Source organism: Desulfuromonas acetexigens, from assembly GCF_900111775.1.
Classification (GTDB): domain Bacteria; phylum Desulfobacterota; class Desulfuromonadia; order Desulfuromonadales; family Trichloromonadaceae; genus Trichloromonas; species Trichloromonas acetexigens.
Genome location: NZ_FOJJ01000034.1, coordinates 285991 through 328316, shown reverse-complemented (window position 1 = coordinate 328316; position 42326 = coordinate 285991). Strand labels below are relative to the sequence as shown.

Sequence of the window (42326 nt, the reverse complement as noted above, 5' to 3'; positions counted from 1 at the left end):
ATCCCCCCTTCGCAAAGCCCCCTGACGAAAATTTGTACGCCGCGTCCCCACTCCCCACTCCCCACTCCCCACTCCCCACTCCCCACTCCCCACTCCCCACTCCTCACTCCTCACTCCTCACTCCTCACTCCTCACTCCCCATCCCATACTTTTTCAACTTGTACTGCAAATTGCTGCGGCTGACACCGAGCAACTCGGCGGCCTGGGCTTGGACCCCCCGGGCGCGGACCAGGGCCAGGCGAATCAGGCGCTCCTCCATCTCGTCGAGCAGCTCGGGAAGCGGCCGTCCCATTTCGGGAAGATCCGTCGCGACGCTTTCGACCGCCCGCCCGGAAAGGGACTCGGGAAGATCCTCCGGCCGCAACGTCTCGCCGGCGCAGAAGAGGGCGCCGCGCTCGATGATGTTGCGCAGCTCGCGCACATTTCCCGGCCAGGGATGGGCCTGAAGAATGGCGAGAGCCTCGGGGGCGATGGCACCGATGCGCCGCCCCAGTTCGTCGCCAAAATGCTGGAGGAAATGGAGCGCGAGCAGGGGAATGTCCTCGCTCCGTCGGCGCAGGGGCGGAACTTCGAGGGTGACGACATTGAGCCGGTAATAAAGATCTTCACGAAAAGCCCCCGCCGCGATCACCGTCGGCAGCTCACGATTAGTAGCAGCGACGATGCGCACATCGCTTTCGATTTCCGCCGTCCCCCCGACCCGACGGAATTTGCGCTCCTGCAGGGCTCGCAGCAGCTTGGGTTGCAGCGCCAGAGGGAATTCGCCGATCTCGTCGAGAAACAACGTACCGCCGTCGGCCACTTCGAGCAGGCCGCGCTTACGCTCGACGGCGCCGGTGAAGGCCCCGCGTTCGTGGCCGAAGAGTTCACTTTCGAGCAGGCTTTCCGTAAGGGCCGCACAGTTGATCGTCACCAGCGGCCCCTTGGCGCGGGGACCGGCGCGGTGCAGGGTGCGGGCCACCAGCTCCTTGCCGGTGCCGCTTTCGCCGGTGATCAGCACCGAGGCCCGGGCCGGCGCCACCCGGCCGATGTCGGCCAGCAGCTTGCGAATCGCCGGACTCTCGCCGAGCAGCTCGCGCTCTCCGCTCCGTTCGAGCTGCCGGCGCAGCGCCTGGTTTTCCTTGCGCAGACGGGCGTCTTCCAGGGCTTTTTCGACGACCAGCAGAATTTCGTCATTCTTGCAGGGCTTCAGCAGATAATCGAAAGCCCCAGCTTTCATCGCCGTCAGCGCCGTCTCCACCGTAGCGAAAGCAGTCAGCACCACGAAGGGGACGTCCCCCACCTCTCGCCGCACCTCTTCGAGAAAAGCCAGGCCGTCCATGCGCGGCATCCGCAGGTCGGAGAGGATCAGCGCCACGCTTTCGCGGCCGAGCAGTTCCAGCCCGGCAAAGGGGTTGTCCGCCGTCGATACCCGATGGCCGGCGTCTTCCAGCAGATGCGCGAGGACCGCACGATAGTTCTTTTCATCGTCGACCACCAGAATATGGGCCATGGGCTACTCCTCCAAAACCGGCAGGCAGACGGTAAAGACCGCCCCCGCCCCGGGCGCGCTGCGCACCCCCAGCTTGCCGCCGTGGGCCTCGACGATGCGGCTGGCGTTGGCCAGGCCCAGCCCCGTCCCCTGATCTTTGGTGGTAAAAAAGGGATCGAAAATCTTGCCGTGCAACTCCGGCCCAATGCCGCAGCCGTCATCTTCCACCTCCAGGCAGACTTGTTCACCACGACGACTGGCCCGCAATCGGATGTGCCCGTTGGTGCCGACCGCCGCCAGGGCATTGAGCAGCAAATTGAGCAGCACCTGCTGCATCAGGTCGCCGTCGACGGCGGCAAGAAGGGGCGTCGTCTCCTCCTCGACTTCGAGCGTTGTCCCCTGCTGCCTGGCCAGCCCCTCGCCATGGGCGGCCACCCGCCGCAATAGGGCACGCAGATCGGTGGGGCTCGGTACCGGCTCGGCGGGACGGCCGAAGGCGATGAAATCGGTCACCAGGCCGTTGATGCGGGAACTTTCTTCCAGGATGATGTCGAGCAACTGGCGCACGCTGTCGGAAGTTCCGGCGAGCCTGCTGTCGATGAGCTGCGCCGAGGAAGAGATGATCCCGAGCGGGTTGCGGATTTCATGGGCGATGCCTGCCGACATTTCCCCCAGGGCGGCCAGACGTTCGCTGCGCCGCAGGGATTCCTCAGCGGCCTCCAGCCGGGCCAGAGACTCCTTCAGTGCCGCCTGATTGGCCAGCAAACGCTCATTCAGGTCTTTTTCCGCCGCCAGCTGCCGCCGGTGGCTGTCGGTAAAACTCTGCACCAGCAGTCCGACGATGAAAAAGGTGATGCCGAAGACGAGAAATTCCGGCAGCTCTTCGTGTCGCTGCTTTGGGTCAAGGTAGAGGGTCGCGGGAATCTGGCTGAAAAAGAGAACTGTGGCCAGGGTGCAGGTCAACAGGGTCAGGCGCAGGTTGAGATTGGAGGCGGCGACCGTGATGGGGAGGAAATAGACGATCCAGTAGACGCTCTCCTCCTCGCCGGTCGTCGCCCAAATGATCAGGGTACAAAGGAGTAGATAAAGACCGACGTGGGCCGTCATCAGCCCGGCGGACTGGATCTGCTCGATGGTGAAACGGCGGTCGGTGACCAGATGGTAGCCGGCGAGCAGGGCAAAGGGGAGGGCATCGAGCAGCAGATCTTCCCCTTTGCTGAAAAGGCAGAGCAGAACGATGAGCAGGGCCAGGATCAGGCTTTTGGTCAGGCGCCCGGCGGGGGAATAGAGAAAGGTGCTCAAGGACCCTCCGTCATTTCGTCAATCCCCCCGCCCTTGTCGCCGCAGCAGGTCGCCGACCTGCGCCCCGACCGGCAGCGCCATGAGGATGCGCCCGTTCGGCTGACCGGCAGCCAGAACGTCCCCCGTTTCGCTTCGCAGTTCGCCGACGGTGAAACATCCCTGGCGCATGCCCGGCCCGATCAGTTCCAGGGTCTCGTCGGGGAAAAAGCGGTTGCGTCCTTCGACCAGCGCTCGGCCATCGGCAAAACATTCGCGCACCACGCCGACGAAATCGTAGGTGCGGCGATATTTGGAGTCGGCGGTGTGCACCCTGGCTTCCGCTCCGCCGAAGAGAAAGCCGGTGTCGTAAGGCCGATGGCTGACTTTTTCCAGTTCCTCAAGCCAGAGAGGATCGCAGCGGTAGTTTGACGGATCGTCCCGGTAGCGGTCGAGGGCGGCCCGATAGACCCGGGTGACCGCCGCCAGATAGTAGACCGTCTTCATCCGCCCTTCGATTTTCAGGCTGTGGACCCCGGCCTGGATCAGCGCGGGCAGATGCTCGATCAGGCAGAGGTCGCGGCTATTGAGCAGATAGGAGCCCCGGTCATCCTCCTCGATGGGGAAATATTCCCCGGGGCGGGTCTCCTCGACCAGGGCGTAGCGCCAGCGGCAGGGGTGGGCGCAGGCCCCCTGATTGGCACTGCGACCGGTCATGGCCGCCGAGAGCAGGCAGCGCCCGGAATAGGCGACGCACATCGCGCCATGGACGAAGACCTCCAGTTCCACCTCCGTCTCGCAGCCGATGGCGGCGATCTCCTCCAGAGACAATTCCCGGGCGAGATTGATCCGCCGCGCTCCCGCCGCCGCCCAGAAACGCGCCGCCGCGCCATTGGTGGTATTGGCCTGGGTCGAAAGATGGATTTCCCGACCCGGATCGAGTTGCCGGACCAGGGCGAGAACACCGGGGTCGGCGACGATGTAGGCGTCGAAATCGAGAGGCTTGAGGGCTTCGAGATAATCTTCCAGCCGAGCCAGATCCGCTTGACGCAGGTAGGCGTTGAGGGTCAGATAAAGGCGCTTGCCCAGTCGCTTCGCCAGCTCCCGGGCGCGGGCCAGGGCCTCGAGATCGAATTTTCCCGCCGGGGCGCGCAGGCCGAAATCTTCGCCGCCGAGATAGGCGGCATCGGCCCCGTAGTCGAAAGCCACCCGGAGTTTTTCCGGGTCGCCGGCGGGAGCGAGCAGTTCGGGGAAAGACTGTTTTTCCGGCCTGCCGGCGGGAGCAAGCAGTTCAGGGAAAGACCGTTTTTCCGGCCTGCCGGCGGGAGCGAGCAGTTCGGGGAGGGACCGTTTTTCCGGCCTGCCGGCGGGAGCAAGCAGTTCAGGGAGGGACATGTTCTCTTTCATCCTTTTCGGGAAATGCCCGGAGAATACCACAAAATCTGCTGAAAATGGCAAGGACCTGTCCGAACGACGGCAGCGGTGAAAATCCGTTCCATCTTGACAAGGGCTTAAAAAATTTATATTTTTTTAGCTATTGCGCGCGACGACGCGATTTTTTTATGAGGGAGGGAAAACGTATGTTTCGTCATCTTGGCATCCTGCTTTTCTCAGGACTTCTTCTCACCGGACTGACCGGCTGTCTCACTCCCCGTCCGGCCGTCGACCTGTCTCCCATCGAGCGGGATCTTGCCGCCTTGCGCCAGGCCCAACAGCAGCTGGCCGAGCGCGTCGACGGGCAGGAGACCAAACTGGCGAATCTCGAAGAGCGGCTGCAGGCCCAAGAAGAGCGTACGCTCGCCTCCGCGCCGGAAGAAGCAACCAAAATGGTCACCTCCGCAGGGGAAATGACGTCTTTCCCCGCGACGATCACGCCCTCCCCCGCCGACAAAGAGGAGCCAGACAGCGCCGCCGAGCTCTACCGGCAGTCCTTTTCCCACTACGCCGCCGGGCGCTTCGCCCGGGGGGTCGACGGCTTTCAGAACTTCCTGCGGCACTATCCCGAGCATGAATATGCCGGCCACGCCGAATATTGGCTCGGAGAATGCTTCTACAGCCAAAAGCGCTACGAAGAGGCGGTCGCAGCCTTCAAACGCGCGGTGGAAAACCACCCAAAGGGGAGCAAAGCCCCCGACGCCCTGCTCAAAATGTCCGAAGCCCTGAAACAGCTGGGCAATACGCAACATGCCGACGCCGCGTTGCAGGCCCTGAGCAGTCGCTATCCGGATAGCCGGGCGGCGCACAGCCTGAACCGAAACTGATTTTCGTCACACCTCAACCTGGGGGAACTCATGCGCCTCGCCAAACCCACCCTGCTGCTCGCCCTGCTCCTCTGGCCCCTCTTTGCTTTCGCCCAGGGGGAAATCCAGACCTACGTCATCAAGAAGGGGGACACCCTCTGGGGGATCTCCCAAAAGTTTCTCAAGGATCCCTATTACTGGCCGAGCCTGTGGTCGAACAATCCGGATCTGACCAATCCCCACCTGATTTATCCCGGCCAGGAAATCACCATCTACGACGGCCGCGTGCAGTTGGTGCCGGTCGCCGAGACCGCGGCGGAAACCACCGCACCCGAAACCCGGCCGGAACCGGCCGAGGCAACGACCATCACCATCCAGCGGGCGGGACGCGGCTTCATCAGCGAAGACGAATTCAACGCCGCCGGCACCCTGGTCGATACCACCGACAACCGCCTGCTCATCGCCAGCGGCGAAACGGTCTTCCTCGACATCAAGAACCTGGAATCGGTTCAGCCCGGCGATCTCTACTCTCTCTTCGATGTCGGTGATCCGGTCACTCATCCCCTGACTGGCCGAAAGGTCGGCTATCTTGTCGAGGATATCGGCACGGTGCGCATCGTTGCCATCAATGAGGAGGTGGCGACGGGGGAAATTGATAAGGCCTACCAGGAGATCGAGCGCGGCGCGCGGTTGCGTCCCTACCAGCCGGCCCAGGCATCCATCGACCTGAAGCGGGCGACCAGCGCGCTGACCGGCACCCTGATCGAAGCCCACGACAGCAAACTCGCCATCAGCCAGTACGACATCGTCTATCTCGATCTCGGCAGCGACGACGGCCTGCAGGTCGGCAATCTGCTCAACATCACCCGCCCCCGGGACGCCTCGGCCCTGGGACTGAACACCTCGGGGCTCAAACTCCCCGACGTCCTCCTCGGCGCGGCGGTGGTCATCGAGACCCATCCCCGCGCCGCCTCGGCCCTGGTGCTGAAAATCGCCGAACCCCTCTACCGGGGGGATCGTATGTCGACGGTCTTAGAATAGAGCGGAAACAAACGGTAGTGGATTGCAAAGAAGGATTGAGGGAGACTTCAATCCTTCTTTAATTTTGCGAACACATGGAGGGACCGATGCCAACGGCTGTGGAACGCGCCTGGCTGCGACTGCATCTCACCCGGGGATTGGGACGCGTCGGGCTGAACCGGCTGATGACGGCCTTCGCCTCCCCCGAGGCGATTCTCGCCGCCGCCCCCCGAGACTGGACCCGCCGGGCGGGGATCCGGCCGACGGTGGCCGAAGCCCTGCCCGCCGCCGATGCCCCGCTTCTGCGCCAGGCCGAGGAGTTGCTGGAGCGCGACGACATCCGCCTCATCAGCTTCTGGGACGAGGCGGATTATCCTCCCCTGCTGCGCCAGCTCCCTGACCCGCCTGCCCTGCTCTACCGGCGCGGCCGTCTGACCGATCAACCGGCCCTGGCGGTGGTCGGCGCCCGCCGGGCCTCGGCCGCCGGTCGGCGCCTCACCGACGAAATCTGCGCCGAGCTCGCCTCCCGCGGGATCGCCATTGTCAGCGGCCTCGCCCGGGGGATCGATACGGCGGCCCACGAAGGGGCCCTGCGCGGGTCGGGGCAAACTGTCGCCGTGCTCGGCTGCGGCATCGATCAGGTCTATCCCCCCGAAAACCGCCGCCTCTTCCAGCGCATCGCCGAAGAAGGGGCGCTCCTCTCCGAGTATCCCCCGGGAACGGCCCCGCTGGCCGGACACTTCCCCGCCCGCAACCGTATTATCAGCGGTCTCGCCCAGGGGGTGCTGATCGTCGAGGCGGCCGAGGGGAGCGGTTCACTGATCACCGCCGACTTCGCCCTGGAACAGGGACGTGAGGTCTTCGCCGTGCCCGGGCCGGTCTACGCCGAAACGAGCGGCGGGGTCAACCGCCTGCTCAAAGAGGGCGCCCATCTGGTCACCGAACCCGCCGACATCCTCGAAGTCCTCTGGCCGGGAACCCCTTCCCGCGGGCAACGGCAAAAGGAAGATTCCCTCTTGGAAAAGCTCTCGGGAACAGCTCTGACCGTCTACCGGAACCTCGACCGGGAACCGCTCCACATCGATGAATTAGCGCGGAAAACCGGCTTGACACCCATGGAGCTTTCCGCTATTTTGTTGCACTTGGAACTCCAGGGGGGGGTTGAACAGCTCCCGGGAATGCGCTATCTGCGTGGCCGGGAAGCCTGAAATCGACAACGAACCACTTGCCGCAGGAGACATCTTGAGAGAGCGGGTTCTGGCTATCGTGAGCATCATCGCCCAGTATGTCATGGCCGACAGCACGCAACTCACCGAAAACGATATTGTTGAAGGATTGATGGCCGAAGGCTTCGACGCCGCGGAAATCGACGCCGCCTTTCGCTGGATGGAAGATCTCAACCTGCAAACGTCCTCATCCGACACCCCCCCGCTGCACCTTCCGACCCACCGGATCTTCACCCTGGAGGAAACCTGGGGGCTGTCTACCGAGGCCAGGGGCTTTCTCATCCGCCTGCGCGCCCTGGGCATCGTCGATGACGAAGCCGAGGAAGAGATCATCGAACGCGCCCTGCAGATCGCCGAGGACGATGTTTCCCTCAATGAGATAAAGGCGTTGGCGGCCCTTGTCCTCTTTTCCCGAAACACCCGGGACTGGCACCGGGAAGTCGATTGCTTCATGGAGGACGACTGGGGACGGATGTTCCACTGAAAAAAGACTGTTTCCAGGCTGCGGACCCCCGCAGCCTTTTTGCTTTTAACCGAACCGAGGCATTCATGGCAAAATCACTGGTCATCGTCGAGTCTCCCGCCAAGGCGAAAACCATCGAAAAATTTCTCGGCAAGGGCTTTAAGGTCCTCGCCTCCTACGGTCACGTCCGCGCCCTGCCGAGCAAGCAGGGGTCGGTAGATGTCGCCCATGACTTCGAACCGAAATATCATGTTCTGCCAGAGAGCCAGAAACAGCTCGACCTGCTGAAAAAGGAAGTACAGGGGAGCGACGAACTGATCCTCGCCACCGACCTTGACCGCGAAGGGGAGGCTATCGCCTGGCATCTGCTCGAAGCCCTCGGCATCGATGAGCAGGGGAGCAAACCAATTGTCAAGCGCGTCACCTTTCACGAGATCACCAAGGACGCCATCCTTAAAGCGATGAGCGAACCCCGGCAGATCGCCCGGGATCTGGTCGACGCCCAGCAGGCCCGTTCGATCCTCGATTATCTCGTTGGTTTCAATCTCTCTCCTTTCCTCTGGAAGAAAATCCGCTACGGTCTCTCCGCCGGCCGGGTGCAGTCGGTGGCCCTGCGCCTGATCTGCGAACGGGAAAAAGAGATCGCCGCCTTCCTTCCCCAGGAATACTGGACCATCGATGCCCTGTTGCGCGCCGCGAGCGGGCAGGATTTCAAGGCGCGACTCTTCACCGTCGACGGCAAGCGCCTGGACAAGTTGGAGATCGGCGACGAAGGGACCGCCCAGAATTTGGTGACGGAGGTCGCCAAAGAGGATTTTCAGGTTTCCTCCCTGGTGCGCAAGGAGAAAAAGCGCAACCCGGCGGCCCCCTTCACCACCAGCACCCTGCAACAGGAAGCGAGCCGCAAGCTCGGCTTCTCGGCGCGCAAGACCATGTCCACGGCGCAGAAACTGTACGAGGGGATCGACATCGGCCAGGGTTCCGTCGGTCTGATCACCTACATGCGTACCGACTCGGTGGCCCTGTCGTCGGTTGCCACCAATGAGGCGCGGGAGGTCATCAGCCAGCGCTTCGGCAAGGAATATGCGCTGGACCAGCCGCGGGTTTACAAGAGCAAGGCGAAAAACGCCCAGGAAGCCCATGAGGCGATCCGCCCCACGACCATCGCCAACACCCCGGAGAAGATCAAGTCCTCCCTCTCCTCCGATCAGTTCCGCCTTTATCAGCTCATCTGGACCCGTACCGTCGCCTCGCAGATGGCCGCCGCGGTGCTCGAAGCGACCACCGTCGATCTGGCGGCGGGGGAACGCTTCTCCTTCCGTGCCAGCGGGCAGGTCATCCGCTTCCCCGGCTTCATGAAGCTCTACATCGAAGGGACCGACAGCCCCGACGAGGAACAGGAAGGCACCCTGCCGGCCCTGACCGAAGGGGAGGCCGTTAAGCGCAAGGAACTGCTGCCGGAACAGCACTTCACCCAGGCGCCCCCCCGCTTCACCGAGGCCAGCCTGGTCAAGACCCTGGAGGAATACGGCATCGGCCGGCCTTCGACCTACGCTTCGATCATGAACACCCTGGTGGTGCGCAAGTACGTGCGGCTGGAAAAACGGGCCTTTTTCGCCGAGGACGTGGGAATGGTGGTCAACGACCTGTTGGTCAACCACTTCGCCCGCTATGTCGACTATGACTTCACCGCCAAACTGGAAGAAGACCTCGACGCCATCTCGCGGGGAGAGGAAACCTGGCGACCGGTCATCCGTGGCTTCTGGGAACCTTTCATCACCCTGCTCAAGCAGAAGGAGACAGAGGTCACCAAGGAAGACCTGACCACCGAAAAGACCGACCGGGTCTGCCCCGACTGTGGCCAGCCGCTGGTCATCAAGCTCGGCCGCAGCGGCCGTTTTCTCGCCTGCAGCGGTTTTCCCGAATGCCGCTACACCGAGCCCCTCTCCGCCGAGGAACAACCCGAACCGGAAGTTTCCGAGGAAAAGTGCGACAAGTGCGGCGCGCCGATGCTCATCAAAATGGGGCGCTACGGCAAGTTCCTGGCCTGCAGCGCCTATCCCGGCTGCAAGAACATTCAGCCGCTGGTTAAACCCAAGTCCCTCGACATCCCCTGCCCCGAGTGCAAAGAAGGGGAACTGATGGAAAAGAAGAGCCGCTACGGCAAGATCTTCTATTCCTGCAGCCGCTATCCCCAGTGCAAATACGCCCTCTGGGATCTGCCGATCAACGAGCCCTGTCCCAAATGCGGCCATCCGGTAATCGTCGAAAAGGTCACCAAACGCTACGGCACCTTCCGCAAGTGTCCGACGGAAAACTGCGACTGGAAGTTGGAACTGGTACCACCGGAGAAGAAGAGCGCCGCGAAGGCGGCCCCGGCCAAGAAAGTAGCGGCCAAGAAGGCTCCGGCGAAAAAAGCCAAGGCCGAAAAGTCCGAAGAGTAAAACGCCGTCAGGGGAGTCCAGGGGATGACACACTCCAGACTCCCCTGACTCATCATGCCCCTCCCTGGAAAGACACCCTCCCGTGGAACCCATCGTCATCATCGGCGCCGGCCTCGCCGGTTGCGAAGCGGCCTGGCAGGCGGCCAACCAGGGCGCGTCGGTCATCCTTTTTGAGATGAAGCCGCAGCGCTTCTCCCCCGCCCACCAGTCGGCAGGGCTGGCGGAACTGGTCTGTTCCAACAGCCTGCGCGGGGCGGGGATGAACAACGCCGTCGGCTGCCTCAAGGAAGAGTTGCGCCGCTGCCGCACCCTCTTCATGGAAGCCGCCGACACCACCGCCGTCCCCGCCGGCGGCGCCCTGGCGGTCGATCGCGAAGGCTTTTCCGCCTATATCACCGAAAAGATCGCCGCCCATCCCCTCATCGAACTACGCCGCGAGGAAATCGCCACCATCCCCACACAAGGGACGGTGATCCTCGCCTCGGGACCGCTCACTTCGGAAGCCCTCTCGGCGGAGATCGCCCGTCTCACCGGCGCCGAGCATCTCTACTTTTATGATGCCATCGCCCCCATCGTCGAGGCCGACTCCATCGACTTCACCAAGGCCTGGCGCGCTTCCCGCTACGGCAAGGGCGGGGACGACTACGTCAACTGCCCCTTGAGCAAAGAGGAATACGTCGCCTTTGTCGCCGCCCTCAAAGCCGCCGACAAGGTACCGGCCCGGGATTTCGAGAAGATGCTGCACTTCGAGGGCTGCATGCCCATCGAAGAGATGGCCGAGCGCGGCGAAATGACCCTGGCCTTCGGGCCGATGAAACCGGTCGGCCTGCCCGACCCGCGCACCGGCAAGGTGCCCTTCGCCGTGGTGCAGCTGCGCCAGGACGACCGCCACGCCAGCCTCTATAACCTGGTCGGATTCCAGACCAAACTCACCTATCCCGAACAGCGACGCATCTTCCGCACCATCCCCGGCCTGGAAGAAGCGCGCTTCGCCCGTCTCGGCAGCCTGCACCGCAACACCTTCATCAACGCCCCGACTTGCCTGAGCCGTACCCTGCAACTCAAGAGCGATCCGCGCCTCTTCTTCGCCGGTCAGATCAGCGGCGTCGAAGGCTACGTCGAATCGGCGGCCATGGGCTTTCTCGCCGGACTCTTCGCCCTGCGGCAGCAGCGCGGGGAAGAACTCCCCCTGCCGCCAGCGACCACTTCCTTGGGCGCCCTGCTCGGCCACTTGGCCGACTCCGCCCCCGAGAATTTCCAGCCGATGAACGTCAACTACGGGCTCTTCCCCCCCCTGGAAGGACAGCGGATGAAGCGGGCCGACCGCCGCCTGGCCATGGCCGAACGGGCGCTGGCGGATCTGGAGTCCTGGCGGCGGACCGTGCTCCCTGACGCAGGCGCCTAATTCCGTCGTTAAAAATTCCGACGTCCGACTTCCTCAACAAAGACAAACAGTTGCTCTCATTCTCCAGGGCGGGGAATTTTCCCTGTCGGAAGAGCTTACGCCCACAGCACCATTCCCACCAAAACTCCGCTGCAACCTCCTGCAAAGACTGAACAAATAAAAATGGCACTATTTTTGCTTTCAATCTTGAATCCGGTCCGAAACGCTTGATTCCTACGAGAATCCATATATTTAGAAGTTTGCGCGCGTAGCAAATCTGTGCAAAAATCAGGATTATTTCCCCGCAAGGGACGAGCAAATCGTTGCTTTCGATTTTTTTTGCTGTTACTATCAGGGCCAATTTTAATCATCTAATTAAATAACGGATTGCCCCGGTCTGCCACCCTGGGAGAATCCCCCCGCCAGATCGGATCCTTCCGGCCTTTTCCTTTCCGCCGCAACGATTTGTGCCGGGTAACATCGGTGGCCCAGCACTTTGCGTTCAAATCGATCAAGAGGCACAGACCCGGTGCGAACAGACCTTCACGGCATAACGGGCAGCCACCTGCCCACCCCCCTGCATATCCGGGTTCATCTTCCGGACCTGCTCGATACCCTGCGCCGGGTGGCGGCCCTCGCTCCCCTGCAACTGGCCATCAGTTGCGAACAGGAGATCCTCTTTCCCCTCCACGGCCAGGAGCATTTCTTCTGCGGCAGCCTCGGAAATAACGAACTCTGCGACGCCGACTGCCGAGCGATCTTTGAAGGCGCCTTTCGCGAGGCGACCCGGGACAACCGCCCCCTCCTCTTTTCCTGCGCAGCCGGACTCCTCTATTTTGTCATCCCCTTTCGCAACGACCGGAATCAACACTGCTGCCTCTTTGCCGGCGGCGTCCGGGACGAGGCGCCGGAACTCGCCCTGCTGGAAAAACTCTCCAACGCCCCCAGCAATGATGGCGGCACGCTACTCGAAAAACTGCTGCGGCGCCCGCAGATCAAACGGGCACAACTGGAGGAAATCCTCGGCAAAACCCTGACCCTGCTGACGATTCTTGCGGATGAACAGACATTGGCGCAACCCCTGCGCGGACTGACCCAACGCCTCGCCACCGTCGCCGGCGCCGCCGCCGAACTGGATCGCGCCGAAAGCGGCGACGCCGTGCTCGAGCTGCTCGGCGAGACCCTCATCCTCCTTTTCGACCTTTCCCGGGTCGTCATTCTCAGCGCCGAGGGCGAGGACTTCAATCTCAAGGTGAATCTGGGAACAACCTCCCAGGCGACGAACTGCGCCTGCGGGAGATTGCGCGAGCTGCTCGGCGCCCATCCCGACGGCAAGCCCCTGTTGTTGCGCCAGGAGGTCGGCGAATTCTTTCCCGAGATCGACAGCGACCGGGCGATCTGCGCCCCCCTGCGTAGCGAAGGGCTGGACCTGGGTCTGGCGGTGATCTTCGACGCCGACCTGCCGGGTCGGGATCTGCTGCTGCTCGAACTGCTCGCCGGCCGGGCGGCGACCAAGCTGCACCGGTTGCGCCTCGCTGCGCTGTACCAGGAGCGGCAGACTTCTTCCCGGCGCCTGCTCACCATGCTCGGCGAGCTTTCCCTGGTCGAGACCCGGGAAGTGCTCTATCAACGGATTGTTGCCATGAGCTGCGAACTGCTGCAGGCGGCGCGAGGCTCGCTCATGCTCCTCGACGAAACCGGGGAGTGGCTGCGCATCGTCGCGGCGCGGGGCATCAACCTGGAAGTGGCGGCGAGCATCCCCCTGCGCCTGGGGGAAGGGATCGCCGGCCGCGTCGCCAAAAGTGGGCTGCACCTGCTGGTGACCGACATCGAAAAGGACAGTCGGGTGGGGATCGCCAACCGCCCCCGCTTCCAGACCAAGTCCTTCATCTGTGTTCCCCTCAAGGCTCACGACCGTATCGTTGGTGTCCTCAATCTGGCGGACAAAGAGACCGGCACCACCTTCGGCGACGACGATCTCGCCACCCTGCATCAGCTCATCGACCAGGCCGCCCTGCTCATCGAGCGGGTCGCCGTCTATGAAAACGCCCGCAAGCTGGAGGAATTGGCGGCCCGCGATCCCCTGACCGGCCTCTACAACCGGCGCATGCTCGAAGCCCGCTTCCAGGAAGAGCTCAGCCGCTGCTCCCGGCTCAAGCACCATTTCACCATCATGATGCTCGACCTCGACCACTTCAAGGCCTACAACGACCAGTGCGGACATATTGCTGGTGACCACGCCCTGAAAAAAGTCGCCTTATTGCTCAAGAAATCGGCTCGCGAAATGGACATCGTCACCCGTTACGGCGGCGAGGAATTCTGTCTGCTACTGCCCAACACCGGCAAAGAAGAGGCCCTCTTCGTCGCCGAACGCATCCGCCGGGCGATCGAGACGGAAATCTTCCCCGGCGAAACGGCCCTGCCTACGGGGCGTCTCACTACCAGCATCGGCGTCGCCTGCTACCCCGACGACGGTGAGAAATTCGAAACCCTGGTCAACGCCGCCGATATCGCCCTCTATCAGGCCAAGAGCAAGGGGCGCAACCGGCTGGCCAGCTTTGAAGTCGTCCCCCCCTCCCTGATCAAAAAGACCGGCTGAGCCCCCCTCGGCGCGCTGGCATTTTTCCGCCCTTTCCGCTATCCTCCCGGCCATGAAATCTACTCACGATATCGTTCTGGCTTCGGCCTCTCCCCGCCGCCGCGAACTGCTCGAACGCGTCGGCATTCCCTTCCGCGTCGTCCCCAGCGACATCCCCGAGGATGAACGTCCCGGCGAAAGCCCGGAAGAGCACGTGCTGCGCCTCTCCCGCGACAAGGCCGGGGAAGTCGCCGGGCGCGCCGACATCCCCGGCCGCTGGTTTATCGGTAGCGACACCATCGTTCTGCGCGACGGCGGCATTCTCGGCAAACCGGCCGATGAAGCCGAAGCGGCGGCCATGCTGCGCTCCCTCTCCGGCCGGGAACACCGGGTCCTCTCCGGCTACGCCGTCCATGACCGCGAAACGGGAACGACCCACGCCGACGTCGTCGCCACCCGGGTCCGGTTCAAACCGTTGACAGCGGCGGAAATCGCGGGGTACATTGCCACCGGCGAACCGATGGACAAGGCCGGAGCCTACGCCATTCAGGGGATCGGCGTCTTCATGGTCGAAGCGATCGAAGGCAGTTACACCAACGTCGTCGGCCTCCCCCTGTGCGAGGTGGTCGCCACCTTGGAACGCCTCGGCGCCGTGCGCCTCTTCGAAAATCCGACATAACCGACAGGACCCGCCCATGTCCATCCGTGAAAACATCGAAGGGATTCAGGCCCGCATCGCTGCCGCCTGCGCCCGCGTCGGCCGGAATCCGGCGGAGGTGCGGCTGGTGGCGGTTTCGAAGACCAAACCGGCGACGCTGATCGAGGAAGCGGCCGCCGCCGGGCAGCGGCTCTTCGGCGAAAACTACGTGCAGGAATTCGCCGACAAGACCGAGCAGGTGCGCGCCCCGGTGGAGTGGCACTTCATCGGTGCCCTGCAGAGCAACAAGGTCAAATACCTGCGCGGCAAGGTGACGATGATCCACTCCCTCGACCGCCTCTCCCTGGCCGAGGAGATCAACCGCCAGTGGGCCAAACTCGACCGGCCGGTGGATGTCCTGCTGGAAGTCAATCTCGGCGACGAGTCGAGCAAAGCCGGAACCGGCGCAGAGGAAGCGATCGAACTGGTCCGCCGGGTGGCAGAGCTGCCCTTTCTGCGTCTGCGTGGCCTGATGGCGCTGCCCCCCTGGCTGGACGATCCGGAGGAGGTGCGCCCCTACTTCCGCCGCCTGCGGGAAGTGGCTCGGCGGATCGAGGCGTTGAACATTCCCGGCGTAAGCATGGCCGAGCTTTCCATGGGCATGAGCAACGATTTCGAGGTCGCCATCGAGGAAGGCGCCACCCTGGTGCGGGTCGGCACCGCCATCTTCGGTGGACGCGGGTAAGGTCGATTGATACCTGAATTTGTGAGGAGTGAGGAGTGAGGAGTAAAAAAAACCTCCCACAAAACGGCTCTATTGATTTTTTCTCCTCACCCCCACCCCCTCACCCCTCACGGATTTAGATACCATGAGTTACGCTCCCCCCCGCGCCCTTTGGGCCTCCCGTCTCGGTTTTATTCTCGCCGCCGCCGGCAGCGCTGTCGGCCTCGGCAACATCTGGAAATTCCCCTACATCACCGGCCAGAACGGCGGCGGCGCCTTTGTTCTCGTCTACCTGGTCTGCATCGCCGTGGTCGGCTTGCCGATCATGATGGCCGAACTGATGATCGGCCGTCATACCCGCAAGGACGCCGTCGGCGCCTTCATTCACTTGGAGGGGAAGCGCTCTTTCTGGCAGGCGCCGGGCTGGATCAGCGTCGCCGCCGCTTTCATCATCTGCTCCTACTACTCGGTCGTCGCCGGCTGGACCCTCGATTATCTCTATCGGGCACTGCTGGGGAGTTTTTCCGGGCAATCGGCCGAAAATATCGAAGGGTTGTTCGGCGGCCTCACCGCCGACGGCCCGCGCCAACTGCTTTGGCATTTCCTTTTCATGAGCCTGTGCCTGGGGATTGTCATCGGCGGCGTACAGAAAGGGATCGAGCGCTGGAGCAAGATTCTCATGCCGATCCTTTTGGCGTTGCTCGCCCTGCTCTTCATGAACGGCCTGCTCAGCCCCGGCGCCTGGGAAGGGATCACCTTCCTGTTCCGCCCAGACTTTACCAAGCTCACTCCGGCGGCGGTTCTGGAGGCCATGGGGCACGCTTTCTTCACCCTCTCGTTGGGGATGGCGGCGATGATCACCTACGGCTCCTATCTGAGCAAGCAGGAGGATCTGCTCGGAGCGAGTCTGCGCGTGGTCGTCCTCGATACGGTCATCGCCCTGATGGCCGGCATCGCCATCTTCTCGGTCGTCTTCTCCGTCGGCATGGAACCGGCCGCCGGACCGGGGCTGGTCTTCAAAACGATCCCGGTGGTCTTCTCCCAGCTCCCCGGCGGCTTCGTCCTCGCCATCCTCTTTTTTCTGCTCCTTGCCTTCGCCGCCCTGACCAGCAACATCTCCCTGCTCGAAGCCTCGGTCGCCTACCTCATCGACGAACGGGGCTGGAGTCGCCCCCGCGCCACCTGGTTTCTGGCCGGGCTGGCCTTCGTCGTCGGCATCCCCACAGCGCTTTCCTACAACACCCTGGCCGAGTGGAAAGTGATCGGCGACCGCGTCTTTTTCGACTCGGTCGACATGCTCGTCTCCAACTATTTCCTCCCCTTCAGTGGCCTTTTTATCTCCATCTACGTCGGCTGGTTCTGGAGCGGCACGGAGGAGAAGCAAGAGCTCATCGCCGGGGGCGCCGGCTGGGTCTATCCGACCTGGCATTTTCTCATCCGCTACGTCTCCCCCCTGGCGGTAGCCGTCGTTCTCTTCTTCAAGATGAAAGAAACCGGCCTCTTCGCCTGGTTCGCGGCCCTGTTGCAATGACCCTCGCCACCCTCCTTTTCGATCTCGACGGCACCCTGGTCGACTCGCTGCGCGACCTCGCCGCCGCCCTCAATCGGCTGCGGGGGGAACTCGGCCTCGCGCCGCTCCCCCTCGACCGGGTCCGCGCCTGCGTCGGCGATGGCGCCACCCTGCTGGTGCAACGGGGCCTGGCGGAAATCCCCTATGAGGATGACCTGCTCAAGCGTTTTCTCCGCCTCTACGGCGAACATCTGTTGGATGAAACCCGCGTCTACCCCGGCATCCGCGAATTTCTCGACGGGCAGGAGCGTCGCAAGCTGGCCATCGTCACCAACAAGCCCGCCGCCTTCACCCGGCCCCTGCTCGACGGCCTCGGCCTGACCCGCTACTTTCCGGTGGTGATCGGCGGCGATTCCTGCGCCGAGAAAAAACCCCATCCCGAGCCGGTGCGCGAGGCGCTGCGCCGACTCGGCGCCAAGGCCGAAACGGCGGTGATGATCGGCGACCACCACACCGACCTGCGCGCCGGGGCGGCGGGGGGGCTGCGCACCTGCTTCTGCGCCTGGGGGCTGGGGCATCACGGCGACTGTCCCTACGACGACCTGGCGGCGACTCCCGCCGACCTCGCCCGGCTCTATCCCGGAGCCTCGCCGTGACCGCCAAGCCCCTGACCCTGCGGGAGATTTCCCTCTTTTTCTTCCCGCTATTGCTCAATGTGCAGATGATGAGTGTCTCCCACTCGATCATCAACGCCGGCCTGGCCCGGGATACGGATTTCGTCACCGCCCTGGCCGCCTTCGCTGTGGCCATGGCCCTGCACGGCCTGCTCGCCTCGGCCTCCTACCAGAACCACACCATCACCATTGCCATGGTGCGCGGCCGCCGCTCGCTGCGCGGCACCGTCATCTTCGTCATCCTGGTGGCGAGTCTGGTCTCGCTGCTGCTCGCCACCGTCGCCTTCACGCCGGTCGGCGATTTCGTCCTTGGCCGCCTGCTCGGCGTTTCCGGCGACATCGCCTATCACGCCAAGGCGGTTTTGGGCATTCTCGTCTTTCTCCCCTTTCTCACCGGGTTTCGCGGCTTCTTTCAAGGGCTGGTCATGCAGGCGCGTCAGACCGCGCTGGTGTCGCTGGCAACTATCGTCCGGGTCATCGCCCTGCTCGGCTTTCTTATTCTCGGCCGCCGCTGGTTTTCCGGCGCCGAACTGGGCGCTTTCGCCCTGCTCGCCTGCATCGTCATCGAAACCGCCCTGATGGGCGCCTTTGCCTGGCGTTGCCGCATCCACCACGAAGGCGGCGCCGACGAACGGGGCGCGCTGGAAGTGCTGCGTTTCGCCTTCCCGCTGGCCTACGCCTCCTGCCTGCAACAGAGCGTGCCGCTCTTGATCAACGCCATCATCAGCCGCCTCCCCGACGGTGCCCTGGCGTTGGCCTCCTTCGGCGTCATCCGTGGTTTCATCTTTCTCCTCGCCGGACCGATGCGCAACCTGCTCCAGGCCTATCAGACGATGGTCAAGAACGATGCCGACTACCGGGTGCTGGTGCGCTTTTTCCGCTGGGTCGGCAGCGCCCTCGCCATCGTCACCATCCTTATCGCCTTCCCGTTAAGCGGCCCGGTCCTCGGCGCCCTCATGGGCCTCGACGCCGCGACCCGCGCCTATATCGCCCTGCCGTTGGCGGCCTGCGCCCTCTACTGCTACCTCTACGGCGCCGTCAGCCTGCTTCGCGGCTGGTTCACCAACGAAGACCGCACCACCGAACTCGGCCGCTCCGTCATCTACAAAGTGCTCTTCCTCGGCCTCTGTTGGGGGGCGTTTCTACTCCTGCCCATCCCCGTTCCCGGCGTCGCCGTCGCCGTCTTTCTGCTCATGGCCGCTGAAGTCTGCGAAGCCTGGTACCTGCACCACCGCCGCCGGCGCCTGCGCCGCGCCGCCCGCGCCGTGTTGCCCGCGCCGTTGCCTGAAACCCGCCTGCGGCGTACAATGGACTAAAAGGAGCGCGCCATGGACAAAAAACACCCCTGCCCCGACTGCAAGATGTGCCAATGGTGCTCGGACGACCGTTGCCGCCTTTGCCTGCGCACCGGCTGCAAAAAGAAGCTGTCGATGGCCGAGCAGATCGAGCTGTTCGAGAAGATGAACGCTTGCCCGGCTTGCCCGACCGCCGACGCGGAACCCAACAAGTAATTCCGTCGAAACCAACCCCCAAAGACGCGCCGCCACATCGGCCAAGAAATCGGCCAAAACACCCCATGTCTTCTGAAAAAAACAACATATCCGCCTGAAATATCGATTTAATCTATTTGACATAACGGCATGACAATCGGCCATTTGCTGGCCGGAAGAGAAAAAGTCGGGTATGCTGTTGCCAACAGGGGAAGGGAGGACTCAATGGCGGAAGCAACCCTATACAACCGGGCAACCCAAATGGAACCCATGTTTCCGGCGGCTCAGGATGCCGGCCTGACCGAACTGGCAATCGAGGTCATTCGCCAGTCGGCCGCCTTGAGCGCATCCCTGCACCCGGTTTCTCGCCGGGCCGTGGCGGAATTGGTTCGCTCGATGAACAGCTACTACTCCAACCTCATTGAAGGCCATAACACGCACCCCATCGACATTGAACGCGCCCTGGCCAAGGACTTCTCGCATGACAGCGCCAAGCGAGCCTTGCAGATGGAAAGCGCGGCCCATGTGGAAGTGCAGCGCCTCATCGAAAAACGGCTGGCGGAACAACCGGATTTGGACATTTGCGCAATGGATTTTTTGCGTTGGGTTCACCGGGAGTTTTACGCTCGTCTACCCGAAGAATTTCGTCAGGTGCGAACCCCGGCGGGCGAGGATAAAGTCGTCGCGCCGGGAGAGTTTCGTCAGGTCGAGGTATCGGTTGGCCGACACGTCGCTCCGGCTTTTCGTTCCTTGCCGGAATTTCTGGCGCGCTTCCAGGCCGTTTACGCAAATCCGGCGCTAAACACCGTGGACCGGGTGGTAACGGCGGCGGCCTCGCATCATCGGCTCGCCTGGATTCATCCTTTTCTGGACGGCAACGGGCGCGTCACGCGCCTGATCACTCATGCCTATCTGGTTAAAGCGCGTATCGACGGCCACGGGCTGTGGATCGTTTCCCGAGGGTTGGCCCGCAATCACGCCGCCTACCTGGCGGCGCTGGCCGGAGCCGACACACACCGACAGGATGACCTGGACGGTCGCGGCAATTTATCGAACCGGGGGCTTCTCGATTTTTGCACCTTCTTTCTGCAAATCTCCCTTGACCAGATTCGGTTCATGTCCAACCTGCTTGAACTCGACGGCCTGCAACGGCGCATCGTCGGTTATGTGGACCGCCAGGCCGGGATCGGCAAACTCCAGCCGGAAGCAGGCTTCCTGCTGCGCGAGGCCTTATTGCGCGGCAAGATTCCTCGTGGAGAAGCCGCCCGCGTTACCGGCCGGCCGGAGCGTTCGGCCCGACGTATCCTCAAGGAGCTGCTGGAACAAAACCTGCTCAGAGCGGAAACGGAAAAAGGCCCCGTGCGCCTCGCCTTCCCCGCGCGGGTGGCGGGATACTATTTTCCCCGCCTCTACCCCGAGGGGGTGGAGGCGAACGAGGAATAAGCCGTCCCCTTGCCAACCGGGTCGGCGACTACCGGCTGATCGGCGAAATCCAGGGCCGAATAATTCTGCTGCTGGTGCTGATGGTCGGGCACCGCGGCACGGCTTACGACCGGAGCTGAGCGCTGGAACAAGCGGCCCTCCTCGTAAAGCCTTATTTTGATCCGCGAAAAGAGCTTTCGGCGTTGGTGCCGGACGATCTTGAAATTCTAAACCACCCTGGGAGCAAGCATGGACCCGTTCATCGAAAAACACCGGGACACGATCAAAAAGCTGGCGGCCGACCGGGGCGCCGTGCGGGTGCGCCTGTTCGGCTCGCTGGCCCGGGGCGAAGGGGGGCCGCAAAGCGACATCGACCTGCTGGTCGACCTTGAGGAAGGGCGTTCGGCCCTGGCCCTGGGCGGGCTGTTGATGGATCTTCAGGAGCGTCTCGGCCGCCGGGTCGACGTGGTCACGCCGGCGGCGCTGCATCCCCGCATTCGCGATAAAGTGCTTGAACAGGCGGTGGACCTATGAAAGGGGAGGAACGGGACGTGGTGCTCATCGAGTACATGCTCGAATGCATCGACCGGATCGAGCGCTACCTGCCCGGTTGACGAAACGATTTTTTCGCCTCGGAACTGGCGCGGGATGCCGTGGTCAGAAACCTGCAAACCCTGGCGGAATCGAGTCAACGACTCAGCGACGAATACAAAAAAACCCGCCCGGAAATCGACTGGCGAGCAATGTCGGGCTTTCGCAATATCCTGGTCCATGACTATCTCGGCCTGGATTTGAAACTGATCTGGCTGGTGATCGAAAACGAATTGCCCTCCTTGAAAAAAGTTCTCGAAAGGATGGCGGCCGCCTGAAGAGTGGTCAAGCAACAAGTATTCGAATCGGTGACAATTTGTCACCGTCCGAATCCAAAAAGAGCCCGCACCGTTGACGCGGCCCCGGAGATCCCCCTCCGGGGCCGTTTTGTTTTGGGAAGGGCTAACTGTCCCCCACCACCCGTAGCCTTTTCCAGTGCCCGGCGCGGTAGCGCAGGTAGAAGACGGCGCTGAAGGAGAGGAAGAGAAAGATGAGGGCGAGCCAGGCGGTTTGCGGGGGGAGGTGGAAGACTTTCAGCGCGAGGTAGAGGGCGGGGAGGAGCAGCCAGTGCATGGCGACGGAGATGCACATGGCCCAGAAGGTGTCGCCGGCGCCACGCAGGACGCCGCTGAAGACGACCATCAAGGCATCGGCGAGGACATAGAAGGCGGCCAGGCGCAGCATGACGGTGGCCAGGGGGGCCGCTTCGGCATAGACGGCGTCGGCGGCAACGGGGGCGAAGAATCCGACGAGTTGCGCGGGGAAGGCGACGAAGAGAATGAGGATCAACGAAGAGTAAGTCAGTGCCATCTTCAGCCCCGAGCGGGCCGCCCGCTGGGCGATGTCGGGCCGCCCGGCGCCGAGGTGGCGGCCGACCAGGCTGACCACGCCGATCTGGATGCCGAGCAGCGGCACGAAGGAGACCATGTCCCAGTTGAAGACAATGGTCACCGCCGAGGCGGTGGCCGGGGAGTGGCCATGGAAGAGAAGGATCATCAGCGTGAAGGCGATCAGGTTGAGAAAGAGCTCGATCCCCGCCGGATAGCCGTAACGCAGCAGCTTGCCGAGAATTTCCCGGTCAAAGCGCAAGGCCGCGCCGACGGCGAACTCCCGGCGGATGGAGCGCCCCCAATAGGCCCCGGCCAAAACCAGCAGGGCGCAAAAGCCGGCGAGCAAGGTGCCGAGGGCGGCTCCGCGAATACCGAGGGCGGGAAAGCCCAGGTGCCCGAAGATGAGGACGTAGTTGGCGGCGATGTTGACGACCATGGCGACCAGGGTCGAGATCATGATCACCCGGGTGCGGCCGATGCCAGAAAAGAAACCGGCCAGGGCGGTCCGCAGCAGGGTGAGCAGGGCGCCGTAGAGGAGGATGTCGAAGTAGGCTTGCTGCGGTTCGAGCTGCGCCGGCGGAATGCCAGAGGCGGCGAAGAGCCCATGGGCCAGGGGCCGGGCGGCGAGAATCAGGGGATAGGCGGCGAGGGCCAGCAGCAGCGCCTGGGTGATGACCCGGGGGCAATACTCCTTGCGTCCGGCGCCGAGATACTGGGCGACCAGGGCGGTGGCGTAACCGATCAGGCCGATGAAGAAGGTCATCATCATGAAAGCGGTCAGCCCACCGGCCATGGAGGCGCTCATATCCGCCGTACCGAGCCGAGAGAGAAAGAGCCGGTCGACAAACATCATCGCCGTCTCGCAGGCCTGGGAAGCGACCATCGGCAGGGCGACGGCAAGCATCTCCCGCAGGCCGCCGGGGCGCGCGCTTCGGGGTGAAGATAAGGTCAACGATTCCGTCATGGGCTGTTTTTCCATAGAAACATTGTAACTTGGGGGACATTTAAATGCAGGGGCGCAGCATGCTGCGCCCTTACGGCCCTGCGACTTCGGCAACCTCCGGAGAGCGAGGCGAATGAAAGGTGAAAGCCTTTCCCCTCCAAACCGCAAAAGGAGAGAAGAACCGGCGCGGTCCTTCCCTCCTTTTTTATAGCACTGATACCCCTTCTAGCGGGGTTTTTGCAGAAAACGGTAAAAATCCGAATCGGTGGAGATGACCAGCTTGGAATTTTCCTTGAGCGCCTTGCGGTACGATTCGAGGGTTCGCACGAAGGCGTAGAATTCCGGATCGCGGCCATAGGCTTCGGCATAGATGGCGGCGGCTTCGGCGTCGGCGCGGCCGCGAATCTGCACCGACTCGCGGTAGGCGTCGGATTCGATGCGCTTGAGCTCCTTCTGCATCTGGCCGAGGATATTGGCTTTCTCCCCTTCCCCTTCGGAGCGGAACTGGGACGCGACCTTTTTCCGCTCGGAAATCATCCGCTCGTAAACCCGCAACCGCACCTGCTCGACGTAGTTGATCCGCTTGATCTGCAAGTCGATCATCTCGATGCCGTATTCGGGGATGTTCTTGCGCGCCTCGGTGAGGATGTCGGCGAGAATTTCCTCGCGTCCCGTCAGATTTTCAGCGACGATTTTCTGCCCCTCGAAATCGAGGACTTCGACCGTCCCCGCCGGCGGCTGATAATCCTTGCCGCGCACCAGTTCCACCAGCAGGTGGCTGGAAACGGCGTCGCGCACGACCGAGTCGAGAATGTCGTCCAGGCGGCTGCTCGCCCCCAACTCGGTAGCCACGGTCGTATAGAAGAGCAGCGGATCGACGATCCGCCAGCGGGCCGTGGCGTCCACCCAGATGTAGCGCTTGTCTTTCGTGGGAATCTGGTTGGGATCGCCGTCCCATTTGAGAATCCGGCGGTCGAAGCGGCGCACTTCCTGGATCAGCGGGATTTTGACATGCAAACCGGCATACTTCACCTCATCGACCGGCTTGCCGAACTGGGTAACGATCGCCTGCTCCCCCTCCTCGACAACAAAGAGAACGGATTGCCCAAGCAGCAGAAGCATAACGGCGATGGCGACAAGAAGTTGGCTTTTCATCCTTTGTCCCCCTCCTTCGGGCTCCGCAAGGGGAGCAGCGGCAGTGCGCCGGAACCCTTTTGGTCCATGATGTAGATCTCCTCCAGGCGGGGCAGGATGGTTTCGAGGGTTTCGAGGTAGAGCCGTTCGCGGGTCACTTCCGGGGCCTTGCGGTATTCGGTGTGCAGGGCGAGAAAGCGGCCGGCCTCCCCCTTGGCCTGATTGATCCGTTCGAGGGCGTAGCCTTCGGCTTCGAGGATGGCGCTCTTGGCCACCCCGCTTGCCTTGGGCACTTCGCGGTTATACTGCTCGCGGGCCTGGAAGATCAGGCTTTCCTTTTCCTGCTCGGCCTCGTTGACTTCGTTGAAAGCCGCTTTGACCGACTCGGGGGGATTAACGTCCTGGAACTTGACGGTAACGATGCGCACGCCGATGTCGTAGGAATTGAGAATCGCCTGCAAGTCCTTTTCGATGGCGGTGGCGAGCAGGGCCCGCTCGGTGGTGAGCACCTCGGTGACGTTGGAATTGCCCACAGCCTTGCGCACCGCCGCCTCGGCGACGTCGCGAATGGTCGATTGGGGATCTTTTATCCGGAAGAGATACTTGAAGGCGTCGGCGATCTGATACTGGACGATCCACTCCAGGTCGCTGACGTTGAGATCGCCGGTGAGGGTCAGCGCCTCCTCGTTCAGCCCTTCCTTGGTATAGGTCGAGCGCGCCCCGGGCTGAACGGTGCGAAAACCGAATTCTTCCTTCATGACCCTTCCGGTCTTGACCAGATAGACGGAATCGATACCAAAGGGGATTTTGAAATGCAATCCAGGCTGGGCGAATCCGTTAAAATGCCCGAAACGCAGGACTACTCCAGTCTCCTCAGTGCCGACCTGATAGAAACTGCTGCCGGCGCCGAAAACCAGCAACAGCGCGAGAACGATGCCGGCAAGCATTTTCAGTGGCGGCTTCTGACCTTTAAAGCGGGCGATGAATTCGTTGATCTTGCGTTCGAGGAGATCGGGATCTCCTCCACCTTGCCAGTTCTGCATGGATCCTCCGTCGGTTGCGGCGAGAAGCGAGCCTCGTCGCCTGGGAACATTCAAAGGAAAACTTACCATACCCGCCTTTGAGGACAGAGCGAAATCGGATCACTCGCAATAAACGGGACGGTAAAACCTGAAGAAGGGGATGGGGGATGAGCGAAACGGAAAAATGCCAACGACCCTCAACGCGCTCGGAGCGAGAAAGGGTATGGGGACGTCGTGGGATGGTCGGAGAGAAGGGCGTGAAGCGGGAAACTACAGGGCTCCCCCCAGTTCGGCGGGTTCTTCGGGCGGGATCTCCTCGGAAGGGATTTCCTGGGCCTCTTGTTTGTTCTTTTTCTTTTCTTCTTTTTTCGCCTTCTTGGCGATTTCCTTCTGGCGTTTTTCGTAACCGTAATTAGGTTTTCTGGCCATCCTGGGGATTGTCCTTTCGGGGTTGTCGAACGCTAGATGCGGGCAGGGTGGAAATGAGACCGCTGAAACAAAGAACCCCGCGAAAACTCGCGGGGTTCTTTTTCATGCTATGCAAAATCCTGCTTAAATTCTGCGCACATTGGCCGACTGGGGGCCTTTTTGACCTTGGGTCACCGCGAAACTTACGCGATCACCTTCGGCGAGGGATTTGAAACCATCCCCTTGAATTTCAGAAAAATGGACGAATACGTCGGGCCCATTGTCCTGCTCGATAAAACCAAAACCTTTTGCGTCGTTAAACCACTTCACGGTGCCTTCAGCCATTTTTTTCTCCACGTTCCCCTTGGGAACTTTTTGTCGTGCGAACTTCAACTACCCATAAAAGGAAAAAACACACGCCCAAGAGGGCCTGTGTTTTTGGTCCGGACCAACACCTTGTTCATCCGGTGAGCGTCAAAAATCCACACAAACTTGCTTAAGTAAAAGGACACTACCACGGGTGACTTGCGAAAAGCAAGCTTTTAAATATTTTATGTGCCGGAAGGGATTTTTAAACGGTCCGGCAAAATCTTCTCCTTGAAATTTGCGTACACTAATCGGAATGAATATCATGACGAAAAGAGGCCGCCCCCTTGCGATCCCAAAAATCCCGGTTGTCCTTGATCCGTTTCTGCTCTATTCTGACGCCATGAAACTGATCTCTTTTAACGTCAACGGTCTGCGCTCCCGCCTGCATCAACTCGAAGCGGTGATCGAGCGGCACCATCCCGCCATCCTCGGCCTGCAGGAAACCAAGGTTCAGGATGCCGACTTCCCGCTGGCGGCCATCGAGCAGCTCGGCTATCGGGCGGCCTACCAAGGACAGAAGACCCACTACGGTGTGGCCCTACTCTCGCTTGATGAGCCGCAGCAGGTCCAGCGCGGCCTGCCCGACGACGGCGACGAGGCGCAGAAACGCTTTATCGGCGGGGACTTCGCCCTTTCCTCGGGCGCAATCCTGCGAGTCGTCAACGGCTACTTCCCCCAGGGTGAGAGCCGCGCACATCCCCTCAAGTTCCCCGCCAAGCGAAAATTCTACGCTGACCTGCTCGCCTACCTGCGCGACCATTGCCGCCCCGATCAACCCCTGGCGATCATGGGCGATTTCAACATCGCCCCAGTCGACTCGGATATTGGCATCGGCGAGGAAAACGCGAAACGCTGGCTGCGCACCGGCAAGACCAGCTTCCTGCCGGAAGAGCGGGAATGGCTTCAGGCCCTGCTTGACTGGGGTCTGCACGACAGTTTCCGCGAGCAAAACCCGGCGGTCGAGGACCGTTTCAGCTGGTTCGACTACCGCAGTCGGGGTTTCGAAAGCGAGCCGAAACGGGGGCTGCGCATCGACCACATCCTGCTCACCCGCCCCCTGATGGAACGCTGTCGCGCCACCGGCATCGACTACGACATCCGCGCCATGGACAAGCCCTCGGACCACTGTCCGGTCTGGGCCGAGATCGACATCGCCGATTTGTGAGGATGGATGAAAACCGCCGACATCGAACAACTCAAACGCGAGATCGTTGCGCGACTGGCTCCGCTGAATCCGGAAAAGATCATCCTCTTCGGCAGTTACGCCTGGGGGGATCCGACTCCGGATAGTGATATCGACCTGTATGTGGTGACCAGGGACGACTTTGTCCCCGCCAACTGGCAGGAAAAAAACCGTCTCTTTATCGAAACGAGCAGTGTATTGGATGATCTCCAGGAACAAACCCCCATCGATCTGATCGTCCACACCCGGCCGATGCATAAAAGGTTCGTTGAAATAGACAGCATGTTCAGTCGGAAAATCTTGCGCGACGGGGTACTGCTCTCATGAGGGAGATTACCGGAGAGTGGCTGGCGGCGGCGAGCTTAGACTTGGAGACGATTGCCTCGATTATCGACAATGACAACCTGACCGGGATCGTCGCCTTCCATGCGCAACAGGCCATGGAAAAAACGCTGAAAGCCGTACTGGAAGAAACCCGCATCGAATTCCCGAAAGTTCACAAACTGCAAACCCTTTTCGCGCTCTTGCCGGAAAAGTTCCGTCAGGACTACGACTTGGTTCTGATCAAGACCCTGGACGGGCTTTATATCGAAGCCCGTTATCCCGGGGGAACTGGGGCTCTTGCCGAACGGCAAACCCTCTCTCGACGATGCAAAGAAATTCTTCGCCTATGCCCAGAAATTTCACGCCCGCATGACCCAATCGCTCAAAAACGAGCAACCATGATTTTCCCCGAGGTTCCCCCGTGCCGGAAAATGTTCTCTTCGCCTTTGGCCTGACCCTCTTCGCCGGGCTTTCTACCGGCGTGGGGAGCGCCATTGCCTTTTTCGCCAAGCAGACCAACACCCGCTTTCTCTCCATCAGCCTCGGTTTTTCCGCCGGGGTGATGATCTACGTCTCGCTGGTCGAGATTCTCGCCAAGGCCCGCATCGCCCTGGAAGCCGCCTGCGGCGAGCGCACCGGGGCCTGGCTGACGGTGGCGGCTTTTTTCTTCGGCATCCTCCTCATCGGCCTCATCGACAAGCTCATTCCCTCCATCGAGAACCCCCACGAAATCAAAGGGGTCGAAGAGATGGCCGAGCGCCCGAGCGAGCGTGAACGCAAACTGCTGCGCATGGGAATGTTCACCGCGCTTGCCATCGGCATCCACAACTTTCCCGAGGGATTGGCGACCTTCGCCGCCGCCCTGGCCGACCCGACGGTGGGCATCTCCATCGCCGTGGCCGTGGCCATCCACAACATCCCTGAGGGCATCTCCGTCTCGGTCCCCATCTATTACGCCACCGGCAGCAAACGCAAAGCCTTCTGCTACTCCTTCCTCTCCGGTCTCTCCGAACCGGTCGGCGCCCTCGTCGGCTATGTGCTGCTCTACCGCTTTTTCGACGAGATGGTCTTCGGCCTGCTTTTCGCCATGGTCGCCGGCATCATGGTCTTCATCTCCCTCGACGAACTCCTCCCTTCGGCACAGAAATACGGCGAACATCACCTCTCGATCTATGGCCTGGTGCTGGGGATGCTGGTGATGGCGGTGAGCCTGTTGCTCTTCATGTAGCAGGCTGAGAAAAAACGCCCGTCCGCGGCGTTGCCCTCATCCTCGTCGCTGCGACCTACCTACCGGTACGCCTCGCTCCTCGCATTTCGGGCGCCTTGCACCTGGGCATTTTTGCTCAGCCTGAACATCGGGGGTTTTTCATCGAACAGGAAGCATTCCCACAAAAAAAATCCAAAACCGCAGAGGACGCGAAAGGTTCCGAAAGGGACGCATCGCGTCCTCTTTTTTGCGGACTTCGACCGAAGCCGATCAGAAGGCCATTTTGGCGAAAGGGGATTGGGCCGAGGCCTTGAGAGCGTCTTCGAGGGTGAAGATGTTGTTGGCTTCGAGCAGGGGGATGAGTTTGAGCAGCACCTCGGCGGTGGCGACGGCGTCGCCGAGGGCGGTGTGACGGCCGTGGATGGTGAGGTTGAGCATTTCGGCGATGGCGTCGATCGAATGATCCTTCTGGTTGGGGCGAACCACCGAGGAAAGGAGCAGGGTGTCGAGGACCGGATTGTCGAAGCGCAGGCCGGTGCGGCGTTCGTTGAGTTCCAGAAAACGCATGTCGAAGGCGGCGTTGTGGGCGACCAGTACCGCCCCTTCGGCGAATTTGTGGAAATGGGGGAGCACCTTTTCGATGGTCGGTTGGCCGACCAGGCGGGACGGATCGATGCCGTGGATAGCCACCGACTCGGGGGGGACGCTGCGGCGGGGATCGACGAGTTGGTCGATGATTTCATCGTAAAGTAAGCGGCCATTGATGATGCGGATAGCGCCGAGTTGGATGATTTCATCCCCCTGCGAGGGATTGAGGCCGGTCGTCTCCGTGTCGAAAACGACGTAGGTGAGCTTGCGCAGGGGCCGCTTGCCAAGGTCGTCCATCCCCGGCCGGTTGAAGAGATCGAATTCGTAGTAAACCGGGCGCGGTTTGTGCGGCGAAGGCAGTTCTTCGTGCGCCGAGGGGGAAGCGAGGGGCAGCTCGATCCGGACCTCGTGGCAGGCCTTACCCCCTGCCGACTCGATGAAGACGGCGCCGCCGAAGCTGCTGACCAGATCGCTGAAGCTGAGGGCCTGCCCCTCGCTTTCGACGATCACCGGCGACGCCACCCAGTCGGCGATGAACTGGTAGTCGAGACAGTAATCGGGCCAGCCGATGGTCATGGAGGCCTTCGTCGAAGAGGTTTGCCGCAGGGTCACCAGGAAGGCGCCGAAGAGCTTCTGTCCCTTGAGCAGCCCGGCCAGATGGGCCAGGGCCTGCACTAAAGAATAGCTGTCGAGGCGCAGCCAAAGGCCGTCCTGCGCCTCTCCCTGCAACTCGGCGCCGAAACGGTCGAAGAGGGTCTTGCGCAGAATCTCCATGAGGTTCTCGGCGAGGATATCCTCGACCTTGCTCAAGGAATGGCGGTGATGGGTATAGTGCTCGCGGACCTGATCGAGATTCTGCTGCAGGGCCAGGGACGACCGGTCGATCACCCGCCGGTAGCGCTGCAACTGGTGGGGCTTGAGTTCGGGCCGGGCGAGAATGGTGGAGATCGACCGGCGGATGTCGGCGATCCCGTCCTGAAAGGAATCAGCCATGGTCTGAATCAGCCGGTCGCGGCGGTTATCCGCCTCGATCTGCGGGGTCATGTCCTCCAAAGTCAGGACGAATCCGGAAATCTCCTGCTCTTCGACTTTCTGCCCGAGGACCAGGGCCATATTGAGGCGCAGGCAGGCGCCGTCGGGGCGGGTCAGCATGAAGCCGAGGGTCGACAGGGTCTGCTCCTGGTGCAGCGACTGGCGCAGGCGCTCGAAGGCGTGCATCAGCGGTTCGCGCCGCAACAGGCCGAAAACCGAGCGCCCCAGGCCGATGATGCCGGCGCCCCCTTGGCCGTTTTCCGGCTGGAGCAGGTTCTGGGCCTGCTGGTTGTAGAGCAGGATCAACCCCTCGGTATTGCAGACCAGCACTCCGCTGGGGAGTTCGGACATGAGCGCCGCCAGGCGGTTGCGTTCTTCGTCGACCTGGGCCTGGGCCTCGTGAATACGGACGTCGACTTCGGTCTTGAGCTTCTGGAAGGCGTCGGCGTAATCGTTGATGATACCGGTCAGGTAAACGACCTCGCGGGCGCCGCGGGGGAAAATCCGGTAATCAGGATTGGCCGTGGCCATCAGCCGGGTTTTTTCGGCCAGTTGCAGAATGGGGATGACGTAGTAGTAGAAGAGCATACTGACCAGTCCGCCGATGGCGGTGACCAGAATGACCGAGCCGAGCATGGGGAAGGGGAGGATTTTGTCGAGCAACCCTTTGATATAGGCCTGCTCGTCGGGCGCCAGGGAAAACCAGGCACCGAAGAGCGCGGCCCAGATCACGCCAAAGATGACATTGGCGATGGCGAAGAGGAAGATCCAGTAACGGTACTGAGGTTTCATAAACGCCCGAAATCAGGGAGGCACAGGATAAGGAGTTTCTTATTGTACGCAATCCGGGGCGGGGCCGTCCAGAACTTTGCTCGAAAAAAATAACGCCGTTTGCAATCCTTCGAAATCGAACGGTTAGCGGGCCTTTGAAACACTCGCTTGCCAAGGCTGATCAAAAATACTCAGATGCAAGGCGGACGAAATCCTGAGGAATAAGGCGTACCTGAAAGGTACGTCGTTGACGAGGGATGAGGACAACGCCGCAGATGGGAGTTTTTCATCAGCCTGATAGCGTCAGCGCTCGGGCAGCTCGTATTTATAGCCCACGCCGTAGACCGAATGGATCAGTTCCTCGTCGGCAGCGGCGAGGCTCAGTTTCTTGCGCAACTTCTTGATATGACTGTCGATGGTGCGCTCGCTAACAATGCGCTCGTCGGAGTAGATGCGGTCCATGAGCTGATCGCGGGAGAAGATCCGCCCCGGGCTGGCGAAGAGGATGGCGAGCAGCTTGAATTCGACGGCGGTCAGATCAAGCTCGACGCCATGCAGATTGGCACTGTAGCGGGCCTCGTCCAGCACCAGGCCGTGGTTATTCTCGGCGGCCGTCCCCCCGCGACGAAGGACCGCCTTGACCCGGGCCACCACCTCGCGCGGGCTGTAAGGCTTGCAGATGTAATCGTCGGCGCCGAATTCGAGGCCGAGCAGGCGGTCGATCTCTTCGACCCGGGCGGTGACCATGATGATCGGCACGCTGGAAAAGCGCCGCACCTCCTTGCAGATCTCCATGCCGTCTTTCCCCGGCAACATCAGATCGAGCAACACCAGGTCAGGCTTTTGTTCGTGAATGGCGGGAACCGCCGCCATCCCGTCTGCCACCAGGCGGACCTCAAAACCGGACTGACGCAGATAGTCGGCAAGCAGTTCGGCCAGTTTAGGCTCATCTTCAATGATCATGATCGTGCCGCTCATTGCGCAACCTCCTCCAAGGGCAATCGAACCGTGATCCACACCCCGCCCAGTGGCGAGGCTTGGGCGGAGATCGTTCCGCCGTGGGCTTCGACGATATTGCGACAGATGGAAAGCCCCAACCCGGCCCCGCCGCTATTGCGGTTGCGGGAACTCTCCACCCGATACAGCCGTTCGAAGAGTCGTTCCAGCTCATCCTCGGGCACTCCGGGGGCGCTGTCCTGAAAATGGATCACAGCCCAGCCGGCTTCCCTTTCCAGTCGGACAACCAGCTCTCCACCGGCGTCGGTGTAGTTGCGGGAATTATCGAGCAGGTTGACAAAGAGTTGGCCCAGCCGGGCGCCGTCGGCGAAGAGGGTCACGTCGGCGGGGTGAGCCTCGAAACGCAGGGCAATGCCCTTGCGCGCAAATTCGCTCCGCGCCGTCGCCAACGTCTGCTCCAGCAACTCCACCAAGGACTCGGAGTTTTTGCGATAGCTCAGAGCGCCGACGTCGGAGAGGGCCAGCTGGTAGAGGTCTTCCACCAGCCGCCCCAGGCGCAGAACTTCGCCGTGCAGGGAGGCGAAGGTTTCCGGCCCGGCCTGACGGATGCCGTCTTGCAGCGCTTCGATCTCGCCACGCAGAACGGCCAGGGGCGTGCGCAGTTCGTGGGAGATGTCGGCGACCCAACGGCGGCGGGCCTCTTCGTTCTTCTCCAGGGCCAAGGCCAGGGAATTGAAATCCCGGGCCAGCTGGCCCAGCTCGTCCCCCCGCTCGGCCGGGGTGCGCACGGTGAAGTCGCCCGCCGCCAGCCGGCGCGTCGCCGTCGCCAGGGTATGGATCGGTCGCGCCAGGCGCCGGGCCAGAGGGAAGGCGAGAAGTGCCGAAACAACCACGGCCAGGGCGGCGATGAGCAGCATCGCCCACTGCTGCTCACGGACAAAGCGCAACTGGTTGGCATCGGCCAGATCCTTGCGCGGCACCAGGCCGAGATAGCCGACGATTTGCCGACGGTGGTAGAGTTCGCGAAAGGTGAGTCCGCCGGGAAATTTTTCGGGCCCATGCAGAAGACGTTTTTGGCCGTCAAGCAGGACCAGGCGCTGATCAAAACGCTGCGCGTCGAGCCTCCGACCTTCCCCGCCCCCCTGGGGCCGGTCGCGGTGCCGCTGCAGCCGCCGCTCCAGGCGCTCCAGCTGTTCGGGACTGTAGGCACGCTCAGGGCCGGTCAGCAAGACCAGCCGATGGAAGTTGCCGGGATCCTCCCGCAGAAAAGCCCAATCCCCCGATTCGTCGTAACGTTCTTCCAGTTCAACGGCGAGGCGCTCCAGCCGTTCCGTATCCAGGGTGTTGACGTACTGCAGAAAACCCCGGTCGAGGCTCCACTGCACGATCAGCAGCATCCCCAGGGCGACCAGGGCGCTGGCCGCGAGCAGGGCGAAAAAGAGTCGGTATCTGATATTCAGGCGCATGGCGGCACACTCCGAGGTTCGCTGTTGCAATTTTCTTTTAGCACAGCCGCCCGAAAAAAAACCACCGTCACGCCCACACCAGGCATCTTTCCTCATTTCTTCCATATTTCGTGCAAAATCTGTTGTTATTTTTCTTCCCAAGCACGAGGGACGGTGAAACAAATGCCGTCCCCATCCGCAAAGGAGGTCGCTATGAAAAAAACCGCTTATGTTGCAACGCTCCTGATAAGCAGCCTGCTCGGCGCCGCCACCCTGCCCGCCGAAGCCCTGGCCGACCGCCGGGACCACCGTTCCCAACGGTGGGAAGAACGCGCACCGCGCGCCGTCAAACACGCCCCGTATCGGGCCCCGGCCAAGCATTACCGTGGCCATGAACATGTCCGGGTCGACAAGCACGACTACTATCAACGCAACGGCCGCTTCTTCCGGCCGGACCCTTCCGGCCTGATCTCGGTCCGTGCCCCCATCGGCGCCATCGTCGCCGGCCTGCCGGTCGGCTTTTCGATGGTGCTCTCCGGCGGCACGAACTACTATCAGGCCGGCGGCACCTACTATAACCGGGTTCCCGGCGGCTACATGGTCGTCGACGAGCCCCGCCATCGGCTGGACCGCGGCTATGCGGGGAAGGCGCAGCGATACGTCACCGTCAATTCGGCCCTGCTCAACATCCGCAGTGGCCCGGGACAGCACTTCGGCATCGCCGGTCAGGTCGGGCATGGACAGCGACTGCCGGTTTACGACGACAGGGAGGGATGGTATTACATCGAACAACCGAACGGCGCGCGGGGCTGGATCATGGCCGACTTCGCCCTGCGCTGAACCGAAACCGACGAATACGCTCCCGAAACGGGAAACATTAACGGTACGTCCCGTACCCCACACCAAGGAGAAAAATCATGAAAACGATGAAGAAAAGCCTGCTCATTCTGCTGATGACAACTCTGGCCCTGGCGGGAAGCCTGGGCGGCGCCCTGGCCCAGCCGGGCATGGGCAAAGGGATGAAGGACGGCGCTCCCTGCCGCTCCTGCGATGACTGCGGGTCGGCCCGGCATCCGGGAAGAATGGCTCAGGCCCTTGATCTGAGCGAAGAGCAGCAGACCAAGATTCAAGCGATCATCGCCGAGGAACGGCAAAAGGTCGAGCCGCTGCGTGCGCAGATGGCGGAAACCCGCGACGAAATGCGCAAACTCAGCAATGCCGAAAGCTTCGACGAGGCCGCGGTCCGCGTCCTGGCCCAGAAAAAGGCCGAAATCCAGACCGAGCTGAGCGTCGCCAAGGCGCGCACCCATAACCTCATCCAGGCTGAACTGACCCCCGAGCAGCGGGAACTGGCGGAAAAAATGCGGCCGGGGATGAAGGACGGCCGGTGCGGCAAGGGGCGGTTCTGGGACGGAGAGCGTTATTCCCGCCGAAGCGGGGAACTTCCTCCCTGGTGTCCCAAACGCTGATTGTGGCGGTTTTGCTCAAGATTGATTGATGAGGAGCGCGGCCGGCGGTTGTTCCGCCGGCCGCAGCTATTTTGAAAAAAAGCAGAATCTTAAGGTTTGACAGAAAGACGGAGGGTAATGTAGAACAAAATCATCTTGCCGAGCGGAAGAGGGGAATTGACATCACCATGTGGGTCGATCCGCCAGCTGGATTTGCTTTGCCATCGGGTCGTGAATGTTTCCTCCACACTGCCAAAAATGTTTTAGCGAAGCGCAGATCGTCAGGGTCGTGCTGCCACTGGGGGAAGATTCCCTCGCCCTCAACGCTCGCGTCACCCTCGGTGAATTCCCGCTGATTGAAGGTTTTTTCCCCCCCCACAAGCTGCCCGTGACGCAACTGGAACCGGGTCGCATCTGCTTCGTCCATTGCACCAGTCCCGCCGGCGCCTTCACCATCAGCGCACGTATCGCCGAGATCCTCGACCCGCGCCGCTTGCGTCTGGACTTTGTCGACTCCTCCCCCCCCGTGCAGCAACGCCAGCATTTTCGGGTCGAAACCCAGATCCTGCTGCGTTTTTGGCCGATCGGTTCGCCCCGTCCCCAGGTCGACGTCGAACCCCGCCGGGTCAACCTCAGCGCTGGCGGTCTCCGTTTCGCCGTCAACGAACCCCTAGACGAGGGCTGCGAATATGCCTTCGCCATCGAACTGCCGGGCCTGGTTCAGACGATTTTCTGCGACGCCCGTATGGTGCGTATGCTCAATATCCTCGATGAGGAACATGCCGCCTTCCAGTTCACCCGCATCCAGCCCGAGGACCGCGAGTACATCACCCGCTACTGCCTGGCTGAACAGCGCCGCCTGCTGCGCGAGAAGGTTCATGTGCGCCAGGGAAACTGACCCGCTGCTCAGCGTTTTGGGGGATACTGTTCGAAAATCTTCTTGACGGCATTGGGAATTTTCCCCTGGGCGTCCCGCTCGTCGGTGATGCCACCGCTCACCGTCCCCTGCCAGACCAGGGTGCCGGCACGGCGGTCGATCAACTCGATATTGAGAAACCCCCGTCCCACCGATTCTGCCTGTCCGCGCCCCACACCTTCCCGAATCCAGCGCCATTGATAGCTGTAGCCGAGATCTCCGGGCTGCGCCGCGACCGCTTCACGGATGCGCGTGGTGTAACGCACCAGCAGGTCGGGCTCGTCAGCCCTGACCGCGAGCCCCTTGCCGGTCAACTCCTCGGTCACGGCACGGCGGATGAACTGATCGGTCATGTCGTCGCCGAGGAGGGCATCCATCAGCGCCGGCTTGCCGTCCACCCAGAACCAGGTGCGGTAGCCGTCGAAGTCGGCTTTCCAGTCGAAAGAGCTCGATACGCTCATTGGTTTGGCACAGGCGGCCAGCAGCACGAGCAGAAGCAGCAACGGCAACCATCGCGAACTTTTCATCGGAAAAACTCCTCATCGGCAAGGGTTATAGGGTGTCGAGCATCGAACCTTGGCCGAAAGTTTACCAGAATTGCGCGCCCCTGGCGCGCTCGCCGCAAAAAGAAGAGCGAGCTTCGGCAAAATCCCTGTTCCCCGCCGGAACGGGGCGTGCTAGGATTCGAGCGCTCGTGTCTTTTCATTCTTGCCCGCCTGACCCAAAAGGACCACCCGTGAACCCTCTCGCGAAATTTCTATTTTTTGCCACGCTCTGCCTCTGTTTGTCTCCCCTTCCGGCCCAGGCCGATCTTGCCGCCAATCTGCAAGACTGCGCACGCCTGACGGACGACCGCCAACGCCTCGATTGCTATGACCGGCTGGCCGGCGCGGATCTCGATCCCGGCCTTGACCCCGGTGCGGAACTCGCCGTCCTCCCGGCCGCGGCCGAGATCGAAGTCGCCCCCCCCGCGTTCCAGGGCGAAGCCGTTTCCCTCCTGACCCGCCGCTGGGAACTGGACGAAAGCCGTCCGCGCGGGCACTTTACCCTGATGATGCACCGGGACAACTACCTGATGCCGGTGACCTACAACGACAATTACTACGAGCCGCCGAAGGACGAAGACTACACTGTCGAGGAGGTCAAGGCGACCGAGGCCAAGTACCAGATCAGCGTCAAGACCAAGCTCTGGCAGGATATTCTCGGCAGTCGCACCGATCTCTGGTTCGGCTACACCCAGCAGTCCTTCTGGCAGATCTACAACGTCGACGAGTCCGCTCCTTTCCGTGAAACCAATTACGAACCGGAATTGCTGGTCAACTACCGAGCCAACCTCAATTTGCACCTCGGCGGACTGCGCCTGCGCACCCTGACCGCCGCCCTGAACCACCAGTCCAACGGCCGCTCCGAGCCCATGTCCCGCAGCTGGAACCGGGTGATCGGCCAGGTCGGCCTGGAAAGCGGTCCGCTCACGTTGCTGCTCAAGGGCTGGTACCGCATCCCCGAAAGCCGCGGCGACGACGACAACCGCGACATCGACGACTACCTCGGCCCCGGTGAGCTGCAGGCCTATTATCTCAAGGATAAGCACCGCTTCGGCATGATGCTGCGCAACAACTTCCAGAGCGAAAACCGCACCTCGGTGCAACTGGAGTGGAGCTACCCGATCCTGGATAAAGTCGGCATCTACGTCCAGTATTTCAACGGCTACGGCGAGAACCTGCTTGACTACGATCAGCACGCCAATCGCATCGGCCTCGGCTTCATTCTCACCGACTGGAACTGAACTCCCCCTTCTGAAATGACTGCACCATCCCTCCTCCGCGGGGCGAGCCAGACTCGCCCCGCCCCTCAAGCAAACACTCATTAGCTAAAAATATTCGCCATCTGGCACAAGGGTTGCTTCTTCTAGCCGTGCATTCCCCCTAAGAGAAAACCCTGAACGGCCAAGTCCCGTTCCCCCGGCCTTACGCAAAGAGCCGATGTCTTTTTTTTGACAACCGCTGTCGGTTTCTTGGCTTCCCCGGAAATCGCCACGGCCCGACCCGGCGCAAACCACCTCGGCAAGGAGACCACCGTGAAAAATCTCAAACTGGCGACCAAAATCTTTCTTCTGAGCGGCGTCATCATCCTCTCCTTCATTCTCGCCATCACCTGGATCTACGGAAAGCTGCGTAGCGACCTCCACGCCGGCAAGGAAGCGATGGTCGCCAACGCCGTGGCCACCGCCTGGGGTGTGGTCGACCACTACGCGGCCCAGGCCGCGAGCGGCGCGCTGGACAAGGAAGCGGCGCAGAAAGCCGCCAAGGAAGCCTTGCGCCATACCCGCTTCGAAGGGGAGAACTACTTCTGGATCAACGACCTGACCCCGGTCATGGTCATGCATCCGATCAGCCCCGAACTGGAAGGGAAAAATCTCTCCGACAACCGCGACCCGGAAGGGAAGGCGCTCTTTGTAGAGATGGCCGAAGTCGCCAAGAGCAAGGGAGACGGTTTCGTCGAATATCATTGGGCCAAGCCTGGTTTCAGCGAGCCGGTGGCCAAACTCTCCTTCGTCAAGGCTGTCCCCCAGTGGGGCTGGCTGGTCGGCGCCGGCATCTATCTCGACGATATCGAAGCCGATCTCGCCCAGACCCTGACTCTGCTCATCGCTATCGTCGTCGCCGTCCTGCTGCTGGCCACGTTCCTGGCTTTCCTGACCGCCCGCGACCTCTCCGTCCCCATGGCCCGAGTCGTAGCCATTCTCAAAGAAATGACGAATGGACATCTCGGCAGCCGTTTGCGCCTCGACCGGCGCGATGAAATCGGTCAGTTGGCGACGACCATGGACAGTTTCGCCGACGACCTGGAAAAAGAGATGGTGGAAAACCTCAAGCGGCTGGCCGCGGGGGATCTGACTATCGAGGTCCGGCCTCGCGACAACCAGGACGCCATTCGCGGCGCCCTTAACCGACTCGGCCACGACCTCAACGATCTGGTCGGACAGATCCAGGTCGCCAGCGAACAGATCGCTTCCGCCAGCTCCGAGGTTTCCGACGGCAGCCAGCACCTCTCCGAAGGGATGACGACCTCGGCCAGCTCCATGGAAGAGGTTGCCAGCTCGATGACGGAAATCGGCTCGCAGACCAAACACAACGCCGAGAATGCAGCCCAGGCCCAGAAACTTGCCAGTGTCGCCCGAGCTGCCGCCGAAAAGGGGAGCCTGCAGATGCAGTCGATGGTTTCGGCGATGCAGGAGATCAACGAATCGGGACAGAACATCTCCAAAATCATCAAGGTTATTGACGAGATCGCCTTCCAGACTAACCTGCTGGCACTGAACGCGGCGGTGGAAGCGGCACGAGCCGGACAGCACGGCAAGGGCTTTGCCGTCGTCGCCGAAGAGGTCCGCAATCTGGCGGCGCGCAGCGCCAAGGCCGCCCGGGAAACGGCCGGCCTCATTGAAGGCTCGGTGGCAAAAACCCACAACGGCACCGCCATCGCCAAACAGACCAGCAGCGCCCTCGATGAAATCGTCGTAAGCGTCGCCCGGGTTTCCGACCTGGTGGCGGAAATCGCCGCCGCCAGCAGCGAACAGGCCAACGGCGTCAGCCAGGTCAGCGTCGGCATGGAACAGATCGATCAAGTGACCCAACAGGCGACCGCCAACGCCGAAGAGAGCGCCGCCGCCGCCGAGGAGCTGGCCAGCCAGGCGAGCCAACTGCGGGAGATGCTGAGCCGTTTCAGGGTTCGCGGCGCCGCGGTCAAACCTCAGGCGCCGACACCTGCGAAGCGGCCAGCGGCGTCTCCGGCAGCGCCCAAACCCCAACGGCGCCTGGCTCCCAGCAGTGAGTCGGGCTGGGGGGAAACGCCTGCGCCCAGCAAGACCAAAAACGACTTTCAGGGGAACGACTTCATCGCCCTGGATGACCACGAGTTCGGTAAATACTAAAATACTCAGCCCGGGCCGGTTGCAAAACCGGCCCGGTTTCTTGTCAACCCTTTTGTGCAGGCGACAGGAGAGCCGCAAAAGGCCGTCGTTTCTTAATGAGACAACGGCTTTTGCCCCTTGTTTTTTCCCTTTCGTACCCGTATGATTATCCGGATTCTTCTTTCTTTTCCTTGGGATGGACATGCTGCTCTTTCTGCAACGACATGCCCGGGCCGTTTGGCTGCTGCTTATCGCCTTTAGCGGGCTGTGCCTCGGTAGCCTGACCTCCAGCCTGCTCGGTCTCAGCCTTGAATATTCCCGCTCCTCTGTCCCTCCGGGGCAACGGAGCGTCTCCGCAGCTACCGCTTCCGGTCCACAGGATTTCGCTGCCATCACCCAACGCAACATCTTCGACTCCAGCGCTCCCGCCGCTGCTCCGACCTCGGCCTCCACGCCCCGGCGCCGGGGCGTGGAAGCCGGAGCGCTCCCGGCCGTCGCGCCGCCCCGTGCCGATCTCAAGCTCATCGGCACCGTGACCGGCAGCGCCGAAGACTCCCTGGCCCTGATCATGGCGAACAACGAGCTTAACAGCTACCGTCCCGGGGATGCCCTGCCGGGAGGGGGACAACTGCTCTCCGTCGACCGCAATGTCGCCCATATCGAAAACGCCGACGGCAGCCTGAGTCTCTTGCAGCTGCACCAGGAACCTTCAACCTCCACTGCCCCCTCCCCACGCCAACAATCCCCCGGCGCAACATCCTCCACACCAACAGATTCGGGCAGCATCCGCCCCGTCGCCCCGAACCGCTGGCTGATCGAAGGGGGCGTCGTCGAACAGGCCCGGGGCAATCTTGGCGAGGTGCTCAAATCGGCGCGCATGGAGCCGCGGCTGGTTAACGGTGCCACCGACGGTTTCGTCATCGCCATGGTGCGGCCCGGTTCGTTGCTGACCCAGATGGGTTTCCGCAAGGGGGATGTGGTCTTGCAGGTCAACGGCATGCCCCTGGACAGCCCGGAAAAGGCTCTACAGATCTTCCAGCAACTGCGCGAGGCCCGTTCCCTGCGCGTCCATGTCGAGCGACAGGGACAACCTTCCGTCTTCGAATACGAAGTCAATTGAGCAAGAGCGCTTCTACCCGGGCCTGGCCCGACACCCATTGAGAATTTCTGGTCCCGACAACCCCCCTGGGAGGAGGTAGCATCCGGTGGCATTCCATAAAGGCACAACCTTAAGTCTCTTTGTCGCGCTTCTGCTCTGGCTCGCGACCGCCGGAAGCGGCGTAGCCGAGGAAAAATTCAATCTCGACTTCAAGGACATCGAACTACCGGCCCTGGTCCAGGTCATCAGCGAAGTGACCGGCCGCAATTTCGTCTACGACGAAACTGTCAAGGGGAGCGTCACCGTCTCCTCCCCCCTGGAGCTGAGCCGCGACGAAGCCTACAATCTCTTCCTCACCGTTCTCGGGGTGAAGGGCTTCACCGTCGTCCCCTCCGGCAAGGTCCATAAGATCGTACCGGTCCGGGACGCCAAGGAGAACACCCTGCCGGTCGGTGGCTGGGGCGGGGGGGAACAGTACGTGACCCGCATGATTCCCCTGCGTAACGCCGACGCGACCCTGATGGCAACGACGGTGCTGCCGCCGCTCCTCCCCAAGACCAGCCACATTGCCGCCTTCGCTCCGGCCAACGCCCTGCTGATCACCGACAGCGCCGCCAATATCGAACGCCTGGCCGGGATCGTCGGCGAACTCGACCGGGCCAGTTCCCTTGACCAGATCGAAGTGATTCCCTTGCGCCATGCCATGGCCGAGGAGGTCGCCAAAATCGCCAACCAGATTCTGGCCCAAGGGGCGGCAACCTCTCCCCGGGCCCGAGGACGGGCCGCCCAGCCCGCCGGCGACGGCAGTCGCGTCATCCCCTACGCCGCCACCAACGTTCTGGTGGTCCTGGCCGCCAGCGACGACATCGCCGGCATCCGCTCCCTCATCGACCGGCTCGACCAGAAACCTTCTCAGCAACGCTCCCACATCAATGTCTACTACCTGGAGAACGCCGATGCCGAGGCGCTGGCCAAGACCCTGAGTGAGACGCTGAACAAGATCATGCCCACCGCCGGCGCCCCCGCGGCCGCCGGCCAACCGCCGACCGCCGCGCCAACCAGCGGCAACGTCGGGATCATCGCTGATAAGCCGACCAACTCCCTGGTCATCAACGCCACCCCGGCGGACTACGAAATCATTGCCGGGATCATCAAGCAGCTCGACATCAAGCGTAAGCAGGTCTTTGTCGAAGCCCTCATCCTCGAACTCTCCATGGATGCCACCAAGAGGCTCGGCGCCTCGCTCCAAGGCGGGATCGACGTCGGCAGCGACAGCGTAATCTTCGGCACCAGCAACCTCAACGGCGGACCGGTGAATCTCTCTGACCTGAACCCCACCGATGGTGTCCCGTCGCTGCTCAACAAGTCGGTGGAAGGGATTCTCCTGGGCGGGCTGTTCAATCCCATTACCACCGTCATCAACGGCAAAGAAGTGACCATCCCCGCCCTTTCCGCCTTGATCGACCTGTCCAAGACGACCTCGGACGTGAACATCCTTTCGGCCCCGCGCCTGCTCACTTCCGACAACGAAGAAGCCGAGATCATCGTCGGCTCCAACGTACCGATCATCACCAACCGCCTGACCGAC

At 61.9% G+C, this 42326-nt stretch carries 39 protein-coding genes and 1 pseudogene (1 of these 40 running past the window's edge); 27 read left to right on the top strand and 13 right to left on the bottom strand.

The window, feature by feature from the left end; translation table 11 throughout:
- Positions 1-124 precede the first annotated feature (124 nt).
- The 3 genes from BQ4888_RS12240 to BQ4888_RS12230 are packed head-to-tail and all read right to left on the bottom strand — an operon-like array spanning position 125 to position 4144.
- Positions 125-1492 carry a sigma-54-dependent transcriptional regulator gene (locus BQ4888_RS12240; protein WP_092057537.1) on the bottom strand — a complete coding sequence of 456 codons (1368 nt, stop codon included), beginning with the start codon at positions 1490-1492 and terminating at the stop codon, positions 125-127.
- 3 nt (positions 1493-1495) lie between these two features.
- The gene (locus BQ4888_RS12235; protein WP_092057536.1) at positions 1496-2773 is read right to left on the bottom strand and encodes a sensor histidine kinase; all 1278 of its coding nucleotides are present in this window, start codon (positions 2771-2773) and stop codon (positions 1496-1498) included.
- A gap of 18 nt (positions 2774-2791) precedes the next feature.
- On the bottom strand, positions 2792-4144 hold the full coding sequence (locus tag BQ4888_RS12230) for a peptidase U32 family protein (RefSeq protein WP_092057535.1): 1353 nt from the start codon (positions 4142-4144) through the stop codon (positions 2792-2794).
- Positions 4145-4329: 185 nt separating this feature from the next.
- On the opposite strand from BQ4888_RS12230, the gene ybgF reads away from it, so the two are divergent.
- The 14 genes from ybgF to BQ4888_RS12160 all read left to right on the top strand — a co-directional run bounded on the left by ybgF (position 4330) and on the right by BQ4888_RS12160 (position 20582).
- Complete coding sequence (gene ybgF, locus BQ4888_RS12225; RefSeq protein ID WP_170232856.1) at positions 4330-5010, top strand: tol-pal system protein YbgF; 681 nt, start codon at positions 4330-4332, stop codon at positions 5008-5010.
- 30 nt (positions 5011-5040) lie between these two features.
- A complete protein-coding gene (locus BQ4888_RS12220; RefSeq protein WP_092057533.1) occupies positions 5041-6030 on the top strand; it encodes a LysM peptidoglycan-binding domain-containing protein in 990 nt (329 codons plus the stop codon).
- 86 nt (positions 6031-6116) lie between these two features.
- Positions 6117-7217 (top strand): DNA-processing protein DprA, encoded by a 1101-nt coding sequence (gene dprA, locus BQ4888_RS12215; RefSeq protein ID WP_092057532.1) that lies wholly within the window; start codon positions 6117-6119, stop codon positions 7215-7217.
- Positions 7218-7251: 34 nt separating this feature from the next.
- Positions 7252-7719: a DUF494 family protein gene (locus BQ4888_RS12210; protein WP_092057531.1), complete on the top strand. Its 468-nt coding sequence runs from the start codon at positions 7252-7254 to the stop codon at positions 7717-7719.
- A gap of 65 nt (positions 7720-7784) precedes the next feature.
- On the top strand, positions 7785-10142 hold the full coding sequence (gene topA, locus BQ4888_RS12205; RefSeq protein ID WP_092057530.1) for a type I DNA topoisomerase: 2358 nt from the start codon (positions 7785-7787) through the stop codon (positions 10140-10142).
- 82 nt (positions 10143-10224) lie between these two features.
- The gene (trmFO, locus tag BQ4888_RS12200) at positions 10225-11547 is read left to right on the top strand and encodes a methylenetetrahydrofolate--tRNA-(uracil(54)-C(5))-methyltransferase (FADH(2)-oxidizing) TrmFO (protein ID WP_092057529.1); all 1323 of its coding nucleotides are present in this window, start codon (positions 10225-10227) and stop codon (positions 11545-11547) included.
- Positions 11548-12055: 508 nt separating this feature from the next.
- On the top strand, positions 12056-14125 hold the full coding sequence (locus BQ4888_RS12195) for a diguanylate cyclase (protein ID WP_170232855.1): 2070 nt from the start codon (positions 12056-12058) through the stop codon (positions 14123-14125).
- Positions 14126-14177: 52 nt separating this feature from the next.
- Entirely contained in the window at positions 14178-14783 is a 606-nt protein-coding gene (locus BQ4888_RS12190; protein ID WP_092057527.1) for a Maf family protein, read from the top strand.
- A gap of 16 nt (positions 14784-14799) precedes the next feature.
- Positions 14800-15486, top strand: a complete 687-nt coding sequence (locus BQ4888_RS12185; RefSeq protein WP_092057526.1) for a YggS family pyridoxal phosphate-dependent enzyme — start codon at positions 14800-14802, stop codon at positions 15484-15486.
- Positions 15487-15610: 124 nt separating this feature from the next.
- The gene (locus BQ4888_RS12180) at positions 15611-16996 is read left to right on the top strand and encodes a sodium-dependent transporter (protein ID WP_092057525.1); all 1386 of its coding nucleotides are present in this window, start codon (positions 15611-15613) and stop codon (positions 16994-16996) included.
- Positions 16993-17631 (top strand): HAD family hydrolase, encoded by a 639-nt coding sequence (locus tag BQ4888_RS12175; RefSeq protein ID WP_092057524.1) that lies wholly within the window; start codon positions 16993-16995, stop codon positions 17629-17631. The genes BQ4888_RS12180 and BQ4888_RS12175 overlap by 4 nt, the downstream gene beginning before the upstream one ends.
- Positions 17628-18965, top strand: a complete 1338-nt coding sequence (locus BQ4888_RS12170; protein WP_140396655.1) for a hypothetical protein — start codon at positions 17628-17630, stop codon at positions 18963-18965. Before BQ4888_RS12175 ends, BQ4888_RS12170 begins: the two co-directional genes overlap by 4 nt.
- A gap of 12 nt (positions 18966-18977) precedes the next feature.
- A complete protein-coding gene (locus BQ4888_RS12165; protein ID WP_092057523.1) occupies positions 18978-19160 on the top strand; it encodes a hypothetical protein in 183 nt (60 codons plus the stop codon).
- 240 nt (positions 19161-19400) lie between these two features.
- A complete protein-coding gene (locus BQ4888_RS12160; RefSeq protein WP_092057549.1) occupies positions 19401-20582 on the top strand; it encodes a Fic family protein in 1182 nt (393 codons plus the stop codon).
- Here BQ4888_RS12160 and BQ4888_RS17605 read toward each other — a convergent pair.
- Positions 20549-20713, bottom strand: coding sequence for a hypothetical protein (locus tag BQ4888_RS17605; protein WP_170232854.1), 165 nt, complete (start codon positions 20711-20713; stop codon positions 20549-20551). The two genes, BQ4888_RS12160 and BQ4888_RS17605, sit on opposite strands and share 34 nt — an antisense overlap.
- A gap of 97 nt (positions 20714-20810) precedes the next feature.
- On the opposite strand from BQ4888_RS17605, the gene BQ4888_RS12155 reads away from it, so the two are divergent.
- A complete protein-coding gene (locus tag BQ4888_RS12155) occupies positions 20811-21095 on the top strand; it encodes a nucleotidyltransferase family protein (protein WP_092057522.1) in 285 nt (94 codons plus the stop codon).
- A pseudogene (locus BQ4888_RS17710) lies at positions 21092-21430 on the top strand (HepT-like ribonuclease domain-containing protein). Before BQ4888_RS12155 ends, BQ4888_RS17710 begins: the two are co-directional and overlap by 4 nt.
- Before the next feature lie 124 nt (positions 21431-21554).
- Here BQ4888_RS17710 and BQ4888_RS12145 read toward each other — a convergent pair.
- From BQ4888_RS12145 to BQ4888_RS12130, 5 genes are all read right to left on the bottom strand, one after another.
- Complete coding sequence (locus BQ4888_RS12145; RefSeq protein WP_170232853.1) at positions 21555-22946, bottom strand: MATE family efflux transporter; 1392 nt, start codon at positions 22944-22946, stop codon at positions 21555-21557.
- 204 nt (positions 22947-23150) lie between these two features.
- Entirely contained in the window at positions 23151-24080 is a 930-nt protein-coding gene (hflC, locus tag BQ4888_RS12140; protein ID WP_092057520.1) for a protease modulator HflC, read from the bottom strand.
- On the bottom strand, positions 24077-25102 hold the full coding sequence (gene hflK / locus BQ4888_RS12135; RefSeq protein WP_092057519.1) for an FtsH protease activity modulator HflK: 1026 nt from the start codon (positions 25100-25102) through the stop codon (positions 24077-24079). Before hflK ends, hflC begins: the two co-directional genes overlap by 4 nt.
- A 249-nt stretch (positions 25103-25351) precedes the next feature.
- Entirely contained in the window at positions 25352-25510 is a 159-nt protein-coding gene (locus BQ4888_RS17600) for a hypothetical protein (RefSeq protein WP_170232852.1), read from the bottom strand.
- Positions 25511-25633: 123 nt separating this feature from the next.
- Entirely contained in the window at positions 25634-25834 is a 201-nt protein-coding gene (locus tag BQ4888_RS12130; RefSeq protein WP_092057518.1) for a cold-shock protein, read from the bottom strand.
- 364 nt (positions 25835-26198) lie between these two features.
- On the opposite strand from BQ4888_RS12130, the gene xthA reads away from it, so the two are divergent.
- Genes xthA through zupT form a run of 4 tightly spaced genes read left to right on the top strand, consistent with a single transcriptional unit; the run spans position 26199 to position 28593 of the window.
- Positions 26199-27023, top strand: coding sequence for an exodeoxyribonuclease III (xthA, locus tag BQ4888_RS12125; protein ID WP_092057548.1), 825 nt, complete (start codon positions 26199-26201; stop codon positions 27021-27023).
- A 6-nt stretch (positions 27024-27029) separates the two neighbouring features.
- Positions 27030-27368, top strand: a complete 339-nt coding sequence (locus BQ4888_RS12120; RefSeq protein WP_092057517.1) for a nucleotidyltransferase domain-containing protein — start codon at positions 27030-27032, stop codon at positions 27366-27368.
- The gene (locus tag BQ4888_RS12115) at positions 27365-27820 is read left to right on the top strand and encodes a HEPN domain-containing protein (protein WP_092057516.1); all 456 of its coding nucleotides are present in this window, start codon (positions 27365-27367) and stop codon (positions 27818-27820) included. The genes BQ4888_RS12120 and BQ4888_RS12115 overlap by 4 nt, the downstream gene beginning before the upstream one ends.
- Positions 27787-28593 carry a zinc transporter ZupT gene (gene zupT / locus BQ4888_RS12110; RefSeq protein WP_092057515.1) on the top strand — a complete coding sequence of 269 codons (807 nt, stop codon included), beginning with the start codon at positions 27787-27789 and terminating at the stop codon, positions 28591-28593. Before BQ4888_RS12115 ends, zupT begins: the two co-directional genes overlap by 34 nt.
- A gap of 249 nt (positions 28594-28842) precedes the next feature.
- Here zupT and BQ4888_RS12105 read toward each other — a convergent pair whose 3' ends face one another.
- The 3 genes from BQ4888_RS12105 to BQ4888_RS12095 form a co-directional block, all read right to left on the bottom strand.
- A complete protein-coding gene (locus BQ4888_RS12105; RefSeq protein ID WP_092057514.1) occupies positions 28843-30984 on the bottom strand; it encodes a 3'-5' exonuclease in 2142 nt (713 codons plus the stop codon).
- A gap of 282 nt (positions 30985-31266) precedes the next feature.
- Entirely contained in the window at positions 31267-31941 is a 675-nt protein-coding gene (locus tag BQ4888_RS12100; protein WP_092057513.1) for a response regulator, read from the bottom strand.
- Positions 31938-33386, bottom strand: coding sequence for an ATP-binding protein (locus BQ4888_RS12095; RefSeq protein ID WP_092057512.1), 1449 nt, complete (start codon positions 33384-33386; stop codon positions 31938-31940). The genes BQ4888_RS12100 and BQ4888_RS12095 overlap by 4 nt, the downstream gene beginning before the upstream one ends.
- 192 nt (positions 33387-33578) lie before the next feature.
- Between BQ4888_RS12095 and BQ4888_RS12090 the strand changes: the two genes are divergently transcribed.
- The 3 genes from BQ4888_RS12090 (at position 33579) to BQ4888_RS12080 (ending at position 35711) form a co-directional block, all read left to right on the top strand.
- The gene (locus BQ4888_RS12090; protein WP_170232851.1) at positions 33579-34205 is read left to right on the top strand and encodes an SH3 domain-containing protein; all 627 of its coding nucleotides are present in this window, start codon (positions 33579-33581) and stop codon (positions 34203-34205) included.
- A 77-nt stretch (positions 34206-34282) separates the two neighbouring features.
- The gene (locus BQ4888_RS12085) at positions 34283-34834 is read left to right on the top strand and encodes a Spy/CpxP family protein refolding chaperone (RefSeq protein WP_092057510.1); all 552 of its coding nucleotides are present in this window, start codon (positions 34283-34285) and stop codon (positions 34832-34834) included.
- Positions 34835-35102: 268 nt separating this feature from the next.
- On the top strand, positions 35103-35711 hold the full coding sequence (locus BQ4888_RS12080) for a PilZ domain-containing protein (protein WP_170232850.1): 609 nt from the start codon (positions 35103-35105) through the stop codon (positions 35709-35711).
- Positions 35712-35719: 8 nt separating this feature from the next.
- Here BQ4888_RS12080 and BQ4888_RS12075 read toward each other — a convergent pair whose 3' ends face one another.
- Entirely contained in the window at positions 35720-36256 is a 537-nt protein-coding gene (locus BQ4888_RS12075; protein ID WP_092057547.1) for a DUF4136 domain-containing protein, read from the bottom strand.
- A 209-nt stretch (positions 36257-36465) separates the two neighbouring features.
- On the opposite strand from BQ4888_RS12075, the gene BQ4888_RS12070 reads away from it, so the two are divergent.
- The 4 genes from BQ4888_RS12070 to gspD form a co-directional block, all read left to right on the top strand.
- Positions 36466-37515: a phospholipase A gene (locus tag BQ4888_RS12070; RefSeq protein WP_170232849.1), complete on the top strand. Its 1050-nt coding sequence runs from the start codon at positions 36466-36468 to the stop codon at positions 37513-37515.
- Positions 37516-37806: 291 nt separating this feature from the next.
- The gene (locus tag BQ4888_RS12065; protein WP_140396654.1) at positions 37807-39660 is read left to right on the top strand and encodes a methyl-accepting chemotaxis protein; all 1854 of its coding nucleotides are present in this window, start codon (positions 37807-37809) and stop codon (positions 39658-39660) included.
- 181 nt (positions 39661-39841) lie between these two features.
- A complete protein-coding gene (gspC, locus tag BQ4888_RS12060; protein WP_170232848.1) occupies positions 39842-40759 on the top strand; it encodes a type II secretion system protein GspC in 918 nt (305 codons plus the stop codon).
- 85 nt (positions 40760-40844) lie between these two features.
- Positions 40845-42326: the 5' portion of a type II secretion system secretin GspD gene (gspD, locus tag BQ4888_RS12055; RefSeq protein WP_092057505.1), read on the top strand. Its footprint extends 525 nt past the window's final position; the window shows 1482 of its 2007 coding nt (coding positions 1-1482); it begins with the start codon at positions 40845-40847; its stop codon lies beyond the right edge, outside the window.

Bases quoted from the DNA above. Each gene is read 5' to 3' on its own strand.
- BQ4888_RS12220 (WP_092057533.1), top strand. From the start codon at position 5,041: ATGCGCCTCGCCAAACCCACCCTGCTGCTCGCCCTGCTCCTCTGGCCC.
- BQ4888_RS12180 (WP_092057525.1), top strand. From the start codon at position 15,611: ATGAGTTACGCTCCCCCCCGCGCCCTTTGGGCCTCCCGTCTCGGTTTT.
- BQ4888_RS12230 (WP_092057535.1), bottom strand. From the start codon at position 4,144: ATGTCCCTCCCTGAACTGCTTGCTCCCGCCGGCAGGCCGGAAAAACGG.
- BQ4888_RS12095 (WP_092057512.1), bottom strand. From the start codon at position 33,386: ATGCGCCTGAATATCAGATACCGACTCTTTTTCGCCCTGCTCGCGGCC.
- BQ4888_RS12120 (WP_092057517.1), top strand. From the start codon at position 27,030: ATGAAAACCGCCGACATCGAACAACTCAAACGCGAGATCGTTGCGCGA.
- xthA (WP_092057548.1), top strand. From the start codon at position 26,199: ATGAAACTGATCTCTTTTAACGTCAACGGTCTGCGCTCCCGCCTGCAT.
- dprA (WP_092057532.1), top strand. From the start codon at position 6,117: ATGCCAACGGCTGTGGAACGCGCCTGGCTGCGACTGCATCTCACCCGG.
- gspC (WP_170232848.1), top strand. From the start codon at position 39,842: ATGCTGCTCTTTCTGCAACGACATGCCCGGGCCGTTTGGCTGCTGCTT.
- BQ4888_RS12165 (WP_092057523.1), top strand. From the start codon at position 18,978: ATGGACAAAAAACACCCCTGCCCCGACTGCAAGATGTGCCAATGGTGC.
- BQ4888_RS12190 (WP_092057527.1), top strand. From the start codon at position 14,178: ATGAAATCTACTCACGATATCGTTCTGGCTTCGGCCTCTCCCCGCCGC.
- BQ4888_RS12115 (WP_092057516.1), top strand. From the start codon at position 27,365: ATGAGGGAGATTACCGGAGAGTGGCTGGCGGCGGCGAGCTTAGACTTG.
- hflC (WP_092057520.1), bottom strand. From the start codon at position 24,080: ATGAAAAGCCAACTTCTTGTCGCCATCGCCGTTATGCTTCTGCTGCTT.
- BQ4888_RS12155 (WP_092057522.1), top strand. From the start codon at position 20,811: ATGGACCCGTTCATCGAAAAACACCGGGACACGATCAAAAAGCTGGCG.
- BQ4888_RS12175 (WP_092057524.1), top strand. From the start codon at position 16,993: ATGACCCTCGCCACCCTCCTTTTCGATCTCGACGGCACCCTGGTCGAC.
- BQ4888_RS12145 (WP_170232853.1), bottom strand. From the start codon at position 22,946: ATGACGGAATCGTTGACCTTATCTTCACCCCGAAGCGCGCGCCCCGGC.
- BQ4888_RS12090 (WP_170232851.1), top strand. From the start codon at position 33,579: ATGAAAAAAACCGCTTATGTTGCAACGCTCCTGATAAGCAGCCTGCTC.
- BQ4888_RS12100 (WP_092057513.1), bottom strand. From the start codon at position 31,941: ATGAGCGGCACGATCATGATCATTGAAGATGAGCCTAAACTGGCCGAA.
- BQ4888_RS12240 (WP_092057537.1), bottom strand. From the start codon at position 1,492: ATGGCCCATATTCTGGTGGTCGACGATGAAAAGAACTATCGTGCGGTC.
- BQ4888_RS17600 (WP_170232852.1), bottom strand. From the start codon at position 25,510: ATGGCCAGAAAACCTAATTACGGTTACGAAAAACGCCAGAAGGAAATC.
- hflK (WP_092057519.1), bottom strand. From the start codon at position 25,102: ATGCAGAACTGGCAAGGTGGAGGAGATCCCGATCTCCTCGAACGCAAG.
- BQ4888_RS12185 (WP_092057526.1), top strand. From the start codon at position 14,800: ATGTCCATCCGTGAAAACATCGAAGGGATTCAGGCCCGCATCGCTGCC.
- BQ4888_RS12105 (WP_092057514.1), bottom strand. From the start codon at position 30,984: ATGAAACCTCAGTACCGTTACTGGATCTTCCTCTTCGCCATCGCCAAT.
- BQ4888_RS12075 (WP_092057547.1), bottom strand. From the start codon at position 36,256: ATGAAAAGTTCGCGATGGTTGCCGTTGCTGCTTCTGCTCGTGCTGCTG.
- ybgF (WP_170232856.1), top strand. From the start codon at position 4,330: ATGTTTCGTCATCTTGGCATCCTGCTTTTCTCAGGACTTCTTCTCACC.
- BQ4888_RS12085 (WP_092057510.1), top strand. From the start codon at position 34,283: ATGAAAACGATGAAGAAAAGCCTGCTCATTCTGCTGATGACAACTCTG.
- topA (WP_092057530.1), top strand. From the start codon at position 7,785: ATGGCAAAATCACTGGTCATCGTCGAGTCTCCCGCCAAGGCGAAAACC.
- BQ4888_RS12160 (WP_092057549.1), top strand. From the start codon at position 19,401: ATGGAACCCATGTTTCCGGCGGCTCAGGATGCCGGCCTGACCGAACTG.
- BQ4888_RS12130 (WP_092057518.1), bottom strand. From the start codon at position 25,834: ATGGCTGAAGGCACCGTGAAGTGGTTTAACGACGCAAAAGGTTTTGGT.